Genomic DNA, 55,722 nt, shown 5'->3' on the forward strand with positions numbered 1-55,722 from the left:
AGAGATGGCGACCTTGGCGATGACCGTGTCCACCTCGGTCTTCGCTTCCCAGAGCGGCTTGCCGGTTTCGCGTGCGATCAGGTCGGCGAAGGTGTCGGCGCGGGCGCGCACCACCTCGGCAAAGCGGCGCAACGTCTCGACCCGTTCGGCCCGCGGGGTGGTGGCCCAATGGCCCCAAGCGGCTCGCGCGGCGGCCACTTCGGCATGGGCGTCCCCAACGGGCAGTTCGGCGATCAGCGCGCCGGTCGCGGGTTCGAATGTCGACAGAAACTTGGTCATGGCGACGAGGCTAGGCCGCCGCATCGGGGTCGGCAAGCGCCCGGCCCATGGCGCGCACCCGTGCGACCTTGTCGTACAGCATCGTCCAGTCGGCGCGCTCGGCGATCGGTGCCCAGATCGCCTCGACCTCGTCGATCAGCATGGATTCGGGCTCGCCCTGCCAATAGACGCCGTCGCGCGGGCGGCGGGGCGCATAGGGTTCGATCAGATCGCGCAGTTCGCTCCAGGTGTCGCCGTAATGATCGGGCACCTGTCCGCCGAACAGGTCGAAATAGACGCGGTCGATCCCCGCCTGCGACGTGCGCAAGGCTCGTTCGAAGCTCTGGACCAGAGCGCGGTCCTCGGTCCCGCCGCGCGGGGTGACCCCCAGCCGCCAGAGGATCGCGGACACGATCTCCGCCTGATAGGTCGTCGCGAAGCCCTCCAGCGCAGCGATCAGCGGATCGCTCTCCGCGATCAGGCGGAGGCTGGAGGCGAGTTGCATCACGTCCCATTGGATCGCCTCGGGCTGGCGGCCCAGCGCGTAGAGGCCGGTCTGGTCGAAATAGGCGGCAGTGAACTCGGGGTCCCAGGTCGGCGCGAACCGCCAGGGGCCATAATCGAAACTCTCGCCGGTGACGTTGATATTGTCCGAGTTGAGCACCCCGTGGACGAACCCGGCGGTCATATAGCGCGCCGCCAGCGTCGCGGTACGCTCCGTCACCACGGTCAGCAGGCGGACGGGATCGTCCGAGTCCTCGCCATGGAAATGACCCAGGACATAGGCGACCAGCCGCTTCATCCCCGCTTCGTCGCGCTCGAAGGCAAGCCGTTGGAAACTGCCGATGCGGATATGGCCGTGGCTCATCCGCACCATCACGGCCGAGCGGGTGGGGGATGGCTCGTCGCCCCGGTGCAGCGCCTCGCCCGTCTCGATCAGCGACAAAGTGCGCGAGGTGGGGACGTTCAGCGCCTCCAGCATCTCGGTCGCCAGGATTTCGCGGACGCCACCTTTCAGCGTCAGGCGGCCGTCGCCGAAGCGGCTATAGGGCGTCTGCCCCGATCCCTTGGTGCCGAGTTCGAGCAACCGGCCATCGGTCGCGACCATCTGCGCGAAGGTGAAGCCGCGCCCGTCGCCCAGATCGGAATTATACTGGCGGAATTGATGGCCGTGATAGCGAAGCGCCATCGGCCCCGGCAGCGTGTCGGGCAAGGGCTGGAACCGCCCCAGATGCGCCACCCATTCCTCATCGCTCAGCGTCTCCAGCCCGATCTCGGCGGCGGCGCGATCGTTGCGGAAACGGATGACGGTTTGCGGAAAATCCGCCGCCTCCACCGGATCGGCGAGGAAGTCCGCGATCTCGGTCAGCGGGCGGGCGGGGCGATAGGCTTGCGGGGACAGGGGCATACCGCGATATGGAGACGGCACCGGAGGACCTTCAAGCATGATCCCTCATGAGAATCGATATTGGTGGTCGAAGGACGGCCTGCGGCTTCATGCGCGCGACTATTCCGGATCGGATGCGCTGCCCCCGATCCTCTGCCTGCCCGGCCTGACCCGCAACGCCCGCGATTTCGAGGGGCTGGCCGAGGCTTTGGCGGGCCGTTCGCGCGTGATCGCGGTCAGTTTCCGGGGGCGGGGTGAGAGCGCCTATGCCAAGGATCCGATGACCTATGTCCCCCTGACCTATGTCCAGGATGTCGAGGCGCTGCTGGACGAACTGGGCATTACCCGCTTCGTCGCGGTCGGCACCTCGTTGGGCGGGATCGTGACGATGGTGCTGGCGGCGACCGCGCGCGGGCGGCTGGCGGGGGCGGTGCTCAACGATATCGGGCCCGAGATCGAGGCGGCAGGGCTGGCGCGTATCCGAGGCTATGTCGGCAAGGGGCAGAGTTTCCCGACCTGGCTTCACGCCGCGCGCTGCCTTCATGAGAATAGCGAGGACGTCTATCCCGATTGGGGAATGGAGGACTGGCTCGCCATGGCCAAGCGGACCCATAGGCTGACCAGCGCAGGACGGATCGTCCTCGATTACGACCTGAAGATCGCCGAGCCGTTCCGCGTGCCCAACGCAGAGGCGGGGCCGGACATGTGGGCGGCGCTGGATGCGCTGAACGGGGTGCCGACGCTGGTGGTGCGCGGCGAGCGGTCCGACATATTGAGCGCGAGCGTCGCCGAGCGGATGGTGAAGGCGCTGTCGCCATCCGAACTGGTGACGGTCCCGCATGTCGGCCACACGCCGTTGCTGACCGAGCCGGAGGCGTTGGCGGGGATCGGGCGACTGCTCGACAGGGTGGCGGGATAAGGCCCATTCCATTCCTCCCCCGCAAGGGGCTCCTCTGCAAATGCAAATTCGCCTGGCACCATCCCGGCGAAGGCCGGGATCCAGTTGCGGGACGATTGTAAATGCCTCTAATCGCCTCCCGACTAGACCCCGGCCTCCGCCGGGGTGGTCCATAGTGTCGGGCGGCGTCCCGACGTTCGCACAGGTTTCCTGCAAGGGGAGGAAAACGTGAAGGGCGATCGACTCTAGCGGTTTCCAACACCGTTGCCGCCCGTTAATCCGGCACGCATGGCCCGACCGCTTCACATCCTGCACCTCCATTCCTCCTTTTCGCTGGGCGGCAAGGAGGCGCGAGCGGTCGCGCTGATGAACGCGTTCGGCGAGGCGGCCAGGCACACCATCGTCTCCGCCATGCCCGACGAACTCGGCGCGCGGGATTCGATCGCCAAGGACATACGCTACGAAATCGCACAGGACGCGCCGTCGCTGACGGGCAAGCCCTCGGTCAAGCGCTACGAGGCGATCGCCGCCTATATGCGCCGCTTCGACCTGGTGCTGACCTATAATTGGGGGGCGATCGACGGGGTGATGGCGCGGCGCGTCTATGCCAAGGGCGCGCCGCCGTTGGTCCATCACGAGGACGGGTTCAACGCCGACGAAGCGCGCGGCCTGAAGCTGGAGCGCAACATCTATCGCCGCATCGCCCTGTCGGCGGCGAATGCGCTGGCGGTGCCGAGCCATGTGCTGGAGGGCATCGCGCTCCGCACCTGGAAGCAGCCCGCCGAGCGGGTCCATCGCATCCCCAACGGCATCGCGACCGCGCTGTACGCGCGTGACCCCGATCCGAACGGCATCCCCGGCTTCGTGCGCCAGCCCAAGGAGATCGTCGTCGGGGCGCTGGCGGGCCTGCGGGTGGTCAAGAACCTGCCGATGCTGGTCCGCGCAATGGGCGGCATCCCCGGACGCTTTCGCCTGGTGATCGTCGGCGAGGGGCCGGAGCGCGCCACCATCCAGCAGGCCGCCGCCGCCATGGGCATTGCCGACCGGCTGGTCATGCCTGGCTTTCTAGAGCGGCCTTATAATTACATCCGGCATTTCGACATCGTCGCGCTATCCTCGCTGTCCGAACAGGCGCCGATCTCGGTGCTGGAAGGGATGGCGGCGGGCTTGCCCATCGCCTCGCTGCCGGTGGGCGATGTGCGCTCGATGGTGTCGGAGGCCAATCACCCGTTCATTGCCGACGCGCCCAACGAGGTGCGGCTGCGCGACGTGATCCAGGCGCTGATCGCGCATCCCGAGTTGCGCGCCCAGGCGGGCGCCGCCAACCAGCAGCGCGCCCGCGCGGAATTCGACCAGAGCCACATGGTCGCCCGCTACAAGGCGCTGTACGAACAGGTCCTGGGGCGGCCCGGCGCATTGGGTTGAACCCGGCACCCGGCCGTGTCTTTAATTCCCCCTCGCTTAGCGTTCCTAACACGCTATATGAGACCCTTTCGGACAGACAAGGTAACGACGTGTTCAAAGGCTTGAGCCCCATCCTGTACAACGGCCGCGAAGTCTGGCCGCTGATCGAAGGCGGGAAGGGCGTCGCTGCGACCAATCACGCTTCTGCGGGTGCCTGGGCGGCGGCGGGCGGCGTCGGGACCGTGTCGGCCGTGAACGCCGACAGCTATGACGCCGAGGGCAAGATCATTCCCCAGATATACCGCGCGCTGACCCGGCGCGAGCGGCACGAGGAACTGATCGAATACGCCATCGAGGGCGCGGTCCAGCAGGTGAAGCGCGCCTGGGACATTGCCGGTGGCAAGGGCGCGATCAACATCAACGTGCTGTGGGAAATGGGCGGCGCGCAGCGGGTGCTGGAAGGCGTGCTGGAGCGTACCAAGGGGCTGGTCGCGGGCGTCACCTGTGGCGCCGGTATGCCTTACAAGCTGTCCGAGATCGCGGCGCATCATCAGGTCAGCTATCTGCCCATCGTCTCCTCGGGCCGCGCCTTCCGCGCGCTGTGGAAGCGGGCCTATTCCAAGGCGGCGGAATGGCTGGCGGCGGTGGTCTATGAAGACCCCTGGCTGGCGGGTGGTCATAACGGCCTGTCCAACGCCGAAGACCCGTTGCAGCCGCAGGATCCCTATCCCCGCGTAAAGGCGCTGCGCGACACGATGCGCGAGGGCGGCATTTCGGACGACGTGCCGATCGTGATGGCGGGCGGCGTCTGGTATCTGCGGGACTGGAACGACTGGATCGACAATCCCGAACTGGGCAAGATCGCCTTCCAGTTCGGCACCCGTCCGCTGCTGACCCAGGAGAGCCCGATCCCCGAAGAGTGGAAGCAGCGGCTGATGACGATCGAGCAGGGCGATGTGCTATTGCATCGCTTCTCGCCGACCGGTTTCTATTCCAGCGCGGTGCGCAATCCTTTCCTGCGTAGCCTGGAAGCGCGGTCGGAGCGCCAGATCGCCTTTTCGACCCAGGAAGCGGGCGACCATGTCTTCCAACTCGATGTGGGCGTGAAGGGCAAGAATTTCTGGGTGACCAAGGGCGACCTGCTGCGCGCGCGCGAATGGTTCGGCCATGGCTTCACCATGGCGCTGAAGACGCCGGACAACACATTGGTGTTCGTGACGCCGGAAGAGGCCAAGGAAATCCGCAAGGATCAGGCCGACTGCATGGGTTGCCTGTCGCAGTGCCTGTTCTCGAGTTGGGCGGACAGCGAAACCAACTCGACCGGCCGCCTGGCCGACCCGCGCAGCTTCTGCATCCAGAAGACGTTGCAGGACATCGCCCATGGCGGCGATGTCGAGCAGAACCTGATGTTCGCAGGGCATGCGGCCTACAACTTCAAGCGCGATCCCTTCTATTCGAATGGGTTCGTGCCGACCGTGAAGCAGTTGGTCGACCGTATCCTGACCGGGGACTGATCGCCGCGATGACGCCGGAGCTTCGCGCGACGTTGCTGGACGTGGCCGGGGCGATGGCGTCGTTTTCGCAAGGCTGGTGGATCATCGGCAGTGCGGGTGTGGCGCTGCACGGGGTCGAGGCCGGGCCGGTGAAAGACGTCGATCTGCTGGTTGATGAAGCGCTGGCCGGGGCGGTGCTGGATCGGCTGGGCGTGGTGCCGCTGGATATGCCGCCCGACCCGTTGTTTCGCTCGGCGGTCTTTGCGCGCTGGACCGCGCCGCCGGTGCCGGTCGAGGTGATGGCGGGATTCTGCGTCGCCGAAGCGAATGCCTGGCATCCGGTCAAGCCGCGCTCCCGCGAACGGATCATGCTCGGCGGGAACGCGTTGTTCGTGCCCGATCGCGCCGAGTTGCTGGGCCTGTTCCGCCGGTTCGGTCGACCCAAGGATGCCGCGCGGGCGGCGGCGCTGGAGGCGGCGGGAGCCCGGCCAGAGGCAGGGACTCCCGCGCGATAACGTCAGTCCGCGACAGTGCCGATCACGGCACCCGCCGTGCCGCCCACGGCGGCACCCTTCTCAACGCTGCCCCCGGTCGCCGCCGCGACACCCGCGCCGCCCGCACCACCGATGGCGGCCCCCCTCAACGTCGAACAGGCCGAGATCGACATGGCGGCTGCGGCGAGACTGAGGGTAATAGCCAGCTTTTTCATGGTGGTAGCTCCTGTTGAATGACAGGAGGGGAATGCAGCGGCTACCCGCTGGTTCCGCGCCGCAACATTTTGACATGGATCAGGGGGGGCGGTGATGAGACGCCCTCCGCTTGTCAGTTCGGAGCGAGTTTTGCGGTGGCAAGTGCTGGCACATAGCTGCACAGCGGCGTAGGGCTGAGGTAGCCAGTCTGGAAAGCAACGCGATCGCCAATGCCCGCGTTCATGCCGAAGGGCAACAGGATGGTCTTGCGCACGCCGTCCTGTCTCCGAACGATGGCGCGAGTGTTGTTGATGTAGGTAGGGTCTATTGGTCTTCCTACGATGATTTGCGTTTTTGCCAGCAAATTCATGGCTTCCTGTTGCGATAATAGCTTTTCGATTGTTCCTTCCCCATCGGGTTTCGGGAGGGCGGCTATTCGTATCGGACATGCAGTCGCATTGTCCGATACCCGGTCATTTGTGCAGGATGTCAGAGAAAAGGTAAAGAATACAAATGCCAATGCCGATCTTGAAATTCCGTTCATTTGCCGGGATCCCGCAATATGATTTTAATATCCGCGCTCCCGCACAGTATATGAGGATCATTACCGCTTCATGGCTTCCAAATGAATTGGGACATGCTGAACTTCTGGAGGCGGGCGTGATCGAGAAGGACCATCGACCTCGACCTGCATGGGCCATGACGTTCTAAAGCCACCCCTCCAGCACCTGGTCCGGTGGGCGGTGGCCGTCGGCCCAGCTTCGGATATTGGCGATGACCCGTTCGCCCGAGGCCATGCGGCCCTCCAGCGTCGCCGATCCCATATGCGGGGTCAGCACCACATTGGGCAGCGCCAGCAGGCGCGGGTCGATCTCCGGCTCGTGCCGCCAGACGTCGAGGCCCGCACCTGCCAATCGCGCATTCTCCAGCGCATCGACCATCGCCTCCTCGTCGACGATCCCGCCCCGGCTCGCGTTGATAAGGTAGACATGGGGCCGCATCAGGGCGATGCGGCGGCGGTCGATCAGGTCGTGGCTGTCGGCGTTGAGTGGCGTGTGGATCGACACGATGTCGACCGCGCCCAGCATCGCGTCGAGATCGGGATGCCATAGCGCGCCCAGTTCCGCCTCGATACTGGCGGGCAGGCGGCGGCGGTTGTGATAATGGATCGACAGGCCGAAGGCGCGCGCGCGCCGCGCGACCGCCTGGCCGATCCGGCCCATGCCGACGATGCCCAGCGCCTTGCCGCCGATCCGGTGGCCCAGCATCCCGCCGGGGCTCCACCCCTTCCACGCGCCCGAGCGGACCAGCTTTTCGCCCTCGGCCAAGCGGCGCGGCACCGACAGGATCAGCGCCATGGTCATGTCGGCGGTATCCTCGGTCAGGACGCCGGGGGTGTTGGTGACGATGATCCCGCGCGCCCGCGCGGCCTTCAGGTCGATATGGTTCACGCCCGCACCGAAATTCGCGATCAGCTTGAGCCGGGGGCCCGCGCCCGCGATCAGGTCGGCGTCGATCGCGTCGGTGACGGTCGGGACCAGCACATCGCAATCGGCCATGGCGGCGGATAGCGCGGCCTGGCTCATCTTCTCGTCGTCGCGGTTGAGGCGCGTGTCGAACAGCGCGGCCATCCGGTCCATGATGGGATCGGGCAGTTCGCGGGTGACGACCACCCTGGGGTTCAGGCAGCGGCGTGGATCGGCCATGGTCACCGGATTGCGGCATGCCCGGCGGTCCGTCAACCGGCGATGCGGCCATCCAGAGGTTGAAGCGGCCCCCCGCATCGGCGTAGAGCCCAAAGGAAGAGCGGGCGGAAAAAGGGAAACGGAATGCGCAGGTCCATGATCGGGCTGGCTTTGCTGTCGGTGATGCTGTCGGCGGGGCCGATCGCCCCCGCCGCGACCGCCGCGCCGGAAAAGCGTGCCATGCCCTATTATGGCTCGATCGGCGCGTCGGTGGCGCGGATGCGGACCGGCCCGGCACGCACCTATCCGGCGAGTTGGACCTATCGCCGGGCCGACCTGCCGGTGAAGATCGTCGCCGCGTTCAAGGAATGGCGCAAGGTGCAGGACCCCGACGGGACGGAAGGGTGGATGCTGGCGGTCTTGTTGCGCAACACCCGCACCGCGATCGTGCGCGGGACCGATCCCCTGCCCATGCGCTCGGCCCCCACTGAGAATGCCAAGACGCTGTGGCGCGCCGCCCCCGGCGTGGTCGGGCGGATCAGCGAATGCAATGGCGGCTGGTGTCGGCTGGACGTGAAGGGGCAGGCGGGGTTCGTACCGGTCGGGGCGATCTGGGGCGTCGAGCCGGGGGAGGTGGTGCCTTAATTCTTGGCACGCCCCTCCCGCAGGCGGGAGGGGAGTAAGAAGAGAAGCCCCTCCCGCTTGCGGGAGGGGCGTGAGACGAGAGGGCGCTCCGGCGGGCGGGAGGTGGGCCAAGAGGTGAGGGTTCCCCCCTTACAACACCTCCACCGCCATCGCGGTGGCTTCGCCGCCGCCGATGCAGAGCGAGGCGACGCCCCGCTTCGCCCCCTTCGTCTCCAGCGCCGAGAGCAATGTCGCCAGCACCCGCGCGCCGCTCGCGCCGATCGGGTGGCCGAGCGCACAGGCCCCGCCATGGACGTTCAGCCGGTCGTGCGACAAGCCCAGGTCGTGCATCGCGATCATCGCCACCGCCGCGAAGGCTTCGTTGACCTCATAGAGATCGGCATCGCCCGTCGACCAGCCCGCCCGCTCCAGGGCTTTGCGCATCGCGAAGACCGGTGCGGTGGTGAACCGCGCGGGCGCATGGGCGTGCGCCGCGTGCGCCAAGACCCGCGCGATCGGGGCCAGGCCCAGCCGCTCGGCGACGCTGGCCCGCGTCATCACCAGCGCGGCGGCTCCGTCCGAGATGGAGGAGGCGTTGGCGGCGGTGATCGTCCCGTCCTTCGAAAAGGCGGGCTTCAGCGTCGGAATCTTGGTTGCATCGCCCTTGGCGGGTTGTTCGTCCAGCCGGATCACCTCCTCGCCCTTGCGGCTCTTGACCGTGACGGGCACGATTTCCCGGTCGAACGCGCCGGAGGCCTGCGCCGCCTTGGCGCGTTCCAGCGAGGCGATGGCGAAGTCGTCCTGCGCCCCCCGCGTGAACTGATAGTCCTGCGCCGCCTCTTCGGCGAAATGGCCCATCAGCCGACCGCGTTCATAGGCGTCCTCCAGTCCGTCGAGGAACATATGGTCGTAGAGCGTGTCATGCCCGATCCGCGCGCCGCCGCGATGCTTGTGGCTGAGATAGGGGGCGTTGGTCATGCTCTCCATGCCGCCCGCGACGATCAGCTCCGCCGAGCCCGCCGCCAGCGCCTCGGCCGCCATGATCGCGGCCTGCATCCCCGAACCGCACATCTTGTTGACCGTGGTCGCCTCGACATGCTCGCCCAGCCCGGCGAAGATCGCCGCCTGTCGCGCAGGCGCCTGGCCGAGCCCGGCGGGCAGGACGCAGCCCATGTGGATACGCTCGATGGCGGAAGGGTCGACACCCGCTCGCTCGACCGCGCCCTTGACCGCCGCGGCGCCGAGCTGGGTCGCGGACAGGCCGGACAGGCTGCCCTGGAGCGACCCCATGGGGGTGCGGGCATAGGACAGGATGACGATGGGGTCCGTCATGACGGCATGCTCTCCGATATGGTTGTTTTGCCCCGGGCCTTACGCCTTTTGCCCGTGGCGCGCAAAGGGGCGGGGGCGTAGGGACCGGGCATGAGTTTCGGGGCGGGATCGATGCTTTGGGCCGGTATCTACGGCCTGGCGGGGGCGATCATCGGGTCGTTCGTCGGCGCGCTGGTGCTGCGCTGGCTGGACGACCGATCGGTGCTGGCGGGGCGGTCGGCCTGTGACGGGTGCGGCAAGGCGCTGCGGGCGTGGGAGTTGGTGCCGATCGTCAGCGCTCTGGTCCTTCGGGGACGATGTGCGCGCTGTGGGCAGCGCATCGATCCGGTCCATATTCGGATCGAAATCGTCGCCGCGCTGATCGGCGTGTCGGCCGGTTGGGTGGCGGGACCGGATGGCTGGACGGGGGCGCTGTTCGGCTGGTCGTTGCTGGCGTTGGCGTCGCTCGATGCGCTGGCGCTGTGGCTGCCGGATCGGTTGACCGCGTGGCTGGCGGGCACGGCACTGGTGACCGGGGCGCTGGGTCATGCGCCGTTGCTCGGCGACCGGATCGTCGGGGGGCTGGCGGGGTTCGGCGCGCTTTGGGGAATCGCGGCGGCTTATCGCCATGTCCGGGGGCGCGAAGGGATGGGCGGCGGCGACCCCAAGCTGATGGGGGCGATCGGGCTCTGGCTGGGCTGGCGGATGCTGCCGGGGGTGTTGCTGGCGGCCTGTGTCATCGGGCTGGGTTGTGTGCTGCTGCGTCGCCTGCTCGGGACGCGGGTGGCGGCGGACGAGATGGTGCCGCTCGGCCTGTTGCTGGCGGTGGCGGCTTACCCATGCTGGATGTTGATGATAGCATCCGGGGCATGATGCCGTTGCCCCTCTTCGCCTTGGCGCTGATGCAAGCGCCAGCCGCCGTTCCGACCCTGGGCACCCTGCCGCGCCAGCAACTGCCCGAACGCGGCTGCGCGGCCTATCTGTGGACCGTGCAGGACCAGCGCTTCGTCGCGATGGTCGAGCCGACGCGGCTGCGGCTGTCGCTGGACGGCAAGCTGGTCGATCTGGCCGCGACCCAGGCGGGCGAAGGCGGCGCGCTGGGGCTGGCGAGCGGCACCCGCTATGCCGGGGGCGGGGTCGGTGCGACGCTGACCATGACCATCGCCCAGCGCGAGACGTTGCAGGACGGGGCGATCGTGTCCGACGCCAGCCTGAGCATCGCTCGCGACGGACAGGATGAGGTCGTGGTGCCGGTCGGCGGGCTGGTCGGCTGCGCTCCCGCCGCCGCCCGGTAAGGATGGCGGCAACGATACTATTGGCGATGCTAGGGAACCTGCGCTGACCTTTTGGCGTTTGAGGGGTGCTGGGGGATCGATCCGAATGACGGAAGACCCTTTTGCGGAAAGGGGTTTTCTACGGCGTGGCGGGACGGATCGGCAGACACACCTGGCTTGCGGTCGCGCTGATTGCTCCCACATCCTTAACCACCCCGGCAATGGCGCAATTGTCGAAGCCCGGCAGCGCGCCCGCGCAGGGACCCAGCTTGCCGCAGGACCAGCGTGACGGCACCCCCGCCGATCCGCAGGGCAACGCACCGATCGTCCCCGATGCGCAGTTCAACGCCGCGCTGCCGCCGCTGAGCGGAGACATCAACGCGCCGCTGGAGCCGATGTCGACCATGACGACGGCCCAGCCCCAGACGACCACCATTCCGACGCCGCAGACCGCGCCGCCGCTTCCCCAGGCGCAGACCGCGCAGCCGCTGGCCACCGGCGAGGCGATCGGCCCGGTCGCGCCCGAAGACCCCCAACTCGCCCAGCCGCTGACCCCGCTCGGCAGTTTCGACTCCACGCCACTCCAGACCGCCGCCGATCCGACAAGCGAGCGTGCGCCCGAAATCCGGTACGACATGGAGGTTCGCGGGCTGGCCGATCTCAACCTGGACGATGAGTTCAAGGGGCTGTCGGCGTTGCGCGAAGGCAAGGGCAGGGCGGCCAACGCGACCCAGGTCTCAGCCCGTGCGCGCGAAGACGAACAGCTTGCGATCCGGCTGATGAAGTCGCTCGGCTATTACGACGCCACCGCCGTTTCCACCCTGCAACGCGAGCCGCAGGGTGAGGGGCAGGCGGGCCGGTTGAAGGTGCTGCTGACCGCGACGCCGGGACGGTTGTATCGCCTGTCGTCGGTGACGGTGAATGCGCAGGGAACGACCCCGCCCGATCTGGTCCGCACCAACCTGCCGATCAAGGTCGGCGACCCGATCGAGGCCGCCCGCATCGAGGGAGCGGAGGCGAATGTCAGCCTGGTCCTGCCCCAGCGCGGCTATCCCTTCGTCAAGGTCGGCGATCGCGACATATTGCTGGAGGATCAGGGGCCGGAGCCGGTCGGGGCCTATACGCTGCCGGTCGATACGGGGCCGCGTTCGTCCTTCGGCAAGCTGACCACGGTTGGGGATCAGGTCTTCGACCTCTACCATCTCAACGTCTTTCCGCGTTTCGACGAAGGGGAATTGTACGACTCGCGACTGACCGACGATCTGCGCAATGCGCTGGTCGCGACCGGGCTGTTCAACGGCGTCGCGGTCGAACCCAAGCGGACGGGCCGCATGAATCCCGACGGCACCGAGGCGATCGATCTTCAGGTGACACAGACAAAGGGCCCCGCCCGCACCCTGTCGGGCGAAGGCGGTTACTCGACCGGCCAGGGTGTGCGATTGCAGGGCAGCTTCACCAACCGCAACGCCTTCAAGCCCGAAGGCGCGCTGATCGCCTCGGTCATCGCAGGCACGCAGGAACAGGGCTTGAGCGGCACCTTCCGCCGCTCCAACGCCGGGCGGCGCGACCGGACGTTTCAGGTCATCGGCTCGGCCAGCCACCAGAATTACGACGCCTTCGACGCGTTCATCGGCACGGTCGCCTTCCGCTGGAGCTATGACTCGACGCCGATCTGGCAGAAGAAATTCACCTATGCGTTCGGCGGAGAACTGACCGGCACCAACGAGAGCGTCTATGATTTCGCGCGTGGCGAGCGGGTGCGCGGCACCTATGGCATCGCGGCGATTCCGGGGCAGGTGGTGTTCGACCAGTCCAACGACCTGCTCAATCCGACGCGCGGCTATCGCCTGAAACTGAACCTCAGCCCGGAAACGTCGGTGCGCGGCGCGGTGCGGCCCTATGCGCGGACGATGATCGAGGGGACTTTCTACTACCCGCTGAACGACAGTCTGGTGATCGCAGGACGCGCGCGGGGCGGTGCGATCTTCGGGATCGATCGCGACGATCTGGCCCCGTCGCGGCGTTATTATGGCGGCGGCGGCGGGTCGGTGCGCGGTTATGGCTTCCAGCGGCTCGGGCCGTTCGATCCGCAGGGCAATCCGGTCGGCGGACGCAGCCTGAACGAGTTTGCGCTGGAGGCGCGCTATCGCTTCGGCAATTTCGGCATCGTGCCGTTCGTCGATGCGGGCAACAGCTATGAAAGCACGCTGCCCACGGGCAAGGATCTGCGCTTCGGCGCGGGCATCGGCGGGCGCTTCTACACCAATTTCGGGCCGCTGCGCGTCGACGTGGCGACGCCGCTGAACCCGCGTCCGGGTGACGGCAAGGTGGCCCTGTATATCTCGATCGGGCAGGCCTTCTGATGGCGGACGAACAGACCATGGCGCCTGAATCGGACACCGTCACCACGCGCCGCCCGCTGTGGCGGCGTATCCTGAAGTGGATCGGGATCGTCCTGTTGGGCCTGATCCTGCTGGTCGGGGCGATCCTGCTGGGGATCAATACCGATCCGGGGCGGCGCTTCGTTGCGGACCAGTTGGGCGGCTACACCACCGCGTCGGGGCTGAACATCAAGGTCGGGCGGATCGAGGGTTCGCTCTATGGCCGGATGAGCCTGGTCGATCTGCGGGTCAGCGACCCCAAGGGCGTGTTCCTGTCCAGCCCGCGCCTGGATGTGGACTGGCGGCCCTTCGCCTATACCAACAACCATGTCGATGTGCGCTCGCTGAACGCGAACCTCGTCACGCTGGCGCGCAAGCCCGAGTTGAAGGAGACGCCCAGCGATCCCAACGCGCCGCTGCTGCCCGATCTCGACATCGACGTGAACCGGCTGAGCATCACGCGCTTCGTCATCGGCGCGCCGGTGACGGGACAGCGCCATGTGCTGGCGATCGACGGGAAGGTGCATATCGCCGACCGCCGCGCGCAAGTGAGTGCCAGCGCCGATGCGCTGCGTGGGCCGGGAATGGCGGGTGGCGATAGGCTGCGGCTGGTGCTCGACGCGGTGCCCGATGCCGACCGGCTGGCGGTGGACGTGAAGCTGACCGCGCCGACCGGCGGTGTCGTCGCGTCGATGGCGGGCTTGAAGGCGCCGTTGGCCCTGTCGGTCGATGGACGCGGCGGCTGGAAAGCGTGGCAGGGCCGCGCGATCGCGACGCTGGGCGGGGGCGAACTCGCCAATCTGAACGCCACGGCGCGGGATGGGCATATCGAGGTGCGGGGGGTGACCCGTCCCGGCCTGTATCTGGAAGGGCCGGTCGAACGGCTGACCGCGCCCGCGCTGCAAGTCGCGATCGACACCACGCTCAACGAACGGCGCGCGGATACCCGGATGAAGCTGCGCTCCTCGGCCTTGATGGTCGATGCGGGCGGTCTGCTCGACATGGCGAACAGCCGGTTCGGCAATTTCGCGGTCGATGCCAAGCTGCTGACGCCGGGTGCCATCGCGCCCAATCTCACGGGCCGCGACGTGCTGGCGCGCGTGGTGCTGAACGGGGCCTTCGCGACGCCGACCGTGGATTACAAGGTCCGGGCGACGGCGCTGGGCTTTGGCGAGACCTCGGTCCAGAATCTCTATGCCGAGGGTCTGGCCACGGTGAATGCCGACCGCATCCTGGTGCCGGTCAAGGCGCGCGCGACGCGGATCGCCGGGCTCAACGCGGCGGTGGGCGGCCTCACCACCAACGTCGCTATCCAGGGCGATTTCGCGATCGCCATGCCCAATATCCTGTCGGATAATCTGCGCATCCGGTCGGACAATATCGATGCGACGGCGGTGGTCGTCGCCAATATGCAGACCGGGCGCTACACCGGCGCGCTCAAGGGCCGGGTCAACAATTACCGGGTCGAGAGCATCGGCATCATCAACCTGTCCACCGACGCCAATCTGGTCGCGACGCCGACCGGCTTCGGGATGAAGGGCCGGGTGGTGGCGCGAACCTCGCAGATCTTCAACGAGGGTGCGCGCAACTTCCTGGGCGGCAATGCGATCGTGCGCGCCGATGTCGAATATAGCCCGCAAGGCATCGTGACGTTCAGCGGCCTTCGCCTGACCGCGCCGCAATTCCGCGTGACGCGGGGCAGCGGCCGCTATGACCCCGCGACCGGCGCGGTCGCGGTCGCGGCGGACGCATATTCCAGCCAATATGGCCCGCTAAGCGCGCGCGTGACGGGGTCGCAGACCAATCCGGTGATCGTGCTGCGTGCGGCCAAACCCGGAGTCGGGGTCGGACTCGCCAATCTCCAGGCGAGGGTCGTCGGGCGGAACGGGGCCTATGCCGTCAACGCCAGCGGCGATACCGATTACGGGCCGTTCACCGCCAATGTGCTGGTCAGCACCGGGCGGCAGTTGGCGGTCGATATCCGCAGCTTGGTCTTCGCCGGGATCAACACCACGGGCCGCGTCGTGCAGACCGCCGCCGGGCCGTTCGCCGGTGCGCTGCAATTCGCGGGGCAGGGGATCAACGGCCGCGTCCAACTGGCGGATCAGGGCGGCAACCAGCGTGCCGACGTCGCCGCGCGCGCCTATAATGCGCGTGTGCCCGGCATGGTCGACTTCACCATCGATCGCGCCATCGTCAACGCCAGCATCGTCATGCTGCCCAAGGCACCGCAGATCGTCGCCGATGCGCAACTGGCCGACACCCGCTATGGCGAGGTCGTGATCCAGTCGGCGCGCGCCAAGGTGAACTATACCGGCGGGCGCGGCACGGCGCAGGCGGTGATGACCGGATCGTCGAGTATTCCGTTCAACGTCGCGCTCAACGCCCGGCTGAGCCCCAACGACTATCTGATCGCGGCCAAGGGGCAGGCCAACGGCATCGCCTTCAACACCGCCAATCCGGCGCGGGTGCAGAGCGTGGGTGGCGAATGGCGGCTGTCGCCGACCCGGATCGACCTGGGCCAGGGCTCGATGCGGATCGCGGGCTCTTACGGCAACGGGATGAAGGTCCAGACCCGTCTCGACCGGCTGGACATGTCGATCCTCGACGCCTTCGTCCCCAATCTGGGCATTTCGGGGCAGGCGAGCGGCGCGCTCGACTTCACCCAGGCGCGCGACGCCAGCTTCCCGGCGGCCGAAGCCCGGCTGACCGTCGCCAATTTCCGGCGCACCGGGCTGGCGGCGGTGTCGGAGGCGGTGGACATCGTCTTTGCGGGTCGTCTCGTCGCCGATGGTGGCGAAGCACGTGCGCTGATCCGGCGCGGGCAACTCGTCGTCGGGCGCATGGTCGCCAATCTGCGTCCGCTGCCCCCGGGCAATGGCGGCTGGGTCAACCGGCTGATGCAGGCTCCGCTGTCGGGCGGGATCCGCTATAACGGCCCGTCCGCCGTGCTCTTCTCCTTCGCGGCGCTGCCCAACCAGCAGTTGACGGGGCCGATCGCGGTTGCCGCCGACTTCTCGGGCCGGGTTTCCGCGCCGCAGTTGAACGGCCTGATCCGCGCCGACAATCTGACCTATGACAATGAGGCTTACGGCACACGCCTGAGCAACATGCAGTTGGCGGCCCGTTTCTCCAGCGATCGTTTGGAGATCACGCGGCTCCAGGCCAAGGCGGGCGAGGGCAGCATCCAGGCGCAGGGGACCGTGGGTCTGGCGGCGGACAGCGGCTATCCGATCGATATCCGCGCGCAACTGAACAATGCCCGCCTGGCCGACAGCGACGCTCTGGCCGCGACGACCAGCGGTACGGTTCGCCTGACCCATGGTCGCGACGGCGGGTTGATCCAGGGCGACCTGACCGTGCCCAATGCGCGCTATCAGATTATCCGCCAGGGCCAGGCCGAGGTGCCCGAGCTGAGCGGCGTGCGCCGTCGCAGCGAGATTCGCGTGGCGCGTCCGACAGACCGGCCCGCGCCCACCCCGCCGCCGGGACTGTTCCGCCTCGACCTGCGGGTCCGCGCCAACAACCAGTTGTTCGTCTCCGGCATGGGGCTGGAGTCCGAATGGGAGATGGACCTGCGCATCGGCGGCACGAGTGCTGCGCCGACGATCAATGGCGGGCTCGACCTGGTGCGCGGCACCTACAGCTTCGCGGGCAAGCGGTTCGAGGTGAATCGCGGCACGATCCGCTTCCGTGGCGGCGCTCTGACCGATCCGGATATCAATATCCAGGCGACGACGACCACCGACGGCATCACCGCGGTCATCAACGTCACCGGCACCGGCCAGCGTCCGCAGATCAGCTTCACCTCGACGCCGACCCTGCCGCAGGACGAGGTGCTCAGCCGCCTGCTCTTCGGCACCAACCCCGAAAACCTGTCCGCGACCGAGGCGATCCAGCTGGCGGCCGCGCTCAACTCGCTGCGCGGGTCGGGGGGGGGCGGGCTGAACCCGCTGGGCAAGCTGCGCTCGGCGACCGGGTTCGACCGGTTGCGCGTGCTGGGCGCCGACGAGGCGACCGGGCGGGGGACCAGCCTGGCGGCGGGCAAATATCTGACCGACAATATCTATGTGGAGATCGTCACGGACGCGCGGGGCTTTACCGCCACCCAGTTGCAGATCGCGCTGACCCGCACGCTCAGCCTGCTCACCCAGACCGGATCGTTCGGCGGGTCGGCGGGAAGCCTGCGCTACTCGCGGGATTTCTGACCGGAGCCGCCACCCTCACCCTCCTCGCCCGCTGCAAGTGGGTGGAAAGGGTGAGGGTGGTTGTCATTCCAGATCGGCTGGGGTTTCACCAAAGTGCAACATCCGGCAGGATGGCCGCATGACCCCCGACCAGTTGTCCGCTGAAGCCATCGCCATCCTCGCCGATCTGATCGCGATCGACACCACCTCGCGCGAGTCCAATCTGGACCTGATCGCCTATGTCGAGCGGCATCTGGCGGGCTTCGGGGTCGGCGGGCGGCGGGTGTTCAATGCCGATGGCAGCAAGGCCAATCTCTACGCCACGGTGGGGCCCATGGAGCGGGGCGGCGTCGTCCTGTCAGGGCATAGCGATGTCGTGCCGGTCGACGGCCAGCCCTGGACCAGCGATCCCTGGCGGTTGACCCGGCGCGGCGACCGGCTGTTCGGGCGCGGCACCTGCGACATGAAGGGGTTCCTCGCCCTGTCGCTGGCGCTCGCCCCGCATGTGGCGAGCGCCGGGGCGAAGCGTCCCCTTCATCTGGCAATCTCCTATGACGAGGAGGTGGGATGTCTGGGCGCGCCCTCGATGATCGCCGAGATCGCGCGCGAACTGCCCGCGCCCGCCGCCGTGGTGGTGGGTGAACCGACCGAGATGGTCGTGGTCGGCGGGCATAAGGGGATCGCGACCTGGAACGTCACCGTCACGGGGCATGAAGCGCATAGCAGCCTGCCCCATCTGGGCGTGTCGGCCAATATGGTCGCGATCCGGCTGATGCAGCGACTGGCCGACCTCGCCGAGCGACTGGCGGGGGAGGGCGATCCGCACGGGCCCTTCTGTCCGCATCATGCCACCCTGACCGTCGGCCAGATGGCGGGCGGCACGGCGGTCAACATCCTGGCGCGGGAGTGTCGGTTCGCCTTCGACCTGCGCACCCTGCCGGGGCAGGAGCCGGAGGAAGTGCTGGCCCCCTTTTTCGCCGCCTGCGCCGAGGCGGATGCGGCGCTACGCCTGCGCTTTCCGGGAGCGGGGGTTCGGGTCGAGCGGCGCTCGCGCACCCCGGCCTTCGCGCCCGAGGCGGACGGAATGGCCGAACGGCTGGCACGCGCATGGGCGGGCGACAACGGCCCGGCGCGCGCGGTCCCCTATGCTGCGGAGGCGGGGCAGTTCCAGGGGGCGGGTTTCTCGACGATCATCTGTGGCCCGGGTTCGATCACACAGGCGCATCAACCGGACGAGTATATCGAGGTCGCTCAGATGGAGCGGGGGGCCGCCTTCATGCTGAGGCTGGCGGATGATCTGTATCGATAAGGGACGGGGCCGATCGATTCGGCCGGAAAATCATGAGGCGATCCGTCGGTAGGACCGCTCCGAATCGCCTCATGACATAACCTGTGATTACCAGGGGCGCATGGTCTCGCCGTAGATCAGCGCGATGATGAACTTCAGCATGGATATTCTCCCTCGTTGACGCCCGTTTCCGGCACGCGAGAATATAGTTAATGCCGAATTAACTATGACGCAATGGGTAACCGTTGCGCTAACGGACTGGAATGGCCGGGGAAAGGAGGTTAACACCTTCTTTAGTGGTCACGGTTACATTTGAGGGGTGAACGACAGTCCCTCTCGAATCGCGGCCAGCGAATCCGGGCTTCCAGGCCCTGCCACCGGCGTCACGAATGCGGAGGCGGTGGACCCGCACTGGCAGTTCCTGATCCTGTTGGCGGTCGGCAACTTCACCATCCTGCGTCGCCGCTTCGGGCGGGTTCATTGTGCCACACTGATCGAGTTGATCGTGGCACGCCTGGCCGAGGCCTTTCCCGAGGCGATGGTTCGGCCCACCGGCGCGGCGGAGGTCGAGATGATGATGTTCGCTCCGACGCGTGCGGTGCTGGAGGATCGATTGGCGGCGATGAACGCGCTGTTGTCGCAGCCCTTCGAACTGGGCGGCGAACGCTGTCGCGTCGAACCGGTCCTGGGCGCTGCGGCGGCGACGGTGCCGCATGACGACGATATCCGCCTGTTGGAGGATGCCGAACAGGCGCTGGCCGATGGGCATATCGAAGGCCGTCCCGTGGTGCGCGAGATGGCGGCGCGCGCCGACCGGCTCGACCGGATCGCGCTTGCCCGCGATCTCAGCCAGGCGGTCGAGCATGACGGGCTTTATGTCGAATATCAGCCCAAGGTCCATGTCCGTCAGCAGCGGATCGCCAGCATCGAGGCGCTGCTGCGCTGGCGGCATCCGGTCTATGGCATGATCTCGCCGATGGAGTTCATCCCGGTGGCCGAGGAGTCGCGCGTGATCGCGCCGCTGACCCTGTGGACGTTGCGCCGGGTGATCGCCGACCAGCAAAGCCTGATCCGTGCGGGTCACGACCTGCGTGTCTATGTCAACATCTCCGGCATGTTGCTCAGCGACCAGAATTTCGTGCGGGAAGCCTGCGCCCTGGTGACCGACAGCGGTGCGCGTATCGGGTTCGAGATCACCGAAACCTCGGTCATCCGCGACCCCGACAGCGCGATCGCCAATCTTCAGACCTTCGTCGACATGGGCATCACCGTCGCGATCGACGATTATGGCGCGGGGCTGTCCTCGCTGTCCTATCTGAAGCAGTTGCCCGCTTGCGAATTGAAGATCGACAAGCTGTTCATCACCCAATTGACCAGTTCCAACCGCGATCCCCTGATCGTCCGGTCGACCATCGACCTGGCCCATGCGCTGGAGATGGAAGTGGTGGCCGAGGGGGTGGAGACGCCCGCCGCGCTGGCGCTGCTCAGTGTCATGGGGTGCGACATGATCCAGGGTTATCTCATCAGCCGTCCGATCGGCCTGGAGGCGCTGACCCGTTTCCTGACGGAACAGGGGCATCAGGCCACCGTGGCAATGGCCCGCCCGACGCCCTTTGCCCGTCTGGTGGCGAATGCGCGCGGTTAGGATTGCGCTGGTCGTCGCGGCATTGCTGGCGGCGGGCTTGGGATCGCGGGGAAGGGCGGAGACGGTGCCGCAACCCGGCTTCGACCGCGCGATCGAGGCGGCCAAGGCCGAAATGCTCCGCGATCCGGCGGTCGCCATCCAAAAGGCCGAGGTGGCGCGGCAATCCGCCACACGGATGGCGGACGCCGACCAGCGCGCGCTCGCCCTGGCGACGACGGACTGGTTGCGCGGAGAAGGAGCCAGCAGGCTGGGCGACAATCGGAAGGCCCGCACCGCGATTTCGTCTGCGCTGGCGACCGCACGGCGACTGGCGCTGCGGTCCGATCTCTATGGCAACCTGCTATTGTCCCAGGGCAGCCTGGACATGGACACCGGCAATATCGCCGCCGCGCTCCAGTCCTTTCAGGGAGCGTATCGTGTCTTCCAGCATCTGAACGATCCGCGCGGACAGGCGCGGGCCCTAGTCCAGATGGCGAACCTGTACATCAACGGAAAGGACTTCGCGTCGGCGCTCCGCTATCTGGAGCAGGCACGGACCACCTATCAGGGTGACGACGCGCTGCGCATGGTCGTCCTCAACAACCGGTCGCTGACCCTGGGCGAACTGGGGCGGACGGAGGATGCGCTGGCCCAGTTGCGCGAAGCCGGCACGCTGGCGCAGCAGTTGAACAGTCCGCCGATGCTGGCGCAGGTCTGGCGCAATATCGCGCGGAGCGAATTGCGGCTTGGTCGGATTGCGGCGGCGGAGTCCTCGATCGCGCGCGCCCGCAACGTGGACTCCAGCGATACGAGCACGTTGGACAGCATCGCCGCCCAGGCCGCCTTTCAACGCGGCCAACTGGCCCAGGCCGCGAATTTGATCGACCGGAGCTTCGAGGGTGTCGATGTCGGTCGGACCGGCGTGTCGCTGCGCGATGCGCACCAGAGCGCCTATCAGATCTATATGGCGGCGGGACGTACGGCGGATGCGCTTCGCCATCTGGAGGCGCTGAAGCGGATCGACGACGACGCCACCCGCCTCGCCACCTCGACCAGCCTCGCGCTGATGGGCGCGCGGTTCGACTTCGCCAATCAGGAATTGCGGATCGCGCGGATGAAGGCCGCCGACCTGCAACGCAACATCGCCTTCGAGCGCGAGCAGTTGCGGACCGAGCGAATCATCCTGATCGGATCGGTGGCAGCGATCGTTGTCGTGCTCGCGCTGCTCGGCGTCTGGCTGGTCACGCTGGGCCGCAGCCGCAACCGGATTCGTGCCGCGCATGGTGACCTGGCCGTGACCAACGATCGGCTCGAAAAGGCGCTGGCGGTCAAGACCGAGTTTCTGGCGACGACCAGCCATGAGATCCGCACGCCCCTGAACGGCATATTGGGCATGACCCAGATCATGCTGGCCGACGGCGCGCTGCCGGGCGAACAGCGCGAGCGGGTGGAGGTGATGCACGGTGCGGGGATGACCATGCGTGCGCTGGTCGACGACCTGCTCGACGTGGCGAAGATCGAGAATGGCCGCCTGACGCTGGAACAGGTGCCCTTCGATCTGGCGACCACGGTCCGCGACGCCTCGCGCCTGTTCGAGGGGCAGGCGGCGGCCAAGGCGCTGGGCTTCACCGTCGACTTGTCCGAATGTCCCGCCACCGTGCTGGGCGATCCGGCGCGCATCCGCCAGATCGTCTTCAACCTGTTGTCCAACGCCCTGAAGTTCACCGCTTCGGGGCAGGTGACGCTGTCGGCGCGGCGGACGGCGGACGGCGTGTCGATCCGCGTCAGCGATAGCGGTATCGGCATATCGCCGGAGAATCTGGAGGAAATTTTCGAGGCCTTTCGTCAGGCCGATGCCAGCACCACGCGGCAATTCGGCGGCACCGGGCTGGGGCTGGCCATCTGTCGGCGGCTCGCCCGGGCGATGGGGGGCGATGTGACGGTGGACAGCGTGGTGGGGCAGGGATCGACGTTCATCCTGACTCTGCCGCTCGACGAACTCGCCCCGGCACCGGCGGTGGAGCGTCCGATCGTCCTCGTCGTCGATCGCAATCCGATCCGGCGGGCGATGTGGACCAATTTCTGCGCGCCCTACGCGGTCGCCCAGTTCGTCGCCGACGCGGACGAAGCCGTCGCGCGCCTGGCTGAAGGAGGCGTTTCGCGCGTGCTGATCGACGACAGCGCGATCCGCGATGCGGAGGGCCGCCCGATGCTGTCGCGAATGGCCCAGATCCGGGCGGCGGAGGTTCCGACGTTCCTGTTATGGCCGGAATCGGACCCGTTGGAGCGGAACGAATTTTTTGGGCCCGGGTTGATCGAGGTTGTCGCGAAGCCCGTCGCGGGAGTCGAGGTGATGCGCAGGATGTTCGACACCTCGCCGCAAACCGCCTTTACGCCTCTTGTAACGCAAGCGGCATGATCGCTAGGGCGGAGCTATGATCTGCGTCATGACCGCGAAGGAATGCGATACGGGGAAGGGGCGTCGATGAACGTCCTTTTCATCGAGGATGATCGCATGAACCGGCGCGTCGTGCGCGATATGCTCGACGTGGCGGGCGCCAGCATGGCGGAGGCGGAAAATGCCGAGATCGGCCTCGATATGATCGAGCGCGACTCCTATCACATGATCCTGATCGATCTGCGCATGCCGGGCATGGACGGCATCACCGCCATTCAGCGTATCCGCGCGCGGGGCGATGCCAAGGGCGAGGTGCCGATCATCGTCGTCACCGCCGACAGCGGTGTGGACCTGCGCGAACGCTGTATGAGCGCCGGGGCCGATGACGTCATCGTGAAGCCCGTCGCGATGGACCAGCTGTTCGAGTCGATGGGCCGTATCCTCGCGGGCGACCGTGGCGGCGCGATGATCGGCTGAGCCCTTCGCGGAAGGGGTGAGTGTCGACCCGGCCTTAGCGCGCCGTATCCGGCTTGGGCTTCAGCGCATCGGCCAGTGACGCCGTGGCGCTGCCGCGCTTGGCGGGCAGGGGCTGGGAAGGGTCGGGGGCCCATCCGGTCAGGAAGATCAGGTTGAACTGCTCCGACACGCGCCCGTCGGGATCGGCCAGATCGGCAAAGGCCGCCGCCGCCGCCGCCAGCGCGGCGCGGCCGATCGGGCGACGTTCGGCCAGCATGTTGCTCGCCCCCATGCCGCGCAGATCGCCCAGCAGCCGCCCGAAATCGCGGTAGCGGACCTCCAGCGTCTCGATATCGGCGACGGGCAGGGTGAAGCCCGCGCGCATCAGCAAATCCCCCGCCGACCGGACATCGACCTGCGGGTGCAGCCGCGCGACGGGGCGCTCGGCCTCGGCCACGCGCAGCGCCGCGCGGAGCCGGGGCAGCGAGCCGCCGCCGACGAACGCGCCCAGGAACAGCCCGTCGGGCCGCAGCACCCGCCGGATCAGCGTCAGCGCCCCCGGCAGATCGTCGATCTGGTCGAGCACGCCCGCGCTGACCACCAGGTCGAAGCTGCGGTCGGCGAAGGGCAGGCGATCCTCGTCCCCCTGCACGCCGCCCGCCGCACGGGCAAAGGCGAAGCCGGGGTCCAGCCGCGCCACTTGTGCTCCCGGCGGCGCGGGGAACTGGCCGTCGAAGCACCCCAGGTCCAGGATATGGCGGAACGGTCGCGTGACGGCATCCAGCCGTTCGGCAAGGCCATCGAGCATCGCGGCGCGCAGGAAGTCGTGCGCGGCGAAATCGGGCTGGGCGCGGTCGCGATGGAGGCGGCGGGCGTTACGGTCGAAGATGGTCGGGCTGCTCACCGCCGCGCTTGTGCGCGCTTGTGCGATCGGGAACAAGTCGAACCCGATGGGTGGGCAAGCGAAAGCAACTGGATTCGCGCCGGGCGGGTGGCTGGCCGGGGCGATCCGCTGGGCCTTGCCGCCGCGCTGTCCGGGCTGTGCCGAACCGGTCGAGGCGGATCACCGCTTCTGCGCGGCATGCTGGGGGCGGTTGCGGTTTCTGGACGGGACGGGGTGCGTCCGCTGCGGCCTGCCTCTGCCAGGGGAGCCGGGGCAGCATTGCGGGGCCTGCCTGGCCGATCCGCCGCGCCATGCCGGAATCCATGCCGCCGTCGCCTATGGCCCGATCGCGCGCGAACTGCCGATCCGGCTGAAACATGGTGGCCGGATCGGCGTGGCGGAGACCATGGCCGGGCCGATGGCGCGTCTGGTGCCGCATGATGCGGAACTGCTGGTCCCGGTGCCGCTGCATCGCTGGCGCCTGTGGCGGCGCGGATTCAACCAGGCGGTGTTGATCGGGGAGGGCGTGTCGCGGCGGACCGGCCTTCCCCTGCTGCGGGGCGGGCTGGAGCGGGTGAGGGCGACACCGTTGCTGCGCGGCCTGTCGCCCCGCGAAAGACGAAAGGCCGTGACCTCGGCGTTCCATGTGACCGACCGCGCGGCGGTGAAGGGGCGGCGCATCGTCCTGATCGACGATGTCTATACCACCGGCGCGACAGCGAATGCGTGCGTGCGCGCTTTGCTGGCGGCGGGGGCCGCGTCGGTCGCGATCCTGTGCTGGGCGCGCGTCATCGACGGGGCGGACGATTGACAAGCGCCCCCGCGCGCCACACCTGAGGGGGATGGCAAAGGTCGAAATCTACACCAAGGCGTTCTGTCCCTATTGCACCCGGGCCAAGGCGCTGCTCGCCTCCAAGGGCGTCGAGCCCGAGGAATTTGACATCAGCATGGGCGGCCCCAAGCGCGCCGAGATGATCGAGCGCGCGAACGGACGCACCACCGTGCCGCAGGTCTTCATCGACGGACAGCATATCGGCGGTTCGGACGATCTGGCCGCGCTCGACAAGCGCGGAGGGTTGGACCCGCTCCTGGCCGCATGACGGCGGTCGCGGTTCTTCAGATGACGGCGGGGATCGACCCCGCTGCCAATGCCGACACGCTGGAACGCGCCATCGCCGAGGCGGCGGCGGGGGGCGCGGCGATGCTGTTCACCCCCGAAATGTCGGGACTGATCGATCGCGACAAGGCGCGGGCGGCGGCGCATCTGACCTCCGAAGAGCATGACCCGGTGCTCGCCCGCGTCCGCGCGGCGGCGGCGGCGCATGGCCTGTGGGTCCATCTCGGTTCGCTGGCGGTCAGGCGCGGGGACGGGCGGCTCGCCAATCGAGGCTATGTCATCGATGACCGGGGCGAGGTCCGCGCCCGTTACGACAAGATGCATTTGTTCGATGTCGACCTGCCCAGCGGCGAAAGCTGGCGGGAATCGGCGTCCTATGCGCCGGGCGATCAGGCGGTTGTGGTCGACACGCCGGTCGGGCGGCTGGGCGTCGCCATCTGCTACGACATGCGCTTCCCGGCGCTGTTCGCCGCGCTGACCGAGGCGGGGGCGACGATCCTGTCGGTGCCCGCCGCCTTCACCCGCCCGACCGGTGCGGCGCATTGGCATGTCCTGCTCCGCGCGCGGGCGATCGAGGCGGGCGTGCACCTGATCGCCGCCGCGCAGACCGGCGAGCATCAGGATGGTCGCGCCACCTATGGCCATTCGCTGGTGGTCGGGCCCTGGGGCGAGATGCTGCTGGACATGGGCGAGGCGGCGGGACTGGGCTTCGCGACCCTCGACCTAGCGCAGGTCGATGCGGTGCGGCAGCGCCTGCCCGCGATTCGCCATCGCCGCGCGATCCCGCCGGTGGTGCGGGCATGATCGTCTTCGACCTGCGATGCGGGCACGGCCATGTGTTCGAGGCTTGGTTCGCCTCGTCCAACGCCTATGCCGATCAGCGCGAGGCCGGGCGGGTCGAATGTCCGCTATGCGGCGATCGCCGGATCGAAAAGGCGGTCATGGCCCCGCAGATCGCCGCCAAGGGCAACAGCAAGCCAGACGCGCCCTCGCCACAGGCGATCCGCGCCGCGCTGGAGCAACTGGCGGGCCAGCAGGCGAAGATGCTGGAAAAATCGACCTGGGTCGGCACCGCCTTCGCCGACCAGGCGCGTGCGATGCATGAAGGCACGGCGCCCGTTACGCAAATTCACGGCCAGGCCAGTCTGGCCGAGGCCAAGGCCCTGGTCGAGGAAGGCGTCCCCGTCGCGCCCCTGCCGTTCCCGGTGGTTCCGCCAAAACAGGTCAACTGACGGCGGCGGGCTCCGCCCCGCCAAACCACTCTGGACCCCGCCCCACGACCCGAGTATCACCGCGTCCGCGTGGGGCCCCGTAGCTCAGCAGGATAGAGCATCAGATTCCTAATCTGGGGGCCACTGGTTCGAATCCAGTCGGGGTCACCACGCTCCTGAATCAATGATTTGATGGATGGCGGTGTGATCGGCAGGGCGTCATCCTTGTCGGGGCCGGGACGACGCTGTCGGCGCATCGCGGAGATTTTCGCACGGAACAGCCGTCCAGCGCCAACTCGCCCGGCGATCGCCTTGGGCGTCCGTGCGGTTCCTTGATCGGAATGACACTCCCATAGCGATTTCATCCGGTGCGCCCGATCACCTCGCCCGCGCGAATCGCCTGTCCCTCGACCAGATGGTCGGAAAGCGTCATCCCACGGGGCAGGAACAGGATGATGGTCGAGCCATGTTCGAACCAGCCCATCTCCTCGCCCTTGCCGATCCGGGCGGCACAGGGGCGGCGGCCGGGGCCGTGCTCGCGCAGGGTGCGTTCGGTATCCAGGCAATGGAGGCGGATGCTCGCGACCAGGATGGCGGCGACGGGCACGATCAGCAGGGGGCGTCCCGACACGAGCGTCCGCGCCTCGATCACTGCGCGTTCGTTGCGGCAGAAGAGCCGCTCGACCCGTTTGAGTGCGATCGGGTTCACGTTCCAGCAGTCGCCGGAGAGATAGGTCACGCCTTCCACCGCGATGTCGGTCGGCGCGTGGAAACGGTGATACATGCCCGCCGTCAGCCGCAGCGTGACGAACGATCCGTCGAAAAATCGTTCGACCAGATTTTGGTCCGGGATCAGATCGCCGAGGCGATAGGGAAAGCCCTTCACCTGATAGAGCCGGTCATCCTCGATCCGGCCATGCGCGCCGACCAGCGCGTCGCAGGGGGAGGCGATGGTGTCGGGGTCGGTGTCGAAGGCCCGTGCCCCATCGCGTAAAGGACGAACGAAGCCGTCGCGCAACGATTTGAACCGGGTCGTCCGCGCATCGGACAGATCGACGTTCGCGAAGAATTTCCACAGCGCCAGGCTGGGTTTCGCGACCAGCGGATGTTCGATCCGGGCGATCTTGCCGATCAGTTGCGTCGCGAACCGGCGCGGCAGGCGGTTGGTGACGAGAAAATTAATGTCTTCGTTCAGGAAGAACCGCATGATGGGTCCGCGCATTGTCATGCCTCCGTCATGGGTACGCGGTCAAAGACCGCATGAACCCGATTCTCACTGGCCTGCTGGCCGCCTCCGCCGGTGCGGTCGCCCTGACCAAAGGGCATCGCCGCCTGACCCTGTCGCGCGCCAAGCATCCGGGGCTGGGCGGCCACGTCCGCCTCGCCAAGCGGATCGCGGGGCAGATTCCATTCTATAGCTATGGCGAGGATCGCTTCTTCCGCGTCGATGACGCGCCGGACGCGGTCGCCGGGCAGCGGCGCGCGGGGTTCGAGCGGCTGGGCGGGGTGTTCGCGACGCGATTCGCGAGGACGCTGGCGCTGACCAAGGAGACGCGGTCCGGCCTGTCCGACCTGCAATTCACCGGTGCGTACCGCGTGCCGTTCCAGTTTCGCGAGAAGGTGCGGACGACACTGGCGACGGGGGCGTTTTACGAGCGGTCGGAAGGGCCGATCCTGATCGATCTGGACGGCAACCGGCTGATCGACCTGACCGGCTCCTACGGGGTCAACCTGTTCGGCAACGACTTCTACAAACGGACCATGGCGGAAGGCGCGGCGATAGTCGCCGATCTGGGTGGGGTGCTCGGGTCGTTCCACCCGGTCGTCGCCGACAATGTCCGCCGCCTGACCGAATTGTCGGGGATGGACGAGGTGTCGTTCCACATGTCGGGCACCGAGGCGGTGATGCAGGCGGTGCGCCTCGCCCGCTATCATACCCGCCGCCCGCGTCTGGTGCGCTTCGCGGGGGCCTATCATGGCTGGTGGGGCGAGGTTCAGCCGGGGATCGGCAACCCCATATCCGCCGACCGGACGCTGACCCTGGCCGATATGTCGGAGCGGACGCTGAAGGTGCTGGCGACGCGCAAGGACATCGCGTGCGTGCTGGTCAACCCGCTTCAGGCGATGCACCCCAATGGCTCGGCCCCGTCGGACGGACAGTTGGTCGATGGCGGGCGCAAGGCGGGGGCGGACCTGGCCGCCTATCGCGACTGGCTGCACAAGCTGGCCGAGACGTGCCGCGCCAACGGCATCGTCCTGATCTTCGACGAGGTTTTCATGGGCTTCCGCCTCGCAAAGGGCGGCATGCCGGAATATTTCGGGGTGAAGCCGGATCTGATCACCTATGGCAAGACGCTGGGCGGCGGGTTGCCGGTCGGTGTGCTGTGTGGCCCCGCCCATTTGATGAAGCGCTGGCGTGAGGAGCGGCCCGTGGACATCTGCTTCGCGCGCGGCACCTTCAACTCGCACCCCATGGTCATGGGGGCGATGAACGCCTTTCTCCGGCGGCTGGAGACGCCCGAGGTCGCCGCGCTGTACGAAGGACTGGACGCACGATGGAATGCCCGTGCGGCGATGTTCAACGCGCGGATGGCGGAAGCCGGGCTGGCCCTGTCGGTCGCGCATGTCCAGACGATCTGGACCATCCTCTACTCGGTCGCCTCGCCCTATAACTGGATGCTGCAATATTATCTCCGGGCGGAAGGGCTGGCGTTGAGTTGGGTCGGAACCGGGCGGCTGATCTTCAGCCTCGACATCGACGACACCCTGTTCGCCGAGATTTGCGACCGCTTCGTTGCAGCGGGACAACAGATGCGTGACGATGGCTGGTGGTGGACCTCGCCCGATGCGCCGGGTGACCTGAAGCTGGCGAACAAGGCGATCCGGCGGCGGATCTTGAAGGAGTCGCTGGCGGTAAGGTTGGGGCGGGGAGGGGTTTAAACCCCTTCCTTCTCTTCTTAAGCCCCTCCCGCAGGCGGGAGGGGTTTGGGGAGGGCAGGGTGTCTCACCGAGTTCGGCGCTTGTGGCTTTCCCTCCCCCATCCCCTCCCGCCTGCGGGAGGGGAGCGGCTAGGCGAGAGGTCCGGATGCAAAAGTAGCGGCGGTCCTTCTGGAACCGCCGCCCTATCCGTCAACCCGAAGCTGCGCGTTACGCCGCCTTCAAATCCTCGAAGTCATCGGCATCGTGATGATCCATCCGCTCGCCCTTCATCAGGCGGCGCGGGGCGCTCTTGTACATCTTGAAGTCGTTGAACGGGTCGGTGACGATCTTGGTCGCCCAGACCAGCCCGGTTTCCAGATCGCGCTTCGCCCAAAGCTGCATGACCCGCACCACGATCGCGCTGACGCCCAGGCCCAGCCAGCCGATGCCGACATGGCGCAGATAACCCATGAAGCCTTCGGGATTTTCCAGCGTCCCGAACAGCGTCGGCTGCACGAGCAGCACGAGCGGGATCGCGCCCCATATGCCCATCAGCACATATTTGCGGGTCAGATTGTATCCGACCTTGATCTCTTCCTTATGCTCATGCGTCGCCTTGTTCACATGGTCATAGCCCTTGGGCTCGAAGAAGAAATGGCCCGCCTGGCGGCTGGTCATCGCCACGCCCCAAGCGAGCAGGCTGGCCACCGCCGGGTCGATGAACAGCAGCACATAGGCGGTTAGGAAGGTGCAGGCGCTGACGAAGTGCAGGCTCTGATTGACCAGGCTGTGGTGATAATAACGGTGATCGTCCCACCGCTGTTCGGCGAGTTGCGCGCGGAAACCCGTCATTGGACTTGTCCTTGGAGGGAGGGCTGGCGCTTGGCGAAGCGGACCAGCGAGAAATGGCCGAGCGGGGGCAGGGGGCGGCTTTCGACCAGTTCCACATCGCCGCGCGTCGCGGCCCAGTCGGTATAGCGATGGAACGGGAAGTCGGTGCGGAAGCCCAACCGGCTGGTGATCGGCATCAGCGTCTTTTCGATCCGCCCACGAAGACCGTCGCCCGCGCCGACGCGCGTGGTGATGACGATCTCGCCACCGGGGCGGCAGATGCGGGCGAATTCGTCCAGCGCGCGTTCCGGGTTGGGGACGGCGGTGATGACGTACTGCGCGACCACCACGTCGAAGCTGTTGTCGGCGAATTGCAGCGCCTCGGCGTCGCCATATGCGATCTGTTCGACATGGGTGAGGTTGCCACGCTTCACCCGTTCGCGCGCCTTGTCCAGCATCGGCTCGGACAGGTCGACGCCGACGATGCGGTTGTCGCGCGAATATTGGGGGAGCGAAATGCCGGTGCCGACCCCGACCTCGATGATGCGCCCACCGATCCGCTCGGCGGCGACGATGGCGGCGGAGCGGCCTTGTTTGAAGACGGGGCCGAAGACCAGGTCATAGACAGGCGACCAGCGGTCATAGGCCTTGGTGACGCTGGCGGTACTCATCTGCGTTGCCATCGAAAGGGCATCCCGTAATGCGACGATGCCGTCCCTGTTCGCAGCAGGCGGTGACAATTTCGCGACAAATGCGGCGCTCCCTGCGAGATTTTCGCAATAACGCCATCAATATGTCATCGAAGATGCGCCGATCTGTCGCATTGTTCGTTTATGGGATAGAGTGGCGGCTGCTGTCCTGTGTGGCGCGATAGACTCTTGATCTTTTGCCTAGTCTTTAAAAGGTGGCTTACTGATGCTTGTCGATGCGACGTTTGCATCGGAAGCGCGGCTGTCGTCGCCGACAATCTATGTCGCCGCCAGCCTTCCAATCGTGACCCCTTCCGCGCGCGATTATCGCACGGTGCGTTTTGCCGATAGATAAGCGAAAATTGCTAGGAATCGGCAAATTTCGCCGGATCACAAAAACGTAAACCCCTGAAATCCGGTGTTTTCACTGTGTGGCATGACTAATGCAGTAACTCACATGCCGGGGTGATCCGGCTTCAGGGAGTTACCAACCATGCTACTGACATTGCTGATCGCATCGACCTTGTCCGCCGCCGCGCCGGGCCGTGAGCCCATGGCGTCGCCGACCGTCACCCTGGACACGGTCGCCGTGACGGCGGAAGGCGGCGCGTCGCCCGCCACCGTTTCGGCTTCGACCCGCTATTGCGTCGTCGAGACGCTGACCGGTTCGCACATCCCGACCAAGATCTGCCACACGGCGGACGAATGGATCGCCCGTGAAGGCCAGGTTCCGACCGGCCGCATCGCGCGCCGCTGATCCCCCCTCGAAAACCGGAGAATCCCGATGATGTTCGCTCTGCTCGCCACCGCCGCCGCTCTGTCGGCTCCGTCACCGCGCGACGATGTCGCCAAGCCCGCCCCGGCGCCCGTCGAAGCCGCCGCGCTGCCGACCGCGCCCGCTGCCGCCGCCAAGCCGACCCGCTACTGCTTCCTGAACGTCCAGGAAGATCACATCATGCGCGGCAAGGTCTGCAAGACGCGCAAGCAGTGGTTGTGGAACGGCGTCGATCCGCTCGACTATATCGGCCGCAACAAGTGAGGGGAAAGGGTGGGGGCCGCCCCGGTCGGGCGGCCCCGCCCGTCGTCCGTCAGCCCAGGTCGCGGGCGTAGATGTTATAGGTCTTGTTGATGTCGCTCTTGATGGTCTCGGCGATCGAGCGCATCCCCTGATTGTCGTCGAGGATCCAGCCGATCTCGCCGCGCGACGCGCCGTAACGCTGGATCGAGGCGCGGCGGATATATTCGATCATCATGAAGGCAAGCTGGCTCGCCATGCGCGACGACTGGAGTTCCTTGACCACGCCCATCAGGGGCACGCGCATCGTCCGCACCTTGGGCGCGCGCAGCCACAGCAGCAGCTTGGCCCAGCCGAAGGGGAGCAGGCTGCCCTTGAGCGGCTTGATCGCCTCGTTCAGGTCGGGGAGCGTGATCATGAACGCCACCGGCTTGCCGTCCAGCTCGGCGATGCGGATCAGGTCGTTGAATACGATCGGCTTCAGCTTGACGCCGACATCCACGATTTCGGGCGGGGTGATGGGGACATAGCCCCAATTGTCCGCCCAGCTATCGTTGAAGATGCCCAGGATGATCGCCGCTTCCTCATCGAATTTGGCCTTGTTGACTTCCCGGATGCGGATGCGGGCATTCTTTTCGCCCGACTGGATGATCCGCTGGACGATCGGCGGAAATTCCTGCGTGATGTCCAGCTCATAGGTGAAGAGCTGCTTGATGACGCCGTAACCCGCCGCCTCGATCCAGCCCTGATATTCGGGCCGCGCATGGCCCATCATGATGGTCGGGTCCTGATTGAACCCCTGGACCAGCAGGCCGGGCTCTTCCCACACCGACTGCGACACCGGACCGATCGCGCGGGTCATGCCCTGTTCGCGCAGCCAGCCCTCAGCAGTGGACAGCAGCGCCCTGAACACGTCCTCGCTGACCGCGTCCATCAGGCCCCAGAAGCCGACGCCCGGCCCGAAGCCCTTCGACGGGTCCATCTCCAGTGCCAGCGTGTCGAGATGCGCGGAGATGCGCCCGACGACCTTGCCATTCTCCTCCGCCAGGAAAAGCTGCGCCTTGGCATGGCTGTACCAGCCATTCTTCTCCGGCGTGATCAGGCCCAGCGCCTCGCCCTTCAGCGGCGGAACCCAGTGCGGATCGTCCGCGTACAGGCCGAAGGGAAAGTCCACGAAGGTCTTGCGATCGCCCTTGGTGACGACCGGGCGGATGGAGAGCAGCATAGGCGGACGGTCCAGCGATGGATATGAAAGTCGTTTCCTAACCGTCTTGGTCGATCATAGCGAGTGAGAGGATTCCGTCATTCGTCGCCGTGGGAATGCCACCGTGTCGCCATTATATGGGGGCAAAGGATAGAGTTATGGAATCGACGCTTTCTTTCGAACGCGGCCCCGGTGCCGCCGCCGTCCCACGCCAGGCGCGCCTGCCGATCGCCGACGACAAGGCGATGCTGCGCGCCGCCGCCGAAATGACGCGCGACCTGATCGCGCCGAAACCCGGGCTCTATTGGGCGGACATGGCGGGCAGTGCGCTGGTCGGCTATGCCGCGCTTGCCGTGGCGGTGACGGCGTCTTCGACCGGCGTGATCGTGGTGGCGTCGGTGGTCGCGGTGCTGGCGCTGTACCGTGCTCTGCTGTTCATCCATGAGGTCAGCCATATGAAGCATTCGGCGCTGCCGGGCTTCCGGACCGGCTGGAACGCGCTGGTCGGCGTGCCGCTGCTGACGCCCGCCTTCATGTATGATGGGGTGCATAATCTGCACCATGCCAAGACGCGCTATGGCACCGCCGACGATCCCGAATATCTGCCGCTGGCACTGATGAAGCCGTGGACGCTGCCGGTGTTCATCCTGGTATCGGCGCTGGCGCCGCTGGGGCTGCTGATCCGGTTCGCGATCCTGTCGCCTTTGTCCTGGGTGATTCCGGGGCTGCGCAAAATGGTGGTCGAGCGTTATTCGGCGCTGGCGATCAACCCGCAATTCCGCCGCCGCATGCCCGAGGGCGAGGCGCTGGTGCGGTTCAACCGGACCGACGCGGCGGCGTCGATCTGGGCGATCGCGCTGGTGGCGATGGTCGCGACGGGGATCATCTCGCTGCGTGGCTTCGGTATCGGTTTCGCGATCGGCTCGGCGGTTGCGGTGCTCAATCAGGTCCGCACGCTGGTCGCGCATCTCTGGGAGAATGAGGGCGAGCAGATGACGGTGACCGCCCAGTATCTGGATTCGGTCAACGTGCCGCCGCCCGCGCTGTTGCCGGGCCTGTGGGCGCCGGTCGGTCTGCGTTACCATGCATTGCACCACCTGCTGCCGTCGCTGCCCTATCATTCGCTGGGCGAGGCGCATCGGCGGATCAGCGCGGCGCTGGAACCGGATTCGCCCTATCACAAGGCGAGCTACAAGGGGCTACCGGGGCTGGTGGCGAAGATCGGTCTGAGCACGATCCGTCGGGGGAAATAAGGTTTCGGTGCTGGGCGAAGGAGGGCGTGCGCTTCGACTTCGCTCAGCGTGAACGGGCGGTGGAGATTATGACACCCCCTCCAAACCTCCGTTCAGCCTGAGCGAGGTCGAAGGCCAAGGAACTCCGCTCGCCAGGCTGCATGCCTAGGGCGTGCACTTCGACTTCGCTCAGTGCGAACGGAGGTGGGGGTCTTCGGAGGTAAGTGGGGTTACTCCTCCGTCCGGAACAGCACCGCCTCGCCGATCAGGAAGAACAGCAATATGGGCGCCCAAGCCGCGAGGAACGGGGGGTAGGCCCCAAGGTCGCCCATCGCCATCGAGAAATTGTCCGCGACGAAATAGGCGAAGCCCAGCGCCATGCCGATCACCGCGCGGACGAACAGCTTGCCCGAGCGCGCGATACCGAAGGCCGCGACCGCGCCCAGCAGCGGCATCAACACCGCCGACATCGGCGCGGACAGCTTGTGCCAGAGCGATCCCTCGAGCGACTTGGTCGGACGGCCCGCCTCGCGCAGATCGTCGATCGCGTTCGACAGCGCGCGGAAAGACAGACTGTCGGCATTGACGCTGGCCAGCGTCAGTTGCTCGGGCGTCACGCCGCGCCCGATGACCAGCGAGGGGATATCGGTCAGCTTGCCCGATGCCACCTCGAACCGGGTCGCGGGGCCGATCCGCCAGCCATCGCCGGCACGCTGTCCGCGCGGGGCCCGTACGATCGCCTGGAGGTTGCCGCCGCTGCGGTCGTAGAGCGTCACACCGCCCAGTTGCGTTCTCGGCCCTCGTCCCTGGATCAGGTCGACCGAGATCAGGTCGTCGCCGTCGCGCACCCACACATTGGCCCGGTCGCCGCTGTCGATGGGCAGCGGGCCATATTCGACCTTCTGCCAGGCGCTCAACGTCGCGCTGGCACGCGGCACGATCCGGTCGTTGAAGGCGAAGCTCAGCACCGCGACGCCCGCGCTGGCGATCAGCAGCGGCGCCAGCACCTGATGCGCCGACATGCCCGCCGCCTTCAGCGCGATGACCTCCGAATTCTGGTTCATGGTGAAGAAGGTCAGGATCGTGCCCAGCAGCACCGAGAAGGGCAGCAGAAAGGATATGATCTGCGGCGCACGCAGCGAGACATAGCGCCACACCTGCGCCTGCCCGTTGCCGGGGGCCGCCAGCACCGCGCCGGATTCGCTCAGCACGTCGAGCGTCTGGAGCACCAGCGCCACCGCGAACAGGATCGCGAAGGTGCGGATCAGGAACATCTTCGCCATGTAGATGGCGATGGTCCGCGACGGGAAGATGTTGGACAGGGTCATGCCGCCTGTCCCTTCTTGCGGCGGCGGCCGGGAAGCCAGCGGCCGATCGCCTTGGCCAGCTTCGCCACGCCCCGCTCCAGCGCGCCGATCGGCTGGCCGCCGGGTACATAGGCGGTCACATAATACATCCAGAGCACCAATCCGGCGAAGACGGTGAACGGCCCCCAGAGCGCCAGCGCGGGATTGACCCGGCCCAGCGCGCCGATATCGGCGGCATATTGGTTCACCTTGAAATAGGTGACGAGCATGACGATCGACAGGAAGACGCCGAGCGCAGAGGTCGATCGCTTGGGCGGGATGCCCAGCGATACCGCCAGCAGCGGCAACAGGAACATCGTCACCACCTCGACCACGCGGAAGTGGAATTCGGCACGGCTCCCGGCACGGGCCTCCGCGCTTTGCGCCTCCTGGCCGTGGCGGGCGAGCTCGGGCAGGGTGAACTCCAGGTCACGGCCCCCGCGTTGACGGAAATTGTCGAACTTGGGCAGGTCGATCGGCAGGTCATGACTGGAGAAGGTCAGGACGCGCGGCGCCTTGAACTCGGGCCGGTTGTGGATCAGCGTGCCGTTGGTCAGGCGGAAGATGATGACGTTGGGATCGTCGGTCGCCAGGAAGCGCCCGCGCTCCGCCGTCACGCCGATCCAGTCGCCCTTGGACGTGTTGGCATGGACGAAGATGCCCGACAGGTCGCGCCCGCTGTCGCGGCTCTCCTCGATGCGCAGCGTCATGCGGTCGCCCAGATGGGTGAACTCGCCCACCTTGATCGACGCGCCCAGCGCGCCGGTGCGCAGCTCGTAGCGCAGCCCTTCGTAATAATAGCGCGCGACAGGCTGGATATAGCCGACGATAGCCAGGTTCAGCGCGGCCAGCACGATCGCGTACATATACGGCACGCGCAGCAGCCGGGTATAGCTCATGCCCACGCCGCGCATCACGTCCAGCTCGGACGAGGTGGCGAGGCGGCGAAAGGCGAGCAGGATGCCCAGCATCAGCCCGATCGGAATGCCCAGCCCCAGATATTCGGGCAGCAGGTTGGCGAGCATCCGCCACACCACGCTGATCGGCCCGCCCTCGGTCGCGACGAATTCGAACAGGCGGCGGATGCGATCGAGCACCAGCAGCATCGCCGAGATGAGCAGCGTCGCGAACAACGGCAACGCGATCAGCCGGGCCATGTAGCGATCGATCGACTTCATGCGGGGGACTTCATGCGGGGAACATCACTCGCGCGATAAAACGGCCATGGCTATACGAGGGCGGGCAAGGCGCGTCACCCCTTGTTTGCGGTTCGGGATTTTCGTGAAGGATTAGGGTGGGTTCGGTCGGATCGAGCCGGAAATGGCAATGGCGGGATGAGCGCTTCGACTTCGCTCAGCGCGAACGGAGGTGCCGGGTGATCCTCACCCTCCGTTCAGCCTGAGCGAAGTCGAAGGCCACGTCCGAACGCCCGGCCCCGAACCGCTCAAGCCGCCGCGCAAACCGGCCCTTCCGCCACCCGCTTCAACGCCGCCGCCAGCGCGCGTTCCAGCCCGGCCAGGGTGAACGGCTTGCGCAGAACCTCATGCCCCTCGAACCCCGTCGCCTGCGCATCGCCCGCAAAGCCGGTGACGAACAGAACGGCGATATCGGGATGACGCGGACGCAGGGTCGCGATCATCTCCGGCCCGGTCATGTGCGGCATCAGCACGTCGGACACGATCAGGCGGATACCGGGGTGCCGCGCAAGCAATCCTTCCGCCTCGCGCGGGTCGCTACAGGCGACCGGGTCGTGGCCGAGTTCCCGCAACGCCCCCATCGTCGCGGCAAGCACGCGGGGATCGTCCTCGACCAGCAGGATGCGGAGCGCCTCCAGCCCCTGCGGTGACGGCGTCGCACTGGCCGCTTCGACGGGCGTAGGGGCCGCCGCCGCGACATGGCGGGGAAAATAGAGGCTGACCGTCGTACCCGCGCCGGGTGCGGTGCGGACCATGACATCGCCGCCCATCTGACCGACCAGCCCGAAAATCTGGCTGAGACCCAGCCCCGTGCCCTTGCCTGCGGGCTTGGTCGTGAAGAAAGGCTCGAACACGCGCTCGGCGACCTCCGGGGTCATGCCAGCGCCCGTATCGGTGACCGACAGCATGACATAATCGCCCGCCGCAGCGCGGGGCAGGGTGTCGGTATCGACCCGGGTTTCGGCGGTGCGGATCGTCAGTTCGCCGCGCCCGTCCATCGCGTCGCGCGCGTTGACCGCCAGATTCAGTATCGCATTTTCCACCTGGACCCGGTCGCCGAACATCGCCCACTCGCTGGTTGCGTCCTCCACCGTCACCTTCACCCCGTCGCCCAGCGTCCGGTCGAGCAGGTCGCGCATCCCGCTGACCAATTGGCGCGGGGCCAGCGCCTCGGGGGTGAGCGCCTCCTCGCGGCTGAACATCAGGAGGCGGCGGGTCAGCGCGGCGGCGCGGTGCGCGCCTTCGGTCGCGCTGTCGAGGTGGCGCAGGCTGACCTCACGGTCCTCGGCGCGGCGCGCCAGTTCCAGCCCGCCCAGCACGACCGCCAGCATATTGTTGAAATCATGCGCGATCCCGCCGGTCAACTGACCCAGCGCATCCATCTTCTGGATCTGGCGCAGCTTGGCTTCCTGCACCTTCAGTTCTTCGGTCGCAGTCTCGACGGCGGCGGCAAGTTCCTCGGCACGGGCGCGTTCGGCCCAGGCCTCGGCGCGCGCCTCCGCCCGCTCGCCCACCGTGCGGAACATCAGCCAGCCGAGCAGGATCGCGCCGAGCGCCAGCGCGATGCCGAAGATCACCAATCCCCCGGCGATGCGGTTGGAATGCAGCACCGTCTCCTGCGCCGCCGTGCTGCGCTGGTCGAGCAGGACCCGTTCCCCCTCGATCAGGGCGGTGAGCAGCCGGTTGATCTGCAACAGCGCCTCGGCCTGTCGCGCCTGGTAATAAAGGCCGTAAGCCTGACGGTTGCGATGATAGGTCGTCGACAGCGCGATGACCGACAGTTCCTCGCCGCGCGCCTCATAGGCCTTGCGCAATTGCTCGACGCGCCGTTGCTGGTTCGCTTCCTCGATCAGGATATCCAGCCGTTCGAGTTGCGCGCGCGCCAGATTCCATTCGTCGACGTAAAGCTGGCCCAGCTTGCTGTCGCCCGAGATGACATAGCGGCCCAGCGAGGCCTCCGACCGGGCGATCGTGCCCGCCAGGGTGCGGGCGAGGATCATCACCTCGTAACTGTGCCGCTGCCGCTCCAGCGCGCGGTCGCGCTCGCGATTGGCGTGGCCCAGCGTCACGATCAGCATGGCCAGCGTCACCGCACCGGCCAAGGCCATCGCGATCAGGGCAAAGGCCCGCCAGCGGCCGACCTTTCCGAGATTATCCTGCTCGATCACGGCCGTTACGCTATCCCAGCCACCGGATAATGCAAAGCCGGGCGCGACCGGGCGATCAGGCGATGACGCCGACCGCCCGCCCCGCCGCACCGAACATGCCCAACACCGTCTCGATCTGGGCGGGCGTGTGCTCGGCGCAGATGGAGCAGCGCAACAGGAAGGTGCCCGCCGGAGTCGCGGGCGGTCGCGCCATGTTGACATAGAGCCCGCCGTCGAGCAGCGCCTGCCACATCATCGCGGCCTGTTCCTGATCCTCCAGGATTACCGCGACGATCGCGCTGTCGCAATTCTCGGTGCCCAGCTTGAATCCCATCGCCTTCAACCCGCCATGCAGCGCACGGGCGTTGGACCAGAGCCGTTCGCGCTTCTCATGCGCGGTCATCAGCTTGCGAATGGAGGTCGTCGCGGTCGCCACCACCGAGGGGGGCAGCGAGGCGGTGAAGATGTACGGACGGCACGCCAGGCGCACCGCCTCGAACTTCGGATGGTTGGACACGACGAAGCCGCCGACCGTGCCGACCGACTTGGAGAAGGTGCCGACGACGAAATCGACTTGGCCTTCCAGCCCCTGCGCCTCGTACACGCCGCGCCCGTGGGGGCCGAAAAAGCCCATCGAATGCGCTTCGTCGACCAGCACCATCGCGCCGTGCTTCTTGGCGACCGCGACCATCTCCTTCAACGGGGCGATGTCGCCCAGCATCGAATAGACGCCCTCCAGCACCACCAGCTTGGCGGGCTCCTTGGGAAGCCGGCCCAGCCGCTTGTCGAGATCCTCGACCGAATTGTGGCGGAAGCGGACGATCTCGGCATTGCCCTGCTGGCAGCCGTCATAGATGGACGCATGGCTGTCGGCGTCGAGGATGACATACTCACCCTTGCCCGCCAGCGTCGAGATGATGCCGAGATTCGCCATGTACCCGGTCGAAAAGACGATCGCGCCGGTCGTGCCGTAGAAATCGCGCAGCGCCTGTTCGACTTCCATATGGTCATGGAAGGTGCCGTTGAGCATCCGGCTGCCGTTCGTGCCCGAGCCGAACTTCTCCAGCGCTTCCTTGCCCGCCGCGATGACGTCGGCGTCGAAGGTCATGCCCATATAATTATAGGTGCCGAGCAGGATCGTGTCCTTGCCCCGGATCACCGCCTCGGTCGGCGACTTCACCTGTTCCATCACGATCGCGAAGGGATCGGTGACGCCCGAGTCGAGCAGCTTCTGCCGCTCGGCGATCAGGCCGTCGAACTTGGAGAGCAGGTCGTGCTCGGGGGCAACTTCCTGCGCTTCGGCGGGCAGGGCATGGGGCTGGGCAGCGGCTTCGGTCATGTCGGTGTCCGTTTGAAGGCGATCAGGCTTGCTTGAGCTTTTCGACCGCGTCGACCAATTGGCCGACATTCTCGATCTCGGCCTGCATGTTCATCGTGATGATGATCTCGAACTCGTCCTCGATCGCGGCGACGAAGTCCATCACGGTCAGGCTGTCCCACTCCAGGTCGCCCTGGAAGGTCGTCGCCTCGGTCAGCGTGACGCCCTTCTTGTTGAAGGGCGCGATCTGGGCCGCGACGGTGTCGAAAATGGCTTGGCGGTCGCTCATGATGATCCTTTCGAAGGGGCCAGTGGCACCCAAATGCGGCGGCTTTTCGACCGCGCCCATGTCGCTGCTATAGCAAGCCGTTGGCGCGATACCACCGTGCCGTGTCGGCAAGCCCCTTGGCGAGCGTTATGGCGGGTTCCCACATCGCCGGATCGGGCCGTTTGGCCGGGTCCGCGGTCCAGTCGGGATGGCAGAGATAGCCGACGCGGTCGGGCGTCAGCTTGGCCGCATGGCCCCGAAACGTTCGATCGATTTTTGCGCCCAGGCTCAGCAGGCCTTTGGGCAGATGCAGCGTCATCACCCGCCGCCCCACCGCCGCGCCCATGGCTTGGGCGAGTTCGGCATGGGTCAGTACCTGACCGTCATCGACCTCCATTACGCTGCGCGGGCCATCAGCGGCGACCAGCGTGGTCAGCAATCGCGCGAAATCCTCGACCGCGATCAGCGACAACCTGCCCGGCGGCGGCATGAGGGCGAGGCCCAGCTTGGCGGTGCGGAACACGTCCAGCCATTCGGTGTCGTGCGGGCCGTAGATTCCGCTGGGCCGCACGATCGTCCAGTCGAGGCCGCTGTCCGTTACGACATCCTCGGCCTGGCGCTTGGACCAGCCATAGACCGACAGGTCGGGCTCGCGCGCCGATAGCGAGGAGACATGGACGAAGCGCCGGATGCCCGCGGCCTTCGCCGCCTCGACCATCGCGCGGGTGCCGTCGATATTGCCCGCGACGAAGCCTTCGCGGTCGGGCGCGTTCACCACGCCCGCGATGTGCAGCACCGCGTCGGCCCCCTCGACCAGCGTGGCGAGGCTTTCCGGCTTGTCGAGCGCGCCCGCGATCCAGGTGATCCCGGCGCGCGACGGCTGCGCACGGCGGGTCAACGCGCGCAACGACAGCCCCGAACCGGCGGCGCGATCCACCACCGCGCGACCGACAAAGCCGGTCGCTCCCGTCACGGCGACGATCATAGCAGGGCCAGATGATTGCGATGGATCAGCGCGGCGCGGGGCGCATGGCCCAATATCTCGGCCTGCTGGTCCGAGCGTGTGCCGATCAAGGCGCGCGCCTCGGTCGAATCATATTCGCTGAGGCCGCGTGCGATCGTGCCGTTCGGTCCCTCGACGGTCACGAGGTCACCGCGCGCGAAATGCCCCTGCACGGCGGTGGCGCCCGCCGCGAGCAGGCTGTTGCCCTCGGCCAGCGCCTTGGCCGCGCCCGCATCGACGGTGATCGCGCCACGTGCGGTCAGGCCCCCCGCCAGCCACGCCTTGCGGGCGGGGGCGCTCTTTTCGGCGACGAACAGGGTGTGGCGCGCTGGCGTCGACAGCGGATGGTCAACCCGGCCCGATGCGATGGCGAGATGCGCGCCCGCGCTGACCGCGATGCGCGCGGCGGCGATCTTCGACACCATGCCGCCCGATCCCATGCCAGAGGCCGAGCCGCCATCCGCCATGCCGCTGACCGCGTCGATCCGCTCGACCCGTTCGATATGGCGCGCGGCCGGGTTGGTGTGCGGGTTGGCGTCGTACAGCCCGTCCACGTCGGACAGCAGCAGCACGCCGTTCGCCGCCGCCGCCTGGCCCACCCGCGCCGCCAACCGGTCATTGTCGCCGAAGCGGATTTCTTCCGTGGCGACGCTGTCATTCTCGTTGATGACCGGCACCACGCCCAGGCCGAGCAGCCGTCCCAGCGTCGCGGCGGCGTTCAGATAGCGGCGGCGATCCTCCAGATCGTCGAGCGTCACCAGCATCTGCGCGGCGGTCAACCCTTGCGCGTGGAGCAGTTCGGCCCAAGCCTGGCTGAGCGCGATCTGTCCGGTCGCGGCGGCGGCCTGCGCATCCTCCAGGCTGGCCCGCCCGCCTTTGGGCAGGCCCAGCCGCCGCGCGCCCAGGGCGATGGCACCGGAGGAGACGATCGCGATCTGCTGGCCCTGCCGCACGCGCGCGGCGATGTCGGCGACCAGCCCGGTCAGCCAGTCGCGACGGACCTCGCCCTCGGGCGTGACGAGGAGCGCGGAGCCGACCTTGACGATCAGCCGCTGGCAGGAGGTAGGAGGGAAGATCATTGGGGGGCTTTTAGGATTGATCGGTGGTGAGGGTCTCTGCCAGGCGTCTTTCCCTCCCCCATCCCCTCCCGCTTGCGGGAGGGGCGTGCTTGGGGCGAGCGGTCTGCCAAGAATCGCTCCCCTCCCGCAGGCGGGAGGGGATGGGGGAGGGCCGGGTGTCTCACCGAGCCCGCCGCCCGATATCTCAGGACAGCGGCGACCATGTGATCTCGTCCTCGCCCTCGTCGCCTTCGGGCACCGCATCCGGCCCCGGCCCGATCGCCTCGAGCAGCTTGTCGAGCACCCAGTCCACACCGATCCCCGCCGCACCCGATAGCGGGATCACATCCGCACCGCTCGCCTCGGCCAGTTCGGCCGACAGCGCCTCGATCAGTTCGTCGTCCAGCGTGTCGATCTTGTTGAGCGCGATGATATGCGGCTTGTCGACCAGCCCCGCGCCGTAAGCCTCCAGTTCGTCGCGGACGATGCGATAGCTTTCCGCTACGTCCGCGTCATTGGCATCGACCAGGTGCAGCAGTACCCGGCACCGCTCGATATGGCCGAGGAACCGGTCGCCGATCCCCGCGCCGTCCGCCGCGCCTTCGATCAGGCCGGGGATGTCGGCGACGACGAACTCGCGCTGGTGATGCCGCACCACGCCCAGTTGCGGCCGGGTGGTGGTGAAGGCATAGGCGCCGACCTTCGCCTGTGCATTGGTGACCGCGTTGATGAAGGTCGACTTGCCCGCATTGGGCAGGCCGACCAGACCCGCATCCGCCAGCAGCTTCAACCGCAGCCAGACCCATGCCTCTTCGCAGGGCCAGCCGGTGCCGTGCTGGCGCGGGGTGCGGTTGGTCGAGGTCTTGTAGCTGGCATTGCCGCGCCCGCCATCGCCGCCGCGCAGGAACACGACACGCTGGCCGACCTTGGTGAAGTCGAGCAGCACCTCCTCCTTGTCTTCGGACAGGACCTGCGTGCCGACGGGCACCTTGATGACCAGATCGTCGCCGCCCGCGCCCGTGCGGTTGGAGCCCGAACCGCCGGAACCACGCGGCGCCCGGAAATGCTGGGTGTAGCGGAAGTCGATCAGCGTGTTCAGCCCGGCGACCGCCTCGAAGATGATGTCGCCGCCCTTGCCGCCATTGCCGCCGTCGGGGCCGCCATATTCGATGTATTTTTCACGCCGAAAGGACACGGCGCCGGGGCCGCCCGTGCCGGAGCGGACGAAAATCTTGGCCTGATCGAGAAAATGCATGGCGCCGCCTTTACCCTTGACCGCGGCGACTGACCAGCCCGCCGGATCAGGCCCGCGCGATCAGGCGACGAGCGTGGCTCCACCGCAACGGACGCCGTTCACCGTCACATCGGCCTGTCCGACATGCATGCCCAGCAGGTCGGTCAGGCTGTTGATCAGCAGGTCGAGCGCGGGCGCGACCGATGCCAGCGCCGCGCCGACCGTGCCGGTCAGTCCCGACAGCCCCAGGCTGAACGGCTCCAGGGTCAGGCTGAGCTTGCCGATCAGCGAGCCCGCTATGCCCTGCATCGCCGAGTTGGAGGTGACGGTGCGTGGCGTGGCGTTGGCGATATCGGCGGCGTTGAACGTCAGGCGCTGCCACGCGCTGTCGCTCGCCAGGTCGATACGGGCATAGGCCATGACCTTGACCAGCGTCACCTGGAGCAGCGCCACCGGGCCGGTGATGGGCGACCGGCTCATGTCGCCGAAGCGGCTGCGATCGATCTGGGCGATGGCGACGGTGCCGGGTGAGGGGAGTGCGTCGATCGTCACCGTCTGCCCCGTGCCCGAGCAGGTGATGCCGTTCAGCCTGGCCTGTGCCGCCGCCGTCTCGACGAAGAGGGGCAACTGGATATTGGCGAGCAGCGGCAGGCTGATCTGGGTGTCGATCAGCATCCGCTGCTGCGCGGTCCGCACGATGGTCGATCCGTCCTGCGCCACCGCCAGCCAGGGCGAGTTGGCGGGGCGCTCGCCGATCGCCAGCAGCACCCTGGTCGACAACAAGCCCCGGCACCGATGCCCCCAGGTCGAGCGCGATCTGCCGCTGGCCGTTGGCGATCGACAGCGACTCGCGCAGCATCGAATAGGCGTCCATCGCGATCAGGTCGCGCGACGAGGCTCTGGTCAGGTCGCCCAGCGGCCCCAGATCGATCAGGCGGCTGAGTGGCACCTTCGACCCCGGCACCCGCAGCGACAGGTTGCGGAGCAGCGTCGCCGTACCCGCATTGCCGGTGGCGTCCGCCATGGCACCCAGCAGGGTCGGCAGGGTCACGTCGGCGGCCAGGATCGTGTCGAAGCTGGCGCCCGTCAGGCCGATCCGCGTCCCCAGCGATCGGGTCATCCGCAACAGGTCGATCCGCCCGCCGACCAGCGCCTGATAATCCATGAAGGACAGCGACAGGTCGCTGCCCGCCAGCCCGTTGAGCACCGCACCGGGCAGGCCGCCTTGCACGTTGAGCAGTCGCGTACCCAGCGAGAAACCCGCCAGATCGATCCGCCGCGCCACCGCGTCGGCGGCGACGGGGCTGGTGTTCCTGCCGGTCAGAACCCGACCGAAGAAGAGGGGCACGGGTTGGCTGAGAACCACGCGGATCGCACCGGCATCGCCGCCGGCGACGAAGCGGCTGGCGGGGGGCACGCCGGGATCGGCGCTATAGCGGCCCGGCACGATGCTGGTGGAGACATTGGCAAGGCCGGTGGCGGCGACGATACGGGCGATCGCCTCCGCTCGCCGGTCGGGGGCGGAGGCGGCGGCGGCGAGTGCGGCTTCGTCGGCGACGCCTTGCAACCGGCGCTGCGACAGGGTCAGCATGCCGATATCGATCCCCATCGCGGCGAAGCCGATCATCGCCATCGCCGCCAGCGCGGTCAGGATGCTGACGCCGCCACGCCGATCCCGCCACAGCGCCGACATCATAGCCCCCCGATCATCGCGACGCCCTTGGCCTTCAGGACCCGAGCGGGCATGGGCACGAAGGGCAGGTTGAGCAGCGGATCGGCGGAGGCGTCATAGCGGATCGACACGGTGATCAGATTGTCCGCCTCCGACGTGTCGACCTGGCCCCGGTCCCGGCGCAGTACGCTGGTCGCGTCGAGCACCCGCAATGCGGTGTCGGTCGCGATGCTCTTGCGCTCCGCGGCGTCGATGCCGGCCAGCGACGCGCGCGCGGCGTCGTTGGCGGCCTGTTGGACGAGATGCGCGGTCAGGAAATAATCGCCGAAGCCGACGATCCCCATCAACAGCGCCAGCAGGACGGGCAGGGTCAGCGCCAGTTCCACCACCGCCACGCCGCGATGGTCGGGGGGCAACCCGGCCAGCCGCTTCGGCTGGCGGGACAGGGATAGGATGATGGACTCGGCAGGGTTACGCGCCACCGGGATAATCCCTCGAAACAGACTGGCTGCTTCACCAAAAAGGCCTGAAATCTTAGCAAGTACCTAAAATCGCGTATGTCGCCCGCGTAATTTGACGATTGGGCGGAACAGTGATCGATATGGTCTTTTTCGGCTTTCCCTGAGGCTTTCCAACTGATCGAAACGGTTAGATCGATTTTCGGATGTTGGTGTTGCCGGGAATGAAAGGCTTCTCGGCTGGTGCGAGTCGCGCGATCGGATATGGCTCCGCCAACCTATCAGCGTTTGCTGCGCGCCCGTTTCGCGGGCGGGAGGCGCTGGAGGTGCTTCGACCCGCACGGCAAGTTCATGACATGCCATCCCCGGCGAATGCGACATCTCCGCAAAAAATTCGGCACGTGGTCCCGGTCCGATCGACATTCAGGCCGCACCGCCTTCCACCTCCCCTTACGGGAAGGGATTGGACGAATGTCGATTAGTCCTGGAACCATGCGCAACTCGGCGGAGGTCGGGTCCGATCAAGCGATGATTTTCATGGCTTCCGAACCGCTCCCAACGGAACCGGCCTTCGCCAGGAGGGGGGCAGGCCGGCGGCCTGAGCCAAACCCCCTATCACCACTTCCGCGCCACGAACCGGGCTGGCCTCCTCCGATCAGGCGGCGAGCGGCATGGCCGGATTTCGCTCGCCGTCCAGGTCGAGCGCGTAATGGATGCTGGGCGACAGGCCGCTGCGCCCCGCCGAGGCCCGCGCCATGCGCCGTCCGGTCGGGCGGAAGCCCAGCTTGGTCAGGACATGACCGGAGGCGGGATTGTCCGCGAAATGCCACGCGCCCAGCCGATCGATGGGCAGCGCATGCCGCGCCATGTCGATCACCGCGCGACCCGCCTCGGTCGCATAGCCCCGTCCCCAGGCGGACGGCGTCAGCCAATAGCCCAACTCATGCCCCGTATCGCCCGCGATGATCGCGATCCCGCCGATCAGCACCGGCGCGGCGTCGCGATCCAGCGCGGTGATCAGGAAACGGGGTTCGGTCGCACCACGCGGCTGGGCCAGCCACTGTTCAGCATCGGCGTGGCGATAGGGGTGGGGGACCCGCGCCACCATGCGGGCGATCGCCTCATGCCCGATGGCCTCGACCAGGGGGGCGGCATCTTCCGGCCATGCTGGCCGCAATAACAATCTTTCGGTCCGCGCGAACATCACTCGACAACTCCTCGTCGCGTCGGCCGCGCCTTGCCACGTCCGGATGACGGGACGGAGACAGGCGGACCGAAGCGGTTGGAGGGAGCACGAAAAAAAAGGGAGCCGGGGTGACCCGTCTCCCTTTTTTGCTGGTTCCTTCGCGGAACCCGGGTCACCCTGGTGGGCAACCCGGCGCGGTTGCCCGATTATTCGGCCGCTGCGGCCAGTTCGACCGAGCAGAATTTACGGCCCAGCTTGCCCTCGTGGAACGAGACGCGACCATCGACGAGCGCGAACAGGGTATGGTCCTTGCCCATGCCCACGTTGCGACCCGGATAGAACTTCGTCCCGCGCTGACGCACGAGGATGTTGCCGGCGATGGCTTCCTGGCCACCGAACTTCTTCACGCCAAGGCGACGACCGGCCGAATCACGACCGTTGCGCGACGAACCGCCTGCTTTCTTATGTGCCATTGCGAACTACTCCTGGATTTCGTTGGGGTGACGCGGCTGAAATTCAGGCGCCGACCGACACGATCTTCAGGATCGTGTGCTGCTGACGGTGGCCGTTGCGACGACGATAGTTGTGGCGACGGCGCTTCTTGAAGACGATGACCTTGTCGGCCTTCGCCTGAGCGATGATCTCGGCGGCGACCGTGATGCCGTCGACCGCCTTCAGCTCCGAGCCTTCGCCCGCCAGCAGAACGTCACCCAGCGTCACCGACGCGCCGGCTTCGCCCTCGATCTTCTCGACGACGATCTTATCTCCGGCGGCGACGCGATACTGCTTGCCGCCCGTGCGCACGACTGCGAACATGGCTCTTATCACTTCCCAAATGCATGGCTCCCGCGCGGGAATGCCCACCGGGAAAGAAAGGCCAGCTAGGCAAAGGTGGCCGGATTGTCAACCAAGGATTCGATTCCCCCTTTAGTTGACAGTCAGGCAGCTATCGCTGCCGAGTAATCAATGCCGGTGTTCGCGCCGCAACAGATAGCGTCCGTCGGCATAGCCGGTGAACAGGCCGTCGATGGCGGGATGCTCGATCGGCTCGTCGCTGTCGTCGTGCAGCAAATTCTGCTGGCTGACATAGGCGACATAGCTGGATTCGGCATTCTCCGCGAGCAGGTGGTAGAAGGGCTGGTCCTTGGCCGGACGGATCCGTTCGGGGATCGCGTCATACCATTCGTCGCTATTGGCGAAGACGGGGTCGACGTCGAAGATCACGCCGCGAATGTCGAACATGCGGTGGCGCACCACCTCCCCGATCGCGAACCGCGCGGTCGCGACGATCGGCGCTTGCGCTTCCTGGCTCGGGGGCTGGGGGAGGGTGTCGGTAGGGTCCATGGACCTGATTTAATGTCTTTGTCGCGTCGCACAAGTTTAGGCGCTTGCAATGGATAAAAAGCTGATCTAGGAGCGCGCCTCCAATCGATCAGCCCCATGCGGACCAGCGCCGCTACGGATCGTCCTCGCGGAGAGGTGGCAGAGTGGTCGAATGCACCGCACTCGAAATGCGGCGTACCGGCAACGGTACCGAGGGTTCGAATCCCTCCCTCTCCGCCACTTACCCGACATGCCTGCACGAACCCATCCCGACGCGGCCCTTCGCCGCCGCCGGCTGCTTGCTTTTTTGCGAGGCGCAGGGGTAGCGGTACGCGCGGTTCGGACGCGAAATTAAGGGTTTAGCGTCGCGAGGCGATCCATCCTTCCCCTTGGCAAGGCGGCGCGTATCGGGGAAGGTGCCCCGATCCGGCGGAAAGGGGAGAGTGGATGGCGGTGCGGGGGATGATGTTGGTCCTGGCGATGCTCTCCGCCAGCGCCTCGGCACAGCGGGCGACGGTCGACGATGTCGATCCGTTCATCGGCACGGGTGGCGAGGGGCACACCTATCCCGGCGCGGTGGCGCCCTTCGGCATGGTCCAACTGTCGCCCGATACCGATACCCAGTGTGCGCTGCGCGAATGCTACGCCCATGCCGCGGGGTATCGCCATGACGACCCGACGATCCAGGGGTTCAGCCACACCCATTTCTCGGGCGCGGGGCATTCGGACCTGGGCGACCTGCTGGTCATGCCGGTGTCGGGCGACAACGTGCCGATGGACCCCGGCACGGTCGACAAGCCCGGCTATCGCTCCCCCTTCCGGCACGAGACGGAGGAGGCGCGGCCCGGCTATTATGCGGTGACGCTGGACGGGCCGGGTGTCCGTGCGGAGATGACCGCCGCGACGCGGGCGGGGGTGCATCGCTATCGCTTCCCCACGGGCAAGGCCGCGCATCTCGTCATCGATCTCCGGTCGTCGCTCTATGATTATCCGGGCAAGATCCTGTGGTCCGGGCTGCGGCTTCGTCCCGACGGCACGTTGACCGGGTTTCGCGAGACCCGGGGTTGGGCGCCGGGGCGCAAATTCTTCTTCGCGATGCGCTTTTCCGCGCCGCTGACCGGCCATGCGCTGGTCAATCGCGAGGCCGACGTGACCTATAAGGGCTTTCAGGGGCCGGGACGGGGCAGCGATGCGGTGGCGGAGCGGCTGGGCCGCGCGCTGATGGCGCGGCTCGACTTCGGTACGCTCGACACGCCGCTGGAAGTGAAGGTCGCGATCTCGGGCGTGGACGAGGCGGGGGCGATCGCCAATCTCGACAGCGAGCCGGGCGGCTTCGATGCGATCCGCGACCGGACCCGCGCCGCCTGGAGCCAGGCGCTGGGCGCGGTCGCGTTGGAGGGCGCCGCGCCGATGCGCCGCATGGTCGCCACCGCACTCTATCACAGCTTGCTCGCTCCCAGCGTCTGGAGCGACGGCGACGGTCGCTATCGCGGGCCCGACGACCAGGTGCACCGGGCGGAGGGTTTCACCTTCCGCTCGACCTTCTCGCTCTGGGATACGTTCCGCGCCCAGCATCCGCTGCTGACCCTGATCCAGCCGGAACAGGTCAATGCCGAGATCGTCCGCTCGCTGATCGCCAGTCGGGAGGCCAGCCCCGATGGCATATTGCCGGTGTGGCAGTTCCATGGGCGCGAGACCTGGACGATGATCGGCTATCACGCGGTCCCCGTCATCGCCGATGCCTATATGAAGGGCATTCGTGGGTTCGATGCGAATGCCGCGCTGGACGCGATGGTCGCGAGCGCGCGCTATGCGCCCTATGGCGGCCTGGGCGAGTATATGAAGCGCGGCTATGTCCCGATCGACCGAGAGCCGGAGGCGGCGTCCAAGACGGTCGAATATGCCTATGACGACTGGGCGATCGCGCGCATGGCGGCGGCGATGGGGCGGGGCGATATCGCCGCCGACTTCGCGAAGCGCGCGGGCAACTGGCGCAACAGCTTCGATGCGAAGGCGGGTTTCCTGCGCGCGCGCAAGGCCGATGGAAGCTGGCGTGTGCCGTTCGATCCGACCGCGATCAACTATGGCTCCGATTATACCGAGGGCAATGCCTGGCAATATAGCTGGTTCGTGCCGCAGGATCAGGCGGGGCTGTTCCGGACGATGGGCAACGACAAGGCGGTGGTCGCCAAGCTCGACCGGATGTTCGACTATGACAACAGCAAGCTCGACTATAGCCATGCCGAGGATATCGCCGGGCTGATCGGCCAATATATCCATGGCAACGAACCCAGCCACCATGTCGCCTATCTGTACAGCTATGCCGGGCAGCCATGGCGGACGCAGGAACGGCTGAAGCAGATCGTCGACAGCCAGTATAAGCCGACGCCGGACGGGCTGTCGGGCAATGACGATCTGGGGCAGATGTCGGCCTGGCTGGCATTCACGGCGCTGGGTTTTTATCCGGTCACGCCGGGGACGAACCAATATGTGATCGGTCGTCCCTTTCTGAACCGCGCCGTGCTGAACCTGCCCAACGGCAAGCGCTTCACGATCACGGCGGAGGGCTTGAGCGATGCCCATCGCTATGTCGGATCGGTGCGGTTGAACGGAAAGGCGCTGACGCGTGGGTTCATCCGGCATGAGGAGATCATGGCGGGTGGGACACTGGCGTTCGAAATGGCGGCGCGGCCCAATCGGGCCTGGGCGGTGGCGTCGAAGGATCGGCCTTATTCGATGAGCCGGTGAGGGGGCCTTGCGGGACAGGCCGAGCCCGTTGGTTGGTCTGCTGACCGTTTGCGAGGAACGGCGAACGCATCCGCCTTTCCGCTCCCCTCCCGCAGGCGGGAGGGGGTGGGGGAGGGCCTCTTCACCGGGCCGCGTCGCCCGGGGCTGGGCCCCCACCCCAAACCCCTCCCTCTGCCGGGAGGAGGGGCTTTTCGCGCTGTTCCCCCGCATCGATGCGGCTTTTCGCGCTGATCGGGGTTAAGAACCTATCACGTTGGAAACTCGTATGAACGCGCGCGTCTTCTGGGGCGCCAGTGGCGTCGTCGCGGCGATGCTGGTCACGACCTTGCTGATGCCCGGCACCGCCGACCACGCTTTCGAGGCGGCGCAGAACTGGACCATCGTCATGTTCGGATGGTTCTACATCGCCTCGGTCGCGATATTCCTGGTCGTGGTGCTGGCGATGCTGTTCGCGGCGGGCATGGGGATCGGCCTGATGTATGTCGCGGTGGCCGAGCCGATCCAGCATCATGTCGCTCCGCCCGATGTTCAGCCCGACACGATCACGGTCAGGATCGCGCTCATCGCGCTGGTCATGGTTGCGGCGACCCTGTCGGTGCTGAGCGGCGCGGACCGGGGGATCAGGCGGTTGCCGGAGATGAACCTGATCCTCGCCATCCTGCTGATGTTCGTCGTGCTGGCGGTGGGGCCGCCCCTGTTTCGACTGCGCGCGCTGGTGCAGAATTTCGGCCTGTACCTCGACCATTTCGTCAAGCGCACCTTCACCCGCGACGCCTATGAGCCGGGGGCCTGGACGCTTCTATTGGGCGTGATGGCTCAGCGCGCGCGAAGATCGGGGAGATGGGTGAGGAAATTGGCGATCTCGCGTCGTCGCAGCCCTTCCTCGGCGAACTCGCCATCCACCCCAAGCCGCCAGCGTAGCGCGCGGCTGTCCGGTGCGTCGTGCAGCGCCTCCAGGTCGGCGGCGCGTGCCTCCACCTCATCCTCATGATCGGCCAGACCCGCCTCGACCAGATCGGCGGCCTGCGCGGCGACGGCGACGGCGATTTCGCGTAGCGCCAGTTCGGGATGATATTGCACGCCCCAGAAGACGCCGCGATCGAACCGGATTTCCGCGGCCTGTACCCGCGTGACGGCGTTGCTGGCCAGCAGGGTCGCGCCGGGTGGTAGCTCCAGCACTTCGTCGCCATGGATCGCGGGTGCGTCCCAACTGCCCGGTCGCCCTGCCAGCAGGGGATGGGAGCGCCCGTCCTCCGTCGCGCTGATCCGGCGGGCGATCATCGCTTCCATCCGCTCGGGCATCTTGCGCACCCGCCCGCCGGCGGCGGCGACCGCGATCTGGAGGCCGGCGCAGGAGCCGAAGGATGGCAACCCCGCCGCGAAGACGCGCCGCATGAAGTCGAGCTGCCGCCGGACCTCGGGCGTGTCGTCATAGACATGCATGGGCGAGCCGGTCAGGAACACCGCATCATAATGCGCCAGCCGCTCGACCGACATTGCCGTGTCGTCGTCCGCCGGGGAGACGATATCGGTCTCCGCACCCGGCCGCATCTGGCCAAGCGTGGCGGCATAGGTTTCGCCGGAGCTTTTGCCCGCACGCCGGCGGCGCGCCTCGCGTTCTTCCGGCAATTCGCTCTGGGCTATCAGATAATGGGGCACGCTCGACTTTCGATGGTGAGGCCGCATAACGCGCCGAAGGTCGTAAGTTTCGAAAAAGGCATCAAAAGTCTTACGTGCGCATCGCCGCCGATTTGGCGGACCGACCGGCGGTGCGGATCGTTCAGGCGGAATGGCAAGCGCAGCGAACCCCGTAGGGACGGACGACAGAGCGGCATGGCGCCCGAGGCGGTTGCTGGTCACGCGGTCGGCGATGACCTTCGCGCATGGCCGCGCCATCGTCCAACGGGCCGAGGCGCGGGGTGTCGAGATCGTGGCGCTGCCCGGCGACCGGCTGGCGCTCGACCTGCCCGACGATCCGCGCCGCGCCTATGCGGCGGCCAAGTCGACGCTCGCGGTCGTGGTCGCGCCCCCGTCGAAACGCCGGTTGCAGCCCATCGCCCCCAGCGCCGACTGGCGGGTCGATCTGGCGGAAGGCTGTCCGGCGCATTGCACTTATTGCTATCTGGCCGGGTCGCTGAAGGGCCCGCCGATCACGCGGGTCTATGCCAATCTCGACGAGATACTGGACGGGCTTCCCGCCTATCTGGGGCAGGGGACGATCACCTCGCGCAATCGCGACCGGGTGCATGAGGGGACGACGTTCGAGGCGTCCTGCTACACCGATCCGCTGGCGCTGGAGCCGATCACCGGATCGCTCTCCGCTGCCATCGCCCGGTTCGGTGGCTGGGAGGCGCCGGTGCAGCTTCGTTTCACCACCAAATTCGCGGATGTCGGCCCCTTGCTGGGGATCGATCACCAGCGGCGGACCCGTATGCGCGCCTCGATCAACCCGCGCCTGTTCGCACGGTTCGAGGGCGGGACCGCGCCGGTCGCCGAGCGGCTGGCGGCGCTGCGGCGGATGGCGATGGCGGGATATCCCGTCGGCCTGACCATCGCGCCGATCATCGCGGCGGAGGGCTGGCGGCAGGCTTATGGCGAGTTGCTCGCCGATGCGGGGGCGGCGCTTCGGGGCGTGCCGGGGCTCGACCTGACGATCGAACTCATCACCCATCGCTTCACATCGGGGTCGAAGGCGGTGCTGGACAGCTGGTATCCCGGCTCGTCGCTCGACATGGGGGGCACCAACCGCGTCACCAAGCGGACCAAGTTCGGCACCGAGAAGCAGGTCTATGACGTGGCGACGATGCGCGACTTGCGCCGCTTTTTCGAGGAGGGGATCGCATCGGCCCTGCCGTCCGCACGCATCCTGTATTGGACATGACGATCTTTTTCACCGCCGATACGCATTTCGGCGATCACCGGACCATCAATATCCAGAAGCGCCCCTTCGCCAGCGTCGCGGAGATGGACGCGCTGTTGATCGCGCGCTGGAACGCGGTCGTTGCGCCGGGGGATGTGGTCTGGCACTTGGGCGATGTCGCGCGCCGTGCGGAAGACGTGCCCGATCTGCTGGCGCGGCTTCACGGCACCAAGCATCTGTTGCGGGGCAATAACGATCCCGAGGCCACGATCATGGCGGACGGCTGGTCCAGCACCGGGGATTATGCCGAAATCGAAGTGGATGGACACAGGCTGATCCTGTGTCATTATCCCTTTCGAAGCTGGAACGGGCAGCACAGGCGGGCGATCAATCTTCATGGACACAGCCATGGTCGCCTGAAGCCGATGCTCCGCCAATTCGATGTCGGCGTCGATACGCATGATTTTATGCCCGTCACGCTCGAACGACTTCTGACAACGCCAGGAAATGTGCAATAGACAGCGCCATGCTCAAGACCCGAATGAAACGCATCGCCGATCGCCAGGCCACGACCGCAAAAACGGTGGCCCGGATCGAGGCGTCGATCACCGCCTTGAGCAACGAGGATCTGCTCGACCTGGCCGATATCTTCAACCGCGATCCGCGCTCGCCGCTGGGCGACATGGCCTTTGCCGAGATGGCGAAGCGGGGGATTTCGCTGTGAGGCGGGTCTTGCGGGCTTCGGGCCATGGGATCGGCTGACGCGATGGCCGCTTTCGACGACAGTTTCGATCCCGCCCTGGGCGCGGCGTGCAACCGCCTGGCGGCCTGGGTCGAAACCTTGCCGCAAGGCGTGACGATCGATCCCGCCTCCGGCCTCAGCGAAGACGATCTCGCGTTGATCCTGCGCCACCTCCACGCCACGCGGCATGACGGGGCGGGGCAGCGGGGTGCGGCACCGCCCCCGGCGGCACGGGCTTCGGTACCGGTGACGGCCAAGGGCTGACCCGCTCCAAAGACGGACCTGAAATAATATTTCCGTCGCTGGGCACGGCTCCGGCGGCGTTGCGGGACGTTCTGTGCATGGCCGACGCCAAGCCAGTGGAGCCCGCATGTCCGATACGTCCAGCCCCGTCCCCCATCCGCCCGCCACCCCGCAGGACGACGAGGCGGAAGCCAAGCCGGACGAGGCGGCCACGGACCGGGCCCCGCCCGCCGATGCGACCATTGCCAAGCGGGCCGAGGACGAGGCCGCCGATCTGGGCGATTTCGCCTGACGCCCAAACCCCATTTCACACCGGGAGCAGACAGGATGGAAGACGAACGCCTTTGGAGCTTCGAGGAAAGCCTCTGGACGGAGGGACCCGACAATTACCGGGAAAAGGTCGATCCCGAAGTGGTCATGGTGCTGCCGCGCCCGCCCTTCGTCCTGGCCGGTAGCGCCGCG

At 66.9% G+C, this 55,722-nt stretch carries 54 protein-coding genes, 2 tRNA genes and 2 pseudogenes (2 of these 58 running past the window's edge); 31 read left to right on the top strand and 27 right to left on the bottom strand.

The features are described from left to right. Positions 1 to 279, bottom strand: the 5' end (the start) of a protein-coding gene (gene astD, locus QE379_RS05830) for a succinylglutamate-semialdehyde dehydrogenase (protein ID WP_306998745.1). It extends 1,131 nt beyond the left edge of the window; 279 of the gene's 1,410 nt are visible here — the first part of the coding sequence; the start codon lies at positions 277 to 279; the stop codon falls past the left edge of the window. A 10-nt stretch (positions 280 to 289) separates the two neighbouring features. After that, the gene (locus tag QE379_RS05835; protein ID WP_306998749.1) at positions 290 to 1,666 is read right to left on the bottom strand and encodes a protein adenylyltransferase SelO family protein; all 1,377 of its coding nucleotides are present in this window, start codon (positions 1,664 to 1,666) and stop codon (positions 290 to 292) included. Positions 1,667 to 1,703: 37 nt separating this feature from the next. Here QE379_RS05835 and QE379_RS05840 point away from each other — a divergent pair, with 37 nt between their 5' ends. From QE379_RS05840 to QE379_RS05855, 4 genes are all read left to right on the top strand, one after another. Beyond that, positions 1,704 to 2,564 carry an alpha/beta fold hydrolase gene (locus tag QE379_RS05840; RefSeq protein WP_306998751.1) on the top strand — a complete coding sequence of 287 codons (861 nt, stop codon included), beginning with the start codon at positions 1,704 to 1,706 and terminating at the stop codon, positions 2,562 to 2,564. 267 nt (positions 2,565 to 2,831) lie between these two features. Next, positions 2,832 to 3,968 carry a glycosyltransferase family 4 protein gene (locus QE379_RS05845; RefSeq protein WP_306998753.1) on the top strand — a complete coding sequence of 379 codons (1,137 nt, stop codon included), beginning with the start codon at positions 2,832 to 2,834 and terminating at the stop codon, positions 3,966 to 3,968. A gap of 89 nt (positions 3,969 to 4,057) precedes the next feature. Beyond that, a complete protein-coding gene (locus QE379_RS05850; RefSeq protein WP_306998756.1) occupies positions 4,058 to 5,461 on the top strand; it encodes a nitronate monooxygenase family protein in 1,404 nt (467 codons plus the stop codon). An 8-nt stretch (positions 5,462 to 5,469) separates the two neighbouring features. Continuing rightward, positions 5,470 to 5,955, top strand: a complete 486-nt coding sequence (locus QE379_RS05855; RefSeq protein ID WP_306998758.1) for a hypothetical protein — start codon at positions 5,470 to 5,472, stop codon at positions 5,953 to 5,955. A gap of 2 nt (positions 5,956 to 5,957) precedes the next feature. On the opposite strand, the gene QE379_RS05860 is transcribed toward QE379_RS05855, so the two are convergent. The 3 genes from QE379_RS05860 to QE379_RS05870 form a co-directional block, all read right to left on the bottom strand. After that, positions 5,958 to 6,149 (bottom strand): hypothetical protein, encoded by a 192-nt coding sequence (locus QE379_RS05860; protein WP_306998760.1) that lies wholly within the window; start codon positions 6,147 to 6,149, stop codon positions 5,958 to 5,960. A 113-nt stretch (positions 6,150 to 6,262) separates the two neighbouring features. Continuing rightward, complete coding sequence (locus QE379_RS05865; protein ID WP_306998762.1) at positions 6,263 to 6,673, bottom strand: hypothetical protein; 411 nt, start codon at positions 6,671 to 6,673, stop codon at positions 6,263 to 6,265. A 163-nt stretch (positions 6,674 to 6,836) separates the two neighbouring features. Then, a complete protein-coding gene (locus QE379_RS05870; protein WP_306998764.1) occupies positions 6,837 to 7,835 on the bottom strand; it encodes a D-glycerate dehydrogenase in 999 nt (332 codons plus the stop codon). A gap of 123 nt (positions 7,836 to 7,958) precedes the next feature. On the opposite strand from QE379_RS05870, the gene QE379_RS05875 reads away from it, so the two are divergent. Next, a complete protein-coding gene (locus QE379_RS05875) occupies positions 7,959 to 8,459 on the top strand; it encodes an SH3 domain-containing protein (protein ID WP_306998767.1) in 501 nt (166 codons plus the stop codon). A gap of 129 nt (positions 8,460 to 8,588) precedes the next feature. Here the strand turns inward: QE379_RS05875 and QE379_RS05880 are convergent, their stop codons facing one another. Then, a complete protein-coding gene (locus QE379_RS05880) occupies positions 8,589 to 9,770 on the bottom strand; it encodes an acetyl-CoA C-acyltransferase (protein ID WP_306998769.1) in 1,182 nt (393 codons plus the stop codon). 90 nt (positions 9,771 to 9,860) lie between these two features. Here QE379_RS05880 and QE379_RS05885 point away from each other — a divergent pair, with 90 nt between their 5' ends. From QE379_RS05885 to QE379_RS05920, 8 genes are all read left to right on the top strand, one after another. Further along, positions 9,861 to 10,622 carry an A24 family peptidase gene (locus QE379_RS05885; protein ID WP_306998770.1) on the top strand — a complete coding sequence of 254 codons (762 nt, stop codon included), beginning with the start codon at positions 9,861 to 9,863 and terminating at the stop codon, positions 10,620 to 10,622. Beyond that, positions 10,619 to 11,044, top strand: a complete 426-nt coding sequence (locus QE379_RS05890; RefSeq protein WP_306998772.1) for a hypothetical protein — start codon at positions 10,619 to 10,621, stop codon at positions 11,042 to 11,044. The genes QE379_RS05885 and QE379_RS05890 overlap by 4 nt, the downstream gene beginning before the upstream one ends. A 200-nt stretch (positions 11,045 to 11,244) precedes the next feature. After that, positions 11,245 to 13,386: a BamA/TamA family outer membrane protein gene (locus QE379_RS05895; RefSeq protein WP_307003098.1), complete on the top strand. Its 2,142-nt coding sequence runs from the start codon at positions 11,245 to 11,247 to the stop codon at positions 13,384 to 13,386. Continuing rightward, the gene (locus tag QE379_RS05900; protein WP_306998774.1) at positions 13,386 to 17,612 is read left to right on the top strand and encodes a translocation/assembly module TamB domain-containing protein; all 4,227 of its coding nucleotides are present in this window, start codon (positions 13,386 to 13,388) and stop codon (positions 17,610 to 17,612) included. The genes QE379_RS05895 and QE379_RS05900 overlap by 1 nt, the downstream gene beginning before the upstream one ends. Before the next feature lie 118 nt (positions 17,613 to 17,730). Then, entirely contained in the window at positions 17,731 to 18,900 is a 1,170-nt protein-coding gene (gene argE / locus QE379_RS05905) for an acetylornithine deacetylase (RefSeq protein WP_306998775.1), read from the top strand. A gap of 298 nt (positions 18,901 to 19,198) precedes the next feature. Next, positions 19,199 to 20,524: an EAL domain-containing protein gene (locus QE379_RS05910; protein ID WP_306998777.1), complete on the top strand. Its 1,326-nt coding sequence runs from the start codon at positions 19,199 to 19,201 to the stop codon at positions 20,522 to 20,524. Beyond that, positions 20,511 to 22,922 (top strand): ATP-binding protein, encoded by a 2,412-nt coding sequence (locus QE379_RS05915; protein ID WP_306998778.1) that lies wholly within the window; start codon positions 20,511 to 20,513, stop codon positions 22,920 to 22,922. The genes QE379_RS05910 and QE379_RS05915 overlap by 14 nt, the downstream gene beginning before the upstream one ends. A gap of 66 nt (positions 22,923 to 22,988) precedes the next feature. Further along, a complete protein-coding gene (locus QE379_RS05920) occupies positions 22,989 to 23,378 on the top strand; it encodes a response regulator (RefSeq protein WP_267435701.1) in 390 nt (129 codons plus the stop codon). Positions 23,379 to 23,412: 34 nt separating this feature from the next. Here QE379_RS05920 and QE379_RS05925 read toward each other — a convergent pair whose 3' ends face one another. After that, entirely contained in the window at positions 23,413 to 24,261 is an 849-nt protein-coding gene (locus QE379_RS05925; RefSeq protein ID WP_306998781.1) for a class I SAM-dependent methyltransferase, read from the bottom strand. Between QE379_RS05925 and QE379_RS05930 the strand changes: the two genes are divergently transcribed. The 5 genes from QE379_RS05930 to QE379_RS05950 all read left to right on the top strand — a co-directional run bounded on the left by QE379_RS05930 (position 24,245) and on the right by QE379_RS05950 (position 26,739). After that, the gene (locus tag QE379_RS05930; protein WP_306998783.1) at positions 24,245 to 25,051 is read left to right on the top strand and encodes a ComF family protein; all 807 of its coding nucleotides are present in this window, start codon (positions 24,245 to 24,247) and stop codon (positions 25,049 to 25,051) included. The genes QE379_RS05925 and QE379_RS05930 overlap by 17 nt on opposite strands. A gap of 31 nt (positions 25,052 to 25,082) precedes the next feature. Continuing rightward, positions 25,083 to 25,340, top strand: coding sequence for a glutaredoxin 3 (gene grxC / locus QE379_RS05935; protein ID WP_267435703.1), 258 nt, complete (start codon positions 25,083 to 25,085; stop codon positions 25,338 to 25,340). Beyond that, positions 25,337 to 26,161 carry a carbon-nitrogen hydrolase family protein gene (locus QE379_RS05940; protein ID WP_306998785.1) on the top strand — a complete coding sequence of 275 codons (825 nt, stop codon included), beginning with the start codon at positions 25,337 to 25,339 and terminating at the stop codon, positions 26,159 to 26,161. The genes grxC and QE379_RS05940 overlap by 4 nt, the downstream gene beginning before the upstream one ends. After that, a complete protein-coding gene (locus QE379_RS05945) occupies positions 26,158 to 26,589 on the top strand; it encodes a DUF1178 family protein (RefSeq protein ID WP_306998787.1) in 432 nt (143 codons plus the stop codon). The genes QE379_RS05940 and QE379_RS05945 overlap by 4 nt, the downstream gene beginning before the upstream one ends. A 73-nt stretch (positions 26,590 to 26,662) precedes the next feature. Continuing rightward, positions 26,663 to 26,739: transfer RNA gene (locus QE379_RS05950), tRNA-Arg, on the top strand. A gap of 190 nt (positions 26,740 to 26,929) precedes the next feature. On the opposite strand, the gene asd is transcribed toward QE379_RS05950, so the two are convergent. Next, the gene (gene asd / locus QE379_RS05955) at positions 26,930 to 27,790 is read right to left on the bottom strand and encodes an archaetidylserine decarboxylase (protein WP_306998789.1); all 861 of its coding nucleotides are present in this window, start codon (positions 27,788 to 27,790) and stop codon (positions 26,930 to 26,932) included. Between the two features lie 38 nt (positions 27,791 to 27,828). On the opposite strand from asd, the gene QE379_RS05960 reads away from it, so the two are divergent. Further along, positions 27,829 to 29,508, top strand: coding sequence for an aminotransferase class III-fold pyridoxal phosphate-dependent enzyme (locus tag QE379_RS05960; RefSeq protein ID WP_306998791.1), 1,680 nt, complete (start codon positions 27,829 to 27,831; stop codon positions 29,506 to 29,508). Between the two features lie 207 nt (positions 29,509 to 29,715). On the opposite strand, the gene QE379_RS05965 is transcribed toward QE379_RS05960, so the two are convergent. Beyond that, the gene (locus tag QE379_RS05965) at positions 29,716 to 30,339 is read right to left on the bottom strand and encodes a hypothetical protein (protein WP_306998793.1); all 624 of its coding nucleotides are present in this window, start codon (positions 30,337 to 30,339) and stop codon (positions 29,716 to 29,718) included. Then, positions 30,336 to 30,989, bottom strand: coding sequence for a class I SAM-dependent methyltransferase (locus tag QE379_RS05970; protein ID WP_306998795.1), 654 nt, complete (start codon positions 30,987 to 30,989; stop codon positions 30,336 to 30,338). Before QE379_RS05970 ends, QE379_RS05965 begins: the two co-directional genes overlap by 4 nt. A gap of 511 nt (positions 30,990 to 31,500) precedes the next feature. Between QE379_RS05970 and QE379_RS05975 the strand changes: the two genes are divergently transcribed. After that, positions 31,501 to 31,764, top strand: coding sequence for a hypothetical protein (locus QE379_RS05975; RefSeq protein ID WP_306998797.1), 264 nt, complete (start codon positions 31,501 to 31,503; stop codon positions 31,762 to 31,764). A 27-nt stretch (positions 31,765 to 31,791) separates the two neighbouring features. After that, the gene (locus QE379_RS05980; protein WP_306998800.1) at positions 31,792 to 32,046 is read left to right on the top strand and encodes a hypothetical protein; all 255 of its coding nucleotides are present in this window, start codon (positions 31,792 to 31,794) and stop codon (positions 32,044 to 32,046) included. A 49-nt stretch (positions 32,047 to 32,095) separates the two neighbouring features. Here QE379_RS05980 and QE379_RS05985 read toward each other — a convergent pair whose 3' ends face one another. Then, complete coding sequence (locus QE379_RS05985; RefSeq protein ID WP_306998802.1) at positions 32,096 to 33,247, bottom strand: N-acetyltransferase; 1,152 nt, start codon at positions 33,245 to 33,247, stop codon at positions 32,096 to 32,098. 137 nt (positions 33,248 to 33,384) lie between these two features. On the opposite strand from QE379_RS05985, the gene QE379_RS05990 reads away from it, so the two are divergent. Continuing rightward, positions 33,385 to 34,479: a fatty acid desaturase gene (locus tag QE379_RS05990; protein ID WP_306998804.1), complete on the top strand. Its 1,095-nt coding sequence runs from the start codon at positions 33,385 to 33,387 to the stop codon at positions 34,477 to 34,479. Positions 34,480 to 34,688: 209 nt separating this feature from the next. Here QE379_RS05990 and lptG read toward each other — a convergent pair whose 3' ends face one another. The 15 genes and pseudogenes from lptG to hspQ form a co-directional block, all read right to left on the bottom strand. After that, complete coding sequence (gene lptG, locus QE379_RS05995; RefSeq protein WP_306998806.1) at positions 34,689 to 35,786, bottom strand: LPS export ABC transporter permease LptG; 1,098 nt, start codon at positions 35,784 to 35,786, stop codon at positions 34,689 to 34,691. After that, on the bottom strand, positions 35,783 to 36,982 hold the full coding sequence (lptF, locus tag QE379_RS06000; RefSeq protein ID WP_306998808.1) for an LPS export ABC transporter permease LptF: 1,200 nt from the start codon (positions 36,980 to 36,982) through the stop codon (positions 35,783 to 35,785). Before lptF ends, lptG begins: the two co-directional genes overlap by 4 nt. Positions 36,983 to 37,248: 266 nt before the next feature. Beyond that, positions 37,249 to 39,108 carry an ATP-binding protein gene (locus QE379_RS06005; protein ID WP_373461843.1) on the bottom strand — a complete coding sequence of 620 codons (1,860 nt, stop codon included), beginning with the start codon at positions 39,106 to 39,108 and terminating at the stop codon, positions 37,249 to 37,251. A gap of 115 nt (positions 39,109 to 39,223) precedes the next feature. Further along, positions 39,224 to 40,486 carry an aminotransferase class I/II-fold pyridoxal phosphate-dependent enzyme gene (locus tag QE379_RS06010; RefSeq protein ID WP_306998813.1) on the bottom strand — a complete coding sequence of 421 codons (1,263 nt, stop codon included), beginning with the start codon at positions 40,484 to 40,486 and terminating at the stop codon, positions 39,224 to 39,226. A 22-nt stretch (positions 40,487 to 40,508) separates the two neighbouring features. Beyond that, positions 40,509 to 40,754, bottom strand: a complete 246-nt coding sequence (locus QE379_RS06015; RefSeq protein WP_306998816.1) for an acyl carrier protein — start codon at positions 40,752 to 40,754, stop codon at positions 40,509 to 40,511. 67 nt (positions 40,755 to 40,821) lie between these two features. Further along, positions 40,822 to 41,718: an SDR family oxidoreductase gene (locus QE379_RS06020; RefSeq protein ID WP_306998818.1), complete on the bottom strand. Its 897-nt coding sequence runs from the start codon at positions 41,716 to 41,718 to the stop codon at positions 40,822 to 40,824. Continuing rightward, positions 41,715 to 42,815 carry a glutamate 5-kinase gene (proB, locus tag QE379_RS06025; RefSeq protein WP_306998820.1) on the bottom strand — a complete coding sequence of 367 codons (1,101 nt, stop codon included), beginning with the start codon at positions 42,813 to 42,815 and terminating at the stop codon, positions 41,715 to 41,717. The genes QE379_RS06020 and proB overlap by 4 nt, the downstream gene beginning before the upstream one ends. A 184-nt stretch (positions 42,816 to 42,999) precedes the next feature. Continuing rightward, complete coding sequence (obgE, locus tag QE379_RS06030; RefSeq protein WP_306998822.1) at positions 43,000 to 44,049, bottom strand: GTPase ObgE; 1,050 nt, start codon at positions 44,047 to 44,049, stop codon at positions 43,000 to 43,002. Positions 44,050 to 44,109: 60 nt separating this feature from the next. Beyond that, positions 44,110 to 44,796, bottom strand: a complete 687-nt coding sequence (locus QE379_RS06035) for a hypothetical protein (RefSeq protein ID WP_306998823.1) — start codon at positions 44,794 to 44,796, stop codon at positions 44,110 to 44,112. A gap of 571 nt (positions 44,797 to 45,367) precedes the next feature. Beyond that, positions 45,368 to 45,724, bottom strand: a pseudogene (locus tag QE379_RS19585) (pilus assembly protein TadG-related protein); the annotation flags it as partial. After that, complete coding sequence (locus QE379_RS06045) at positions 45,721 to 46,182, bottom strand: TadE/TadG family type IV pilus assembly protein (protein WP_306998827.1); 462 nt, start codon at positions 46,180 to 46,182, stop codon at positions 45,721 to 45,723. The gene QE379_RS06045 and the pseudogene QE379_RS19585, both read right to left, overlap by 4 nt. Before the next feature lie 631 nt (positions 46,183 to 46,813). Then, entirely contained in the window at positions 46,814 to 47,362 is a 549-nt protein-coding gene (locus tag QE379_RS06050) for a GNAT family N-acetyltransferase (RefSeq protein WP_306998829.1), read from the bottom strand. 188 nt (positions 47,363 to 47,550) lie between these two features. Continuing rightward, on the bottom strand, positions 47,551 to 47,817 hold the full coding sequence (rpmA, locus tag QE379_RS06055) for a 50S ribosomal protein L27 (RefSeq protein ID WP_183951678.1): 267 nt from the start codon (positions 47,815 to 47,817) through the stop codon (positions 47,551 to 47,553). A gap of 43 nt (positions 47,818 to 47,860) precedes the next feature. Then, a complete protein-coding gene (gene rplU, locus QE379_RS06060; protein WP_007405484.1) occupies positions 47,861 to 48,160 on the bottom strand; it encodes a 50S ribosomal protein L21 in 300 nt (99 codons plus the stop codon). Between the two features lie 147 nt (positions 48,161 to 48,307). After that, the gene (gene hspQ, locus QE379_RS06065) at positions 48,308 to 48,688 is read right to left on the bottom strand and encodes a heat shock protein HspQ (protein ID WP_306998831.1); all 381 of its coding nucleotides are present in this window, start codon (positions 48,686 to 48,688) and stop codon (positions 48,308 to 48,310) included. Between the two features lie 129 nt (positions 48,689 to 48,817). Here hspQ and QE379_RS06070 point away from each other — a divergent pair. From QE379_RS06070 to QE379_RS06080, 3 genes and pseudogenes are all read left to right on the top strand, one after another. Next, positions 48,818 to 48,907: transfer RNA gene (locus QE379_RS06070), tRNA-Ser, on the top strand. Positions 48,908 to 49,132: 225 nt separating this feature from the next. Further along, positions 49,133 to 51,415, top strand: coding sequence for a GH92 family glycosyl hydrolase (locus QE379_RS06075; RefSeq protein WP_373461844.1), 2,283 nt, complete (start codon positions 49,133 to 49,135; stop codon positions 51,413 to 51,415). 442 nt (positions 51,416 to 51,857) lie between these two features. Further along, positions 51,858 to 52,148 (top strand): annotated as a pseudogene (locus tag QE379_RS06080) (BCCT family transporter); the annotation flags it as partial. Between the two features lie 83 nt (positions 52,149 to 52,231). Here the strand turns inward: QE379_RS06080 and QE379_RS06085 are convergent. Then, complete coding sequence (locus tag QE379_RS06085) at positions 52,232 to 53,074, bottom strand: type 1 glutamine amidotransferase (RefSeq protein WP_306998835.1); 843 nt, start codon at positions 53,072 to 53,074, stop codon at positions 52,232 to 52,234. 190 nt (positions 53,075 to 53,264) lie between these two features. Between QE379_RS06085 and QE379_RS06090 the strand changes: the two genes are divergently transcribed. The 6 genes from QE379_RS06090 to QE379_RS06115 form a co-directional block, all read left to right on the top strand. Beyond that, positions 53,265 to 54,296, top strand: a complete 1,032-nt coding sequence (locus QE379_RS06090; protein ID WP_306998837.1) for a spore photoproduct lyase family protein — start codon at positions 53,265 to 53,267, stop codon at positions 54,294 to 54,296. Then, the gene (locus QE379_RS06095; protein WP_306998840.1) at positions 54,293 to 54,793 is read left to right on the top strand and encodes a metallophosphoesterase family protein; all 501 of its coding nucleotides are present in this window, start codon (positions 54,293 to 54,295) and stop codon (positions 54,791 to 54,793) included. Before QE379_RS06090 ends, QE379_RS06095 begins: the two co-directional genes overlap by 4 nt. Positions 54,794 to 54,816: 23 nt before the next feature. After that, on the top strand, positions 54,817 to 54,999 hold the full coding sequence (locus tag QE379_RS06100) for a hypothetical protein (RefSeq protein WP_306998843.1): 183 nt from the start codon (positions 54,817 to 54,819) through the stop codon (positions 54,997 to 54,999). Between the two features lie 42 nt (positions 55,000 to 55,041). Beyond that, complete coding sequence (locus QE379_RS06105; RefSeq protein WP_306998845.1) at positions 55,042 to 55,281, top strand: hypothetical protein; 240 nt, start codon at positions 55,042 to 55,044, stop codon at positions 55,279 to 55,281. Positions 55,282 to 55,387: 106 nt separating this feature from the next. Continuing rightward, positions 55,388 to 55,552 (top strand): hypothetical protein, encoded by a 165-nt coding sequence (locus QE379_RS06110; protein WP_306998846.1) that lies wholly within the window; start codon positions 55,388 to 55,390, stop codon positions 55,550 to 55,552. A 35-nt stretch (positions 55,553 to 55,587) separates the two neighbouring features. Then, positions 55,588 to 55,722 carry the 5' portion of a DUF4440 domain-containing protein gene (locus tag QE379_RS06115; RefSeq protein WP_306998848.1) on the top strand. 234 nt of this gene lie beyond the right edge of the window, so only the first 135 of its 369 coding nucleotides appear in the window; it begins with the start codon at positions 55,588 to 55,590; its stop codon lies off the right edge, out of view.

Source organism: Sphingomonas sp. SORGH_AS_0879 (genome assembly GCF_030819175.1).
GTDB lineage: Bacteria > Pseudomonadota > Alphaproteobacteria > Sphingomonadales > Sphingomonadaceae > Sphingomonas.

Excerpts from the sequence above, each read along its gene's own strand:
- QE379_RS06100 (WP_306998843.1), top strand. The coding sequence starts at position 54,817 with ATGAAACGCATCGCCGATCGCCAGGCCACGACCGCAAAAACGGTGGCC.
- QE379_RS05940 (WP_306998785.1), top strand. The coding sequence starts at position 25,337 with ATGACGGCGGTCGCGGTTCTTCAGATGACGGCGGGGATCGACCCCGCT.
- QE379_RS05970 (WP_306998795.1), bottom strand. The coding sequence starts at position 30,989 with ATGAGTACCGCCAGCGTCACCAAGGCCTATGACCGCTGGTCGCCTGTC.
- QE379_RS05930 (WP_306998783.1), top strand. The coding sequence starts at position 24,245 with ATGGTCGGGCTGCTCACCGCCGCGCTTGTGCGCGCTTGTGCGATCGGG.
- hspQ (WP_306998831.1), bottom strand. The coding sequence starts at position 48,688 with ATGGACCCTACCGACACCCTCCCCCAGCCCCCGAGCCAGGAAGCGCAA.
- QE379_RS05920 (WP_267435701.1), top strand. The coding sequence starts at position 22,989 with ATGAACGTCCTTTTCATCGAGGATGATCGCATGAACCGGCGCGTCGTG.
- QE379_RS05895 (WP_307003098.1), top strand. The coding sequence starts at position 11,245 with ATGGCGCAATTGTCGAAGCCCGGCAGCGCGCCCGCGCAGGGACCCAGC.
- QE379_RS05845 (WP_306998753.1), top strand. The coding sequence starts at position 2,832 with ATGGCCCGACCGCTTCACATCCTGCACCTCCATTCCTCCTTTTCGCTG.
- QE379_RS06010 (WP_306998813.1), bottom strand. The coding sequence starts at position 40,486 with ATGACCGAAGCCGCTGCCCAGCCCCATGCCCTGCCCGCCGAAGCGCAG.
- QE379_RS05865 (WP_306998762.1), bottom strand. The coding sequence starts at position 6,673 with ATGAACGGAATTTCAAGATCGGCATTGGCATTTGTATTCTTTACCTTT.
- lptF (WP_306998808.1), bottom strand. The coding sequence starts at position 36,982 with ATGAAGTCGATCGATCGCTACATGGCCCGGCTGATCGCGTTGCCGTTG.
- QE379_RS05960 (WP_306998791.1), top strand. The coding sequence starts at position 27,829 with ATGAACCCGATTCTCACTGGCCTGCTGGCCGCCTCCGCCGGTGCGGTC.
- QE379_RS05890 (WP_306998772.1), top strand. The coding sequence starts at position 10,619 with ATGATGCCGTTGCCCCTCTTCGCCTTGGCGCTGATGCAAGCGCCAGCC.
- QE379_RS05855 (WP_306998758.1), top strand. The coding sequence starts at position 5,470 with ATGACGCCGGAGCTTCGCGCGACGTTGCTGGACGTGGCCGGGGCGATG.
- QE379_RS06075 (WP_373461844.1), top strand. The coding sequence starts at position 49,133 with ATGTTGGTCCTGGCGATGCTCTCCGCCAGCGCCTCGGCACAGCGGGCG.
- QE379_RS06020 (WP_306998818.1), bottom strand. The coding sequence starts at position 41,718 with ATGATCGTCGCCGTGACGGGAGCGACCGGCTTTGTCGGTCGCGCGGTG.
- rpmA (WP_183951678.1), bottom strand. The coding sequence starts at position 47,817 with ATGGCACATAAGAAAGCAGGCGGTTCGTCGCGCAACGGTCGTGATTCG.
- QE379_RS05915 (WP_306998778.1), top strand. The coding sequence starts at position 20,511 with ATGCGCGCGGTTAGGATTGCGCTGGTCGTCGCGGCATTGCTGGCGGCG.
- QE379_RS05975 (WP_306998797.1), top strand. The coding sequence starts at position 31,501 with ATGCTACTGACATTGCTGATCGCATCGACCTTGTCCGCCGCCGCGCCG.
- QE379_RS05860 (WP_306998760.1), bottom strand. The coding sequence starts at position 6,149 with ATGAAAAAGCTGGCTATTACCCTCAGTCTCGCCGCAGCCGCCATGTCG.
- QE379_RS06005 (WP_373461843.1), bottom strand. The coding sequence starts at position 39,108 with ATGGCCTTGGCCGGTGCGGTGACGCTGGCCATGCTGATCGTGACGCTG.
- QE379_RS06050 (WP_306998829.1), bottom strand. The coding sequence starts at position 47,362 with ATGTTCGCGCGGACCGAAAGATTGTTATTGCGGCCAGCATGGCCGGAA.
- QE379_RS05880 (WP_306998769.1), bottom strand. The coding sequence starts at position 9,770 with ATGACGGACCCCATCGTCATCCTGTCCTATGCCCGCACCCCCATGGGG.
- QE379_RS05985 (WP_306998802.1), bottom strand. The coding sequence starts at position 33,247 with ATGCTGCTCTCCATCCGCCCGGTCGTCACCAAGGGCGATCGCAAGACC.
- proB (WP_306998820.1), bottom strand. The coding sequence starts at position 42,815 with ATGATCTTCCCTCCTACCTCCTGCCAGCGGCTGATCGTCAAGGTCGGC.
- grxC (WP_267435703.1), top strand. The coding sequence starts at position 25,083 with ATGGCAAAGGTCGAAATCTACACCAAGGCGTTCTGTCCCTATTGCACC.
- obgE (WP_306998822.1), bottom strand. The coding sequence starts at position 44,049 with ATGCATTTTCTCGATCAGGCCAAGATTTTCGTCCGCTCCGGCACGGGC.
- QE379_RS05840 (WP_306998751.1), top strand. The coding sequence starts at position 1,704 with ATGATCCCTCATGAGAATCGATATTGGTGGTCGAAGGACGGCCTGCGG.
- QE379_RS05980 (WP_306998800.1), top strand. The coding sequence starts at position 31,792 with ATGATGTTCGCTCTGCTCGCCACCGCCGCCGCTCTGTCGGCTCCGTCA.
- QE379_RS05900 (WP_306998774.1), top strand. The coding sequence starts at position 13,386 with ATGGCGGACGAACAGACCATGGCGCCTGAATCGGACACCGTCACCACG.
- QE379_RS06015 (WP_306998816.1), bottom strand. The coding sequence starts at position 40,754 with ATGAGCGACCGCCAAGCCATTTTCGACACCGTCGCGGCCCAGATCGCG.
- QE379_RS05965 (WP_306998793.1), bottom strand. The coding sequence starts at position 30,339 with ATGACGGGTTTCCGCGCGCAACTCGCCGAACAGCGGTGGGACGATCAC.
- asd (WP_306998789.1), bottom strand. The coding sequence starts at position 27,790 with ATGCGCGGACCCATCATGCGGTTCTTCCTGAACGAAGACATTAATTTT.
- rplU (WP_007405484.1), bottom strand. The coding sequence starts at position 48,160 with ATGTTCGCAGTCGTGCGCACGGGCGGCAAGCAGTATCGCGTCGCCGCC.
- QE379_RS05945 (WP_306998787.1), top strand. The coding sequence starts at position 26,158 with ATGATCGTCTTCGACCTGCGATGCGGGCACGGCCATGTGTTCGAGGCT.
- lptG (WP_306998806.1), bottom strand. The coding sequence starts at position 35,786 with ATGACCCTGTCCAACATCTTCCCGTCGCGGACCATCGCCATCTACATG.
- QE379_RS05870 (WP_306998764.1), bottom strand. The coding sequence starts at position 7,835 with ATGGCCGATCCACGCCGCTGCCTGAACCCCAGGGTGGTCGTCACCCGC.
- QE379_RS05835 (WP_306998749.1), bottom strand. The coding sequence starts at position 1,666 with ATGCCCCTGTCCCCGCAAGCCTATCGCCCCGCCCGCCCGCTGACCGAG.
- QE379_RS06105 (WP_306998845.1), top strand. The coding sequence starts at position 55,042 with ATGGCCGCTTTCGACGACAGTTTCGATCCCGCCCTGGGCGCGGCGTGC.
- argE (WP_306998775.1), top strand. The coding sequence starts at position 17,731 with ATGACCCCCGACCAGTTGTCCGCTGAAGCCATCGCCATCCTCGCCGAT.
- QE379_RS05990 (WP_306998804.1), top strand. The coding sequence starts at position 33,385 with ATGGAATCGACGCTTTCTTTCGAACGCGGCCCCGGTGCCGCCGCCGTC.
- QE379_RS05885 (WP_306998770.1), top strand. The coding sequence starts at position 9,861 with ATGAGTTTCGGGGCGGGATCGATGCTTTGGGCCGGTATCTACGGCCTG.
- QE379_RS05875 (WP_306998767.1), top strand. The coding sequence starts at position 7,959 with ATGCGCAGGTCCATGATCGGGCTGGCTTTGCTGTCGGTGATGCTGTCG.
- QE379_RS06095 (WP_306998840.1), top strand. The coding sequence starts at position 54,293 with ATGACGATCTTTTTCACCGCCGATACGCATTTCGGCGATCACCGGACC.
- QE379_RS06110 (WP_306998846.1), top strand. The coding sequence starts at position 55,388 with ATGTCCGATACGTCCAGCCCCGTCCCCCATCCGCCCGCCACCCCGCAG.